This window comes from Clostridioides sp. ES-S-0006-03, from assembly GCF_020662275.1.
In the GTDB taxonomy this organism is placed as follows: domain Bacteria; phylum Bacillota; class Clostridia; order Peptostreptococcales; family Peptostreptococcaceae; genus Clostridioides.
On the sequence record NZ_JADGMM010000005.1, the window covers coordinates 230,686 to 288,356 of the forward strand.

The following is a 57,671-nucleotide window of genomic DNA, read 5'->3' on the forward strand; positions in this document are numbered from 1 at the left end:
GCTTGGAGATACATATAGATTAGATATGTATAGATTGAATTTAAATGATAATACTTATGCTGCAATGAAGAAAAATATTGTAAAAAATATAGATAAATACCTTAAAGAAGTATTTTCTATGGTTGGAGAAAATGATACTGTTTATGTATCAAGTGCTTTTCCAAGTGATTTAGATTATAAAAATAAGAGAAGACTTTCTCCAATAATAAAATTTAGTGGAGAAGGAAAGGGTCTATTGGAATCTGCTACAACAAGAAAAGCTGGTATTGTTGCAAACTTAGATGTTGGAGTGGACATATTAAATGAGTTTGGTCTTAAAAATGATGAAATGGTGGGTAGAAGTTATACTTTGGTTGACAAAGAAGATAATGCTAGTTACCTAAAATCACTTTATAAAAAGATAGTATCTATATCATCTATAAGGTCAAGTATCATAAATGGATTTGTAGGTGTAATATCTGCTTCTTGGGTAATTGCAATGTTTGCAATATTCTTTAGAAATTACATGCCACATAAAGAGCGTGTATTCAAAGTACTTAAGGAGTTTATAAAATTGGGTATAATAATGCCTCTGTCATTTATGTTGGCTCCTTTGATGAATTTTAAGACCCCAATTACAATATCTTTGGGAATATTTGTAACTACACTAGTGTTATACTTATTAGGTCGAAAGTTATTTAAAGACAATGATATAAAACATATGGGATTTTTTGCAACACTGACTATTTTAATAATAGTCATAGATTCTGTATTTGGAACATACTTAATGCAAAATAATATAATGAGTTATGATGCTGTTATTGGTGCCAGATACTATGGTGTAGGAAATGAGTATGAAGGTGTAACCATAGCAAGTGCAGTATTTGGTTTAGCAGTTTTATTACATTACAAGAAGGTTTCTAAGCCACTTGTTGTAATATTTTCATTAATAATACTTATAACTAGCGCATATCCTTCTATGGGGGCAAATGTTGGTGGAGCAATATCAGAATGTGTAGCATATTTGTTGTTTATAATGCTTATATATGATGCTAAACTAGATATTAAAAAAGTTGCACTATTAGCTATTTCAGCTGTGGTTGTTGTTTGTGCATTTGCAGCTCTAGATATAATCTCAGGTAGTGAATCTCACTTAGGAATGTTTGTACAAAGAATTTTCTTAAATGGACCAGGAGAGATATTGCAGACATTTGGAAGAAAAATTCAAATGAATATGCAATTAGCACAGACAAGTGTATGGGTAAATATTTTACTTGTGGGAATTGCTGTGATTGCAGTACTTATATTTAAACCATCTAGACACTTTAGAAAGATAATGAATAATTTTCCAATTTTGTTTAAAGGATTCATTGCATCTATGGTTGGTTGTATAATTACTCTTTTAGTTAATGACTCTGGTATAGTTGCTGCATCTACAGCATCTATATATATACTTATACCACTTATAATAATAAGCATAAACATGATAATATTTGAAAAAAATAACTAAAAATTTTTTAATGTATATATGCTTTGAATAAAAAGTTGCAATATGATTATTAATGTAAACCAAACAGCTTACATCAAAAATTCATATTGCAATTTTTGTAATTAATGAAATGTATATGTTTTATAAAATAAGGTAAATAAAAGGAGAAAATATGTTAGATGGAAGAATAATGGGTCTTGATGTTGGAGATAAAACTATTGGAGTTGCTGTAAGTGATTTAATGGGATTAACTGCACAAGGGATAAAAACGGTAAGAAGAGTTGGCAAGAAGAAGGATATTGAAGAATTAAAAGCTATAATAAAAGAAAAACAAGTAAATAAAATTGTGTCAGGATTACCAAAAAATATGAATGGTACTTTAGGACCACAAGGAGAAAAGGTAATTAAGTTTTGTGAATTATTAAAAGAAGAAACAGGAATTGATGTAGAGTTTTGGGATGAGAGACTTTCTACAGTAGCGGCAGAGAGATCTTTGTTAGAAGCGGATGTTAGTAGACAAAAAAGAAAAAAGGTTATAGATATGTTGGCAGCAGTAATAATTTTACAAGGATATTTAGATTTTAAAATAAATTCATAAAAGAACTATAAAATTGAATACTTATGATATATAATATAAATAATAAAAATAAAAATAAATTTGAGGTGAATGACATTATGGAAGAAAATATAATAAATTTAATTGATGAAAATGGTGTAGAAAGCCAATTTGAAATAATATTAACATTAGAAGCAGAAGGAAAAGAATATGCAATATTAATGCCTTTAGATGATGAAGAGGCTGAAGAAGCTTTAATATTTAGAATTGATGAAGATGAAGAAGGAGAAATACTAATACCTTTAGAAAGTGATGAAGAGTATGAAACTGTTGTAGCTGTATATACTGCTATAATGGAAGAAGAAGGTTTAAATTACGACGAAGATGAATCAAATGGACTTAACTAGGTAAATAATTAAGTTTGTATATAAAAAATCAGGTATTTTACTGTATTTACTTTAATTAAGAATTATTAATTGTAAAAAGTATTTATAGTATATATCTGTTTTTTTGTTTTTTATTAAAAAATTTATAGATTTTGGTGAATAATATATCTTTTATGGGTATATATTTATATTATGAGAAGAAATTAAATTTTTTCAAATGTCTTGACAAAAAAAGAATTATCAATTACAATATTATTTAATAAAGATTATCAATTGAAAATAGTAAGGGTGATGTTATGGCAAACACAATGGATTTATTAAAAGACAAGTTAAAAGAAACTGGTTTTAAGATTACGCCACAAAGAAGAGCAATAGTTGAGATATTGCTTCAACATGACCATTCACATTTAAGTAGTGAAGAAATCTATGATTTAGTTAGGGTTGACTGTCCTGAAATAGGTCTAGCTACTGTATACAGAACAATGCAGTTATTAGACGAAATAGGATTAATATCAAAACTAAACTTAGATGATGGGTGTATAAGATATGAGATTAGTCTACATAAAGAAGACTGTCATAATCATCATCATCTTATTTGTAAAAATTGTGGAAAGATAATGGAAGCTAAAGAAGACCTTTTAGACAATATAGAAAAAGAAATACAATCATTGTACAAATTTAAAATACTTGATCATGATGTTAAATTTTATGGATTATGTGATGAGTGCAATAAAATAAGTGATTCAGAAGAATAATTCTTCTGTAATTTAATGTTGATGGAAGAATAGTATAGAACTTTTATATTCTATGCTATTCTTCCATTTTTTATTATAAATTTAAATATATAGTATAAATATAAATAGCTTTAAAGCTTTTTATAATTTTAATATTGAAAATATAATTAATCCTATAAGTATGAAAATAAATGATTTTTCTATAAAATTACTAAATGGTCCTCCAACTGTTAAAAATCCTAAGGAAATCTTTTTTTCACTTAGTGGATAAAAAAGTGGTATTCCTTGTTTTGTAAATAAATCCCCTAAAAACATATGGCTTGCATAGCCAAGTGTTCCATAAAAAGATAAATTATTAATACTAGTGATTAATTCTATTTGTTTTAGTAAAAAATATATTATGATGGTTGCAAATATACTATGAGAAAAGCTTCTGTGCTTTAGCCAGGGAAAAATTGACAACATTAGACAAAAAATTATAAAATATATTTCAACTTCTACGATGTATAAGCATATAGCTAATAGTATAAATATTAATGATAGAAAGATTTTTCTCAGAAATGTATGGGTTAGTTTTGCCTCAATAATTATAATTGCAACAAATGTAATTATTGCACTTAAATAAAAATTATCATTTATATTTATTGAAATAAAGAAAATAATAATATTAATAGCGTATATAAAAATTCTATATATGTATTTGGATATATTGTTTTTTAGAATGAAATTTGAGACCATAGAATTAGATTTATCCAAATCGGGCAGTACTGCAAAAGTAGCTGAAACTAAAATATCTACTAGAGATATAGGAATTGTAAAAATTAAAGATGTCTGGATAGCTGTTAAAATTCCTATTGCACAATGAGTTTTACCACGCATAAATCCTCCTAAAATATCAGATATTAAATCATATAATATTTAGAGGATATCAAAATAAAATAGGTTTGTCAAAATAATACGTTAAATGTATTTTAAATATAGCTTAAAATATGATACGAATTATGGTACAATAAGAATAACTGGTAGCGAGTGCGTGATTTGATATTATTTAAGATTGTAGAACGTGTTAAAAAATTAAATAGACAGAAGGAGATGATGCAATTGTTCAAAAAGAACACCAACAAGATAAAGGTAATGGCTTTAGGTGGACTTAACGAAGTTGGAAAAAATATGACTGTTGTTGAGTATAAAGATGAAATAATTGTTATAGATGCTGGACTTAGTTTTCCAGAAGATGAAATGTTAGGAGTAGATATAGTTATACCAGACATAACTTATTTAGTCAAAAACAGGGATAAAATAAAGGGTATATTTATTACACATGGACATGAAGACCATATAGGAGCTCTTCCATATATACTAAAAAAGATAAATGTTCCTGTATATGGAGCGAGACTTAGTATAGGTCTTATACAAGTAAAATTGAAAGAACATAAGATGAATAATGTTAAGTTAAATGTCATAACTCCAAGACAAGTTATAAAGCTTGATAATATGGAAGTAGAGTTTTTGAAAAATAACCATAGTATACCAGATGCTTACTCTATTGCAGTACACACAGACCAAGGGATAATATACCATACAGGAGACTTTAAGATTGACTTAACTCCAATTGATGGTGATGTTATGGATATGCATAGAATCTGTGAGTTGAGCAAAAAAGGAGTTCTTTTAATGTTGGCAGATAGTACTAATGCAGAAAAACCAGGATTTACTATGTCTGAAAAAACTGTTGGAGTAGGTCTTGATGAGTTATTTGCAAAGGGAAATGGTAGAAGAATTATAGTTGCTACGTTTGCATCTAACATACACAGATTACAACAAATAATAAATACAGCTGAAAAGTTTAATAGGAAGGTTGCTATATCAGGTCGTTCAATGGTAAATGTAGTTGGAGTTGCCAAGGAATTAGGATATTTAGATATTTCTGACGATATGCTAATAGATTTAAATGATATATACAAGCATGAAGATGGCGAGTTAGTGATAATAACGACTGGTTCACAAGGTGAGCCTATGTCAGCTCTTGCTAGAATGGCTTTTTCAGAACACAAAAAAGTAGAAATAAAGAGTGGCGATTTAGTTATAATATCTGCTCATCCAATACCAGGAAATGAAAAATTAATATCAAGAGTAATAAACTTCTTATTTGAAAAAGGAGCAGAAGTAGTATATAGTGATATAGCGGATATACACGTTTCTGGACATGCCTGTCAAGAAGAATTAAAGCTTATACATGCATTAGTTAGACCAAAGTTTTTTATGCCAGCTCATGGTGAATATAGAATGTTAAAAAGACATGCTGAAATAGCTGAACAACTTGGAATGGACAAGGAAAATATTTTTGTCATGCAAACAGGAGATGTTTTAGAGTTAGATAAAAACTCTGCTAAAGTAGCAAATCGTATACAAACAGGAAATATACTAGTTGATGGATTAGGTGTAGGAGATGTAGGTAATATAGTCTTAAGAGATAGAAAGCATTTATCAGAAGATGGTCTTATGATAGTTGTAGTAACTATTTCTAAAGATGAAGGCAAAGTTTTAGCAGGTCCAGATATAATATCTAGAGGCTTTGTGTATGTAAGAGAGTCTGAAGATTTAATGGATGGAGCAAAGGATATAATTAAAAACGTTCTAAACGAGTGTGAAGAGAAAAATATTAAAGAATGGGCTTATTTAAAGAATAACATTAAAGAAAACCTAAAAGAGTATTTATATCAAAAAACTAAGCGAAATCCAATGATACTTCCTATAATAATGGAAGTATAGGATATAAAGTTTGTAAAATTGAAAAGTAGACCTCTTGTAATTTTTAAAATGATATCAAAAGATTAAATTGATATCATTTTAAGAATTACAAGAGGTCTTTTTAATATTGAAAAATTCAGATATTACATAAAATACCAATTATAACAATCTTTTATTAGTAAAAACTACTTATATATAAATTTTATTAATAGGAGGATATTTATGGATAATATTTCAAAACAAAATGCTAGAAAAGCTTTAAAACAAACTAAGATGGAAATAGCAGGAGAATATGGAATGAATTATGAAGATGCCTTTGAAATAATAGAAAATGCATCGAATAAAGGTGTTTTAGAAGGTTATTTTAAAAAGCTTGAAAAGAAAAAAAATTTAGGTCAAGGTATATCTAGGCATTTAGAATAAAAAAAGTTAATTGTGAGAAAATAAGTTTAAATAAACTTTAAGAGGTGACATCTATGAAAAAATTAGCTAGTACTGCTTTGGCTATATTACTTGCATTTACTCCTTTGAGTTTTTCTTTTGCAAATAGTAAGGACAATGCTGATGCCAACCAACTAAATATATCTTCAAAATCGGCAATTTTGATGGATGTTGGTAGTGGACAAATTTTATATGAAAAGGATGCTCATAAAAAGCTTCCTCCTGCCAGTGTAACAAAGGTAATGACAATGTTACTTATTGTAGAAGCTTTGGATTCAGGTGATATTAAACTTGATGATGAAGTACAAGTGAGTGAAACTGCATCTAGTATGGGTGGTAGTCAAATATTTTTAGAACCAGGAGAAACTCAAAAGGTTGATACTTTATTAAAAGGTATAGCTGTTGCTTCTGCAAATGATGCCTGTGTAGCTATGGCTGAACACTTGGCTGGAAGTGTTGAAGGGTTTGTTGATAGGATGAATTCTAAAGCAAAGGAGCTAAATATGAATGATACTCATTTTGCAAATACAAATGGACTTCCAGTAGCAAATCACTATACATCTGCTCATGATATAGCTTTAATGTCCAGAGAATTATTAAAACATGAAATGATAAGCAAATACTTAACTACATGGATGGATAAGGTTGTAGTAGGTAAAAAACAAGTTACAGTAGGTCTTGCAAATACTAATAAGCTTATAAAGCATTATCAAGGAGCTACTGGTGTTAAAACTGGATTTACTCAAGAAGCTAAATATTGTCTATCAGCATCAGCAAAAAGAGGTAATACTCATTTAGTTGCGGCGACTTTGGGTGCAGAAACTTCTCCTGAAAGATTTAATGATGCATCTAGTCTTTTAAATTATGGATTTGCAAATTATGAAAGCGTTAAGCTGTGTAGTAAGGGAGATAATATCGCTACACTTACATTAGATAAAGCTGATGAAAATAAAGTCAAATTAGTTGCTAAAGAAGACTTAAATGCTCTTATTAAAAAAGGAAGTTCTAAAAAGTTTGAAAAGAAAATAGAAATAGTAAAAAATCCTAAAATGCCAATTAAAAAAGGTACTGTTTTAGGAAAGATAAAGATATGTAAAGATAAAAAAGTAATAGGTGAAGTAGAATTAATAAATAATAAAGATATAAATAAGGCAAGTTACCTACAAATGCTTCAAAGAATAATTGATAATATGATATAATAACTTGCGATAAGATACAGCTATAATTCACATAAAAAATGCCCGTATAGAAGTACTATATGGGTATTTTTATCTAGTATATTAAAGATTGTTATAAGCAGATGCTTACAATGATTATCTAAGTAAAGGCATACTGCCTGTAAGTTTATTTACTTGCTTTTTATTTCCATATATTCCTATACCAAAATACTGTAGTTCATCTTCTTGGACAGTGGCAATTTTTTGTGTGAATTCCTCATAAATATTACAACCTTGTGCAACATCTGAAAAATCTACAACAGTTAATCCTTCAAATTCAGGAGTGTATAATTTTTTACGCAAATTCTTTATAATTTCTTTGTTTCCTTTTAAGATAGGCACAGGTATAGCAACAATTCCTAAATGATTATTACCTGTTTTGTCAACTACATCTGGACCTACTATTTCTGGAGTATATTTACCTAGTGTAACTCCCATTACTGCTGCTGTATTTGATATAATTCCCATTGGTAAATTTTCATCTATTACCATAACACATTTTACATTTTTATTTTCCATTTTTCAATTCTCCTTTTTATCCTCTTTAAAATTATTTTTATCATTGTTTATAAATATATTTTGATATTGTTTAGGTGTAAGACCAATAAAGTTTTTAAAGAAATTTGTAAAGTGACTTTGGTCCACAAAGCCTGTTTGTATAGCAGCATCTATAGGTTCTATTCCATTTTCTAAAAGTTTCTTAGCTTTATTTACTCTTATATTTTCAAGGTATCTATAGGGTGTAATACCTTTTAATTTTGTAAAATTACGAAGTAATGAGTACTTATTCATTTTTGCTAGATAACTTAATTCATCAAGTGCTATGTGTTCAGCATAATTATTTTCTAAATAATCACAGACTATTTGAATTTCTGTATTTATTTTTTCTGAGTTAGATTGTAAAACTGGCTCTGTATATTCATTGATTATTTGTTCAATTAGGAAAAAGAATATTTCTTCTTTTTTAAAATCTAATTGTTCTTCCATAATTATATGATGTAGTTCTTGTAGCAAAGGTACTAATTCACTACGAAATATTACCTGCTGATTGAATTGAGGTAAATAATTTTTCCCTGTAATTTCTAATACAGCTTTTTGCATTATTTCTGGTTTAATATTAATACATCTATAATCAAGAACTTCATTATCTATTTGTTCACAAGTATGACTATCAAAAGGATTAAAAAGTAATAAATCTCCTGTGCTTGTGGTATACTTTTTGTTTTTGCATGATAAATATCTTTGACCTTTTTCTATAAAACCAATCACATAGTGTTCATGAAAATGGTTTGGAAAATTTTGCATAATACCTTTGAATCTATATGCTTCAATTTCTAATTCACTATCAAAACATACTGTGCGTTCTTCTTGTTTCACCTGGACAACCTCCTTTCATAATGTATAAAGTGTAACATATATTTTTTTGTAGTTCTTGTATGATATTGACTAAAAATTAAGAACAACTAAAAAAATGACAACTTAATTTTTTTAGTTGTCAAATTAAATAATATTTATATGTAATTTATTTTGCTAACCAATTAAAACTTCTGTCTTTTTCTTTACAAATAGTTAATGATTAAGTATTTTTTCAGTTACAACAACTTCGTCTAACATGTTCTCATAAGAAGTAAGTTCTTTTATAAATTTTAATACAAGGTTTGTATCTGATTCAACTGTGTATCTAAATTTTAGTTCATTATTTTCTACAGTACTATTCATTTTGTTGTTACCTTCATTTGTAATACACCAATAAGATAACAACAATGTCAGTTTATGTCAATATAATATTGTACTACCAATAAGTGTAATTATTATATTTTTACAGCTAATATGATATAATAATAAAAGTTATAAAGTAAAAAATGAATTTTAATTTTATGCTTATACACACAATTATTATAATATAAAATAATTTTGATTATAAGTTATTTAATTGTTATAATAGTATTAAAAATTTAATTTAGGAGATGTACATTAATGTTAAGTATGAATATAGGAGAAATCGTAGCAAGTTTGGTTGGTATAGCCATGGCAATATCAATACATGAGTTTGGTCATGCATACTCGGCACATTTATTAGGTGATGACACAGCTAAGGCTTATGGAAGAATGACATTAAATCCTGTAAGACATGTCGACCCAATTGGTCTTTTGGCTATGTTTATTCTTAGAATAGGATGGGCAAAACCAGTCCCAGTAAATCCTAATAATTTTAAAAATTACAAGATAGGCAATTTGATAGTTTCACTTGCAGGTGTTTTCTGTAATGTTCTGACCGCTATAGTCTGTGTCATTATAAATAAATATGTGCACATGTATGCGATAAATACAATAGCTGAATATGTATTCTTATATAGTATGGGATTTGCAGCTTTTAATTTACTGCCTATACCTCCACTTGATGGATGGGGAGTTATATCTACACTTGTTCCATATAAATGGAATGAATATGTATATAAATTTGAAAATATGAGTTATATAATTTTGTTGATTGCTTTATTTACAGGGATATATCAAATAATATTAACACCAATATATACAGTATTACTAAGAATAGTATATTTATTTGTTTAATAAAATAAATAACTTAAAGAGGGATTAATATGAAGTATAATATACAATTACAAGTTTATGAGGGACCATTAGATTTGCTGTATGACTTGATAACTAAACATAAGATAGATATAAAAGATATATCAATTATAGATATAACTAAGCAATATCTTAATTATCTAAAAATGTTAGACAAAATGGATTTAGAGATAACTAGCGAATTTATAACTATGGCATCTAAGCTTTTAGAGATAAAATCTAAATACTTACTTTACAAACAAAAGGATGAAGAAGAAGACCCAAGAATAGAACTTATGGAGAAATTAGAAGAATACAGAAAATTTAAAATAGCATCACAAGATATAAAGGAAAATATAACTTATATTAATGAAAGATTTTATAGAACTAAAGAAGAAATAGTTATTGATGATAATGTAGATTTAGAAGATATATCAATAGAGGCAATAAAAAATATACTTCCATATATATTTAAGGTTAAAACATCACAAATTGAAAATACTAATGATGAAAAATTGGATAAAATAGTGAGAAAAAAGATAATATCTGTGGAAGAAAAAATAGTGTATATAAGAAATGTCATAAAAGAGAAAATAGAAGTTACTTTTACAAATATCATAAAATCATATGAAAATGATGAAATAATTGCTACTTTTTTATCTATATTGGAGCTTATAAAAGAAAAAGAGATAGTAGTGGTACAAGATATATTTTTTGATGATATTTTAATTAGAAAAAGTTCGGAGTGTTAAAATGAAAAGAGAAGATATAAAGTGTATTATAGAATCTATTATGTTTGCATATGGTGACCCAATAAGTATAAAAGAATTAAATTATATAATAAATAAAGAACTTTCATCAAAAGAGATAGAGATTATGTTAAATTTACTTATTGATGAATATAGAGAAAAAAATAGAGGTATTCAAATAATCAAATTGGAAAACAAATATCAAATGTGTACAAATGAAGATTATGCAGAATATATAAAAAAAATTATTGAACCAAAGAAAAAGAAAAGTTTGAGTCAAGCTACACTAGAGACTCTTACTATAATTGCATATAAACAACCAATAACGAAGGTAGAGATAGAAGATATAAGGGGAGTAAAATGTGATAAGGTGCTACAAACTCTATTTGAAAATCAACTTATAAGAGAGGCTGGTAGACTTAATAAAATAGGAAAACCTATAATTTATAAGACAACAGATGAATTTTTAAAGTTGCTAAATATAGAAAGTCTTGAAGAGTTGCCTGCTATAGAAACTTATCAAGAAGCATTAACAAATGAATAAAATGTTATACAAAGAGAATCTTAATTTTACAATAGAAATGTTAATTTTAAAATAAAAATATGGAGAACACAGTAATTTAGTTTATAGTTTTAAATTTTTTAGAAGGTTTAAAATACTCTAAGTTATTGTGTTTTTTTGTGTGAATATAAAAAAGTGGTTTTGGTAAAATAAATATGGTTAATTAAGTATAAATAGTAATTTTTTGATGATAATATAGACATGGAGATTAATGAATTACTTAATTTTAAATACTTAATAATAGCAATAATTTTTATAATAAGTATAATTGTATTGTTTTTAATGTCTCATATAAATATCTTATTAATAGCAGATATAAACAATAAAGATGTTTGTTTAAAACTTAATATAAAATACATGTTTGATTTAATAAATATAAATAGACAACTATATCCAGCTGAAAATAGTAACAATAATGATAAAAAAGAGGGGATGAAGAATAATATAGACTCTAGTATATTATTAGCTGATGACCTTTTAAGTATTTATAGACTATTAAAAAAGATAAAAATACATGAATTTTATTCAAACATTGATTTTGGAACTAAAAATGTAAGTTTGACATCTTCTGTGTATGTATTAATAAATACTCTATATGGAAATTTATTTAATATAATTGATGCAGAAAAAATATATCTAAATGTAAATCCAAATTTTACAAAAGATTACTTTTTGGGAAATGTAAGGATACATATAAGGTCAAGAATAAAAGATTTATTTCATTTTATAATAATGGTTAATAAGGTTATGAATAAAAATAAAGGAAATTATAAGGGAGGTGATAGTAATGAGAGCAACAGGTTCGATACAAAGTCTTATGGAAACAACTCTTGAAACTATTAAAGGTTCTATAGATGCAAATACTATTATAGGAGACCCTATAAAAACAGATACTACAGTAGTTGTTCCTATATCAAAAGTAACAATTGGATTTGGTATAGGTGGAGGAGAATATTCAAAAGGATATGATGAGAAAGATAAAAATATTGAAATAAAAAGTGAAAAAGCAGATACAAATTTTGCAGGAGGTAGTGCAGGAGCTATATCTGTACAACCAGTAGCATTTGTAGTAGTTGAAAGTGGAGAAACTAGAATAATGAGTTTAGATAGTAATATTAATCTAGTAGATAATATCTTGTCTATAACTCCTAGAGTATTAGAAAAAATTCAGAATATATCTCAAAATAATAAAAATACAGACAAGAATAATATGTAGTATAAGATTAGAATACTTTTGAAAATAAAATATATCCTTAAGGAAAATAGTGAGATTGATATAAGTCTCACTATTTTATAATGTAATTTAAATGTTTTTTACTTTATACCTAATAATATTTTAGTTTAAAACAATTTAAATGGATAATAAAGTTTATCTATAGTATAATTATAAAAAGAAAAGAAGTATTATATTAGAGATATATAAACATATTGGGGGGATAAGAGGGAGTCCCAATTATTAATTTTGAGGTGAATTTTATGAGTGATAAAGAGTTATCTATTTTGTTGTTGGAAAGTATGAATAACTTTCATAATTTAATAAAGATTATTAATAATGAAAGATATAAAAAAGGTAAAGTACTTACAGAAAGGCAATTTTTTGCTTTAGTAAGTATAAGAAAGCATAATAAAATGGAACTTAAAAATTTAAGTAGAGACTTACATGTATCTACTTCTAGTTTGTGTATATTGCTTAATAAGCTAGTTGAGCAAGACTATGTATATAGAGAAGAAGATAGTAGAGATAGACGAAATACTTTTTATGGAATAACTGAAAGTGGAGAAAAAATACTAGATGATGAAATATTAAAATTTATATCTATAATAAGTGATAAAATGAACTGTTTAGATGTAAAAAACAAAGATAAATTATTTGATTCTTTGGAAGACTCTAGAAATATAATTGAGCAATTATTTTAAAAAGGAGAATTTGATATGCAGATAAAATGTTCTAAAGAAATATTAAAAAGCTTGGATGATGCTATAACTGTAGTTACTGTGTTTGAAGATGAGAATGTTTCTACAATGTTTGATAAATTAAATATTGTAAGTAAAAACTTCAGTGCTAAAGAAAATAACATAGAGATTGTGACATTGCTCGAAAATGAAAATCTAATAGATATTTGTCTAGTTGGTCTTGGTAAGAAAGAATCTTTAGATAAGGAAAAACTTAGAATCATAGGGGGCAATTTATGTAAAAAAATAAAAAGTATATTGAGAAATAAAGTATGTAAAAATAATGATATTAACATAATAAATATTAATTTAGATATAGAAGAGATAGGTGCTTTTTCAGAAGGAATATTGCTTGGAAACTATAAATTTGATAAATATAAGACAAAAAGTAAAGAATTTGAAGAAAGAGAAATAGAGAATATAATTATATTCACTGAAAAAGAAGCAGATTGTCAAATAGAAAAAGCTAGAATACTATCTAATTCAACTATAATAGCTAGAAATCTAGTTAACGAACCATCAAATATAATATACCCAAAGACATTGGCAATAGAGGCAGTTAGACTTGGGGCAGAGTATGGATTTAATGTTGAGATTTATGAAGAAGAAAAAATAAAAGCATTGGGTATGGAAGCTTTTTTTGCTGTATCAAGAGGTTCAGTTAATAAACCAAGATTTATAGTAATGAGATATTTTGGAGATGAAGAGAATTCAGATATACTAGGTCTAGTGGGCAAAGGATTGACTTATGATACTGGTGGATATTCTTTAAAATCAAATGCATCTATGCTAGATATGAAAACAGACATGGCTGGAGCTGCAAGTGTAATAGGAGCTATGTGTGCCATATCTCAGAGTAAATTAAAGAAAAATGTTATAGCAGTAGTAGCTGCATGTGAAAATGCTTTATCGGGAGGTTCATATAAGCCAGGAGATATAATTAACTCTATGGCAAGAAAAACTATCGAAGTTTTAAATACAGATGCAGAAGGTAGACTTACATTAGCCGATGCAATATATTACATTATTAATAATGAAAAAGTAACAAAAGTTGTTGATGTAGCAACATTGACTGGTGCAGCTTTAACATTATTAGGTAATGTTGCAACTCCTGTAGTAACAAATAATGATGATTTTTATTGTGAATTGGAAAAAGCATCTACTTTATCTGGAGAAAGAGTTTGGAAGATGCCTCTTTATGATGAGTTTAAAAATATGGTAAAGGGAGAAGAAGCAGACCTTAAAAATACTGGAGGTAAAAATGCTGGATGCATAACAGCAGGAGCCTTTATTGGAGAATTTGTTGGCAGTACTCCATGGATACATATGGATATAGCAGGTACAAGTACATCATCAAAATCAAAGGGATATAAATCAAAAGGAGCGACAGGAGAGCCTGTTAGGACATTGTATTATTTAGCAGAGGTATAAAATTATATATTACAAAAACTATAGTTTAATGTGTAAAGCCACTTGGATATTTTTAAAACTTAAAAAATATCTAAGTGGCTTTATTTATAAATTTAAACAAATTATTTACTCTTTTTCTTTTTTTCAAGGATAAAGGTATCTATATTGGATAAAAGAGGAAGTATGTACACAATGCTAGTAGCAAAAATAAATATGAAAATGGTAGTTGTATTGTAACTTAAAAAGCTATAGTAATATTGTGAATCAGTAAATGTATTTAGTAAAAATATAAATGAAAAATAAATAAGACAAATTCCAAAATTATCTCTAAATGCATGTCTGTTAACTTTAAATTTTCTTACATCAACCATATAAATATTTGCATATATTATCAAACATTTAGAGAAGATAAATAGAAAATATATAAAGCTAGGAAATTCGTATCCTAAGTTTTTAGAAAAAATAAGTTCTCCAACAGAACAAACTAAACTCCAAGAAAAAAATATGTTAAAAAAATGATACTGTTTAAAAACTAATATAGCTATACATATGTAGATACAAATATGGCTAATTCCAATTGGTAAGGAATTCAAGGTGCTATAATTCCCTGAAGAAATAATTAAAATTTGTTCTAAAGCAACGACTATTACCATTAAGGTACAAAGTATTTTTTCAACTGTGTAACTATAGGGTAAAATATTTTTTGTTAGCTTTGGACAATGATATAGAAATAATCCGAATATAAAAAGACTTACAAACTGTTCACTAGAAAAAAGAAAAATTTTAAACATAGAGCATTCTCTCCTATAATAAATTAATATGTACCTATATAAATATATTCATCCTCTGTCAATTTAATATATAAAAAATTTAATAAAGTTAAGATTTTATATAGAAAATTTAAAAAGATAAAAGTTTTTAAATTTCGTAGTCATAGTGGCCATATTAGAATCGTGTCAAAAAATAAAAATATTTTTATTTATTAAAGTTTTTGGGAATAATAATAACAAATATTAGAACTAATTAACAGTTTTTGTAAGTATTTGACAATAGAGAGGGTGTAACAAATGGGAATAATAGAATCAGCATCAAAGTTAGCTGAGATAGTTCATTTATTAGCAATTGAAAAAGGGATAACAGATATAGAAGCATGGGATGAAGCGATAGAAGAATATAGTAAAATTTATGAAAATAAGAGAGAACAATATAGAAGTTAAAAATAAAATTTTGCTGACAAAAAACTCATTATACTGGATAAAATTTAATTGTTTATGAAAATATCAAATAATATATACAAATAAAATAAAAAGTGGTATCTCAATTACAATTTAAAAAATCATTTTGAGATACCATTTAATAGCAAATTTACATAGAAATTAAACATTTCAGACTTTAAATTTATTTTAATAAATATTTAGAGATAGAATGTTTACTTATCTATGTTTTTTATGTAGCCTCTTTTTTCTAGTTTTTTTATATGTTCTTTGCGTATTTCATCAAGATTAATACCATATTGTTCTTCTAGTTTAAACATCATAGTTACACATGTTTGAGCCACGTCCATCAATTCTTTAGCAGTTTTCTTTATAATATCAACTTCATCTAAGTCATTATTTTCTCCACTTAGATTTCTGAATTTGCCTATACATTCAGCTAGTTCGCCTTGCTCTTCACCCATTTTGATAAATGTAGACTCCAGTGTTGGGTCTAAATTATTAAGTTCTGGTAAAGATATAGTTTTTAGTTTCATAAAAAGCTCCTTTCAAATTATATATTTATACTAAAATACTATAACAAAAATAATAATAAAAAGAAACTTTAAATTCAACATAAAAACTCATATATATAATAAAAATATTGAAATAAATCTATATTTGTCTTAATACAGCTTCATATAGGACTTCTCCAATAGGTCTATTAATTACAAGAGATGCAGATTTATCATAAACTGTGTTTGCCTTATTAATAAGAGCAATATATTTACCTTTGTAATAATCTATAAAACTAGCTGCTGGATATACAGCCAATGATGTACCTCCTATAATCAGTAAATCAGCATTACTTATAGCAGAAATTGTCCTAGCAATAACATCACCATCAAGAGCTTCTTCATAAAGCACTACATCAGGTTTTACTATAGAGCCACAATCATCACAATGAGGAATATTACCTCCTAGATTTAGCATAGCTTCTAAATCAAAAAATTTACCACAGTTAGTACAGTAATTTCTATGTACAGAACCATGAAGTTCTAAAACATTCTTACTTCCAGCCATTTGATGAAGTCCATCAATATTTTGAGTTATAACAGCTTTAAGTTTCCCCATTTCTTCTAGCTTTGCCAAAGCTATATGGGCATTATTAGGTCTTGCATTAGGATATATCAGTTTATCTTTGTAGAATTCAAAGAACTCTTCTGGATATTTAACAAAAAAAGTATGTGAAACTAATTGCTCAGCAGTAAATTGTTTATTGAGTTTTTGACTAAAAAGTCCAGTAGAGCTTCTGAAATCTGGTATATTAGATTCAGTTGAAACACCTGCTCCACCAAAAAATACTATATTATTATGATTAGATATTAAGTCTTTTAGGTTATTTGCATCCATAGTTTACACCTCCAAAATTATTATATATAGATTGTACTACATATTATAAAGTTTATGTTACTTTATTAGATTCTGAGTATCTTCTTAATGTTTTACAAATCAATTTAAAGAGTGGGCATAAATAAAATTATATGAGCTAAAAGAGTTTATATTTTTCAATATATAAATAGATAAATTAAAATCAGAAATGAAAATAAAGAAAGTATAAATAAAATGTATACATAATATAAATAGACAATATTTACTAAAATCATAAGTTGTCGTATAATTATATTAAAATTGTTTTAGTGTTAAAAGAAGGGCGGGGGAAGTAAGTGAAGAAAAAAGCAGCTTTAGCAACATTAGCTGTATTGCCATTAACTATGGTAAATGCACATGCTGATGGAGAAATAGGTATAGTGACTATAAATTATTTAAATGTAAGAAATGAACCAACTGCCGAAAGTAGTATATCTTTTGTTGCTAAAAAAGATGATAAAGTTTTAATAAAAGACTCTTCTAATGGATGGTATAAAATAAAAGCTGAATCTGGACAAGAAGGTTGGGCTTCATCAAAATATATAGCAAAATCTAATGGTGACTTTTTAAGAACATCTACAAATAAAGAAAAACAGGTTACCTCAAATAGTTTAAATATGAGAAATGGAGCAGGAACAAGCTATAGAGTTATAACTGTATTAAAAAAGGGACAAAAAGTAGAAGTAATATCAGAAAGCAATGGCTGGTCAAAAATCAAATATGATGGAAGACTAGGTTATGTATCGAGTTCTTATCTAGGAGATGTATCAAGTTCAACTAATAAATCAAAAACTAAGCAGGTAAATACAACTTCACTAAATGTAAGAAGTGGCCCAAATACAAGCTATGGTGTATTAGGTAAGTTACAAAAAGGAAGTAAGGTAGAAGTAATATCAGAATCTAATGGATGGTCAAAAATAAAGTATAATGGAAAAGATGGATATGTATCTAGTATGTATTTATCAGATACAGGTCAGAGTGATACAAATGATTCTAGCCAAGATACTGATAAAAAAAATACTAATAAATTTGTAAATACAGCCTCTTTAAATGTAAGAAGTGGTCCAGGTTCTACGTATAGTAAACTAGGAAAAGTCTATAAGGGAAGCAAAGTAACTGTGATGTCAGAAAGTAGCGGATGGGCTAAAATTAATTTTAACAATAAAGAAGCATTTGTTGTGGGGAATTATCTAGCTGATTCGACAGATACATCAGATGATAATACAAATAATAATAACTCAAATAACAATTCCAATAATAATGGAAATAATGATTCTACAACGTCAGGACAAGTAAATGGTATGGCAAATATAAGTGGAGCTAAGATTGATTACAAATCTTTAAACTATACACTAGCTTCTCATGTAAGTAAACAAGTTGAGAAAGCAACAGCAGGAGGGAATGTAATAGCTCCAGGTAATAGAAAAAGTACCCCAAGTCCTGAATTTAGTACATTTTCAGCACAAAGAACAAGTTCATTTGTAAATGCTAGTTCAAGTGACATAGAATATTATTTAAATCCTAAAAACTTTACAAATACTACAAAAGGTATGATGCAATTCTTAAAAATTAATAGCTATAGAAGTGGTATATCAGAGTCAAGCTTAAATTCATACCTTAATGGATTATCTTCTAGTGTATTTAAGAATCAAGGAGCCGCATTTATAAACGCTGCTAAGAAGTATAATATAGATGTAGTATATCTAGTATCTCATGCTATGTGGGAAACTGCTTATGGTAAATCTACACTTGCACAAGGTCAGACATTGACTTCTTATAAAGGCCAAGCTCTTAGCAAACCAGTTAAAGTGTATAATTTTTTTGGAATAGGAGCAATAGATAAAAGTGCCAATGTTTCAGGAGCAGAGGCAGCATATTCTAATGGATGGACTAGTATTGAAGCTACGATAGATGGTTCTGCAAAATGGATATCTCAAAACTATGTAAATAGTTCTAAGTATAATCAAAATACTATTTACAAGATGAAGTGGAATTATGATTATACATGGCACCAATATGCAACTGATGTAAATTGGGCTAATGGAATTTCTGGAATTATGGAAAATTTAATTGGCCTTTATAGTGGTGGAAGTAGTTTAGTCTTTGAGGTACCACAATATAAGTAATACATAAGTAAAAAATATAGACTATGGGTAGTTTTTCATTTTGTTTAAATTATCTGTAGTCTTTTTGTATATAATTTACAAGATATAAATCTTAATATTAGCAAAATTTTTATGCTATAATATTAATTCTAAGTAAATATAAATGAGTAATAGATAGAAATAGAGAAAAAGTGGTAATAATATATATATAATGTTAGGAAAGGAGGATATAAATGGAAAGTGTTAAGGAATATTTAGATAAATTAGAAATTAATAACAGCGGTCTTGGAAAGCAACTTAAAGAAGTTTACATAAGTAGAGTAGTTTATTTTAAAGAAAATAAAATTGTTTATTTTTACCTGACATCTAAAGATATTGTTTCACATGAACTTTTAGATAAATTTAGAGAAGAATTGATGTATAAGCTTGATTATTTTAAAGATATAAAGATGAAAATAAGATTTACTGGGTTTGAAAGAAAATCTAACAAAGATGTTATAAAAAAATATTGGAATAATATCTTGTATATATTAAAGTACCTGTGTCCATCCATTGCAGGATGGTATAAGCAAGTTGAATTTCTTTGTTTAGATGAAGAATTAAAAATAAAACTCCCAAAGGGTATATTTTATGAGAGATTAATAAAAAAAAATGTAGTTCATGTACTTAAAACTGTTCTTAGTGAAGAATTGGGATTGGATTTAGATATAACTATTGAAAAAGCTGTTGATGAAAAGGTAAATGTAGAAAGACTTATAAGAATAAATGATAGAGAAATGGAAGAAAAAATTAGAGCATTGGAAATTGGACAAATTAATAAGTGTGAAGAAAATGAAGAAGAAGGCTATGTTATTAAATCAGAAGTTGACGAAAATTTAGTCTATGGAGATAATGCAAATGCTATGATTGAAAATATATCTGGCTTAAATGCCTCTTCTGGAACAGTTGCAGTTGTTGGAGATATATTTGATGTTGAGACTAAAGAACTTAAAAATGGAAAAATACTTATGATAGCATCAATTACAGATTATACTAGTTCAATAAGTTGTAAGCTATTTTTAACAGATACCAATAAAGATGGAGTACTTGAAAATGTTAAAAAAGGAGCTTATTTAAAACTTAAAGGTGACATAGTTTATGATACATATCAAAGAGAAATTAGTATGATGATTAGTGGAATTAGACAAGAAGCTAGACCAGAGAGAAAAGATACTTCAGAAGAAAAAAGGGTGGAGCTTCATGCACATACTCAGATGTCTTCTATGGATGCTATTTGTTCTGTTAAAAAACTTGTAGAACGTGCAGCAAAATGGGGACATCCAGCGGTTGCTATAACAGACCATGGTGTTGTACAGGGATTCCCAGATGCTATGAATGCTGGTAAGGCAAACAACATAAAAATACTTTATGGAGTAGAAGGGTATTTAGTTGAAGATGATTCTCTTATTATAGAAGATGCAAATGATAAAGAACTTTCTCAGACGTTTGTTGTATTTGATATAGAGACTACTGGATTTTCTAATACAAATGATAAAATAACTGAAATTGGTGCTGTAAAAATAGAAAATTTTAAAATTGTAGATAGATTTAGTGAATTAATAAATCCTGAAAAAGATATTTCGTATAAGATACAAGAATTAACAGGAATAACTAATGAATTGATTAAAGATAAGCCAACTATTGAAGAAGTTCTTCCAAGATTTATGGAGTTTGTTGGAGATAGTGTACTAGTTGCACATAATGCGGAGTTTGATACTGGATTTATATCACAAAAGTGTAGAGAACAGGGGATAATGTATAATCACAAAAAAGTAGATACACTTATGTTAGCCAGAGTAATGCTTCCCAAGTTAAAAAGACATAGATTAAATGTTGTTGCTAAAGAGCTTGGCATACCTCTTTTAAACCACCATAGAGCAGTTGATGATGCGGAAGCAACTGCACTTATATTTAATAAATTTTTACAGATGCTTACAGAAAAAGGTGCCAAAACTTTAAGTGATGTGAATAATATTCTTGGAAAAATCGATTATACAAAGCTTAGTACAAATCATATAACTTTGATAGCAAAAAATTCTATAGGTATAAAAAACTTATATAAAATAATTTCAGATGCACATGTAAATCATTTTTTTAGAGCCCCAAGAATCCTTAGAAGTATTTTAAATGAGTATAAGGAAGGTCTCATAATTGGTTCCGCTTGTGAAGCAGGGGTTGTTTTTCAAGCTGTAAAGAAAAATGTATCTGATGAAGAAATGAAAAAAATAATAGATTTATATGATTATATAGAAGTAATGCCTATAGATAACAATAGGTTTATGATTGATAAAGGAGAAGTAAAGGATGAAGAAGAGCTGAGAGAATTAAATAGAAAATTAATTGATACAGCTAAGAGGTTTAATAAAATTCCAGTAGCTACTGGAGATGTGCATTTTTTAGATAAACATGAGGCTGTTTTAAGAAAAGTTCTAAAGTATTCTCAAGGATTTAAGGTAGATGAAGAAGAGACTTATTTACATTTTAGGACAACAGATGAAATGTTGGAGGAGTTTAGTTATCTTGGAGAAGAATTAGCATATGAAGTTGTGGTTGAAAATAGTAATTTGATTGCTGATATGGTTGAAAATATAAAACCTATACCAGATGATACATATCCACCAATTATAGAAGGTTCAGATGTAGAATTAAGGGAAATGTGCTATGAAAAAGCTAAACGGATTTATGGAGAGCCAATACCAGAAATAGTTCAAAAGAGATTGGATAGAGAATTAAATTCAATAATAAGTAATGGATATGCAGTTATGTATATTATAGCTCAAAAACTAGTTGCAAAATCTCTTTCAGATGGGTATTTGGTTGGTTCAAGAGGTTCTGTTGGTTCATCATTTGCAGCTACTATGAGTGATATAACAGAAGTTAATCCTCTACCAGCTCACTATATTTGTGAAAATGAAGATTGTAAATATTCCTTTTTTTATGAAATAGGTGAATGGGGGTCAGGTGTTGACTTGCCAGATAAGGATTGTCCAAAATGTGGAAGAAAACTTGCTAAAAATGGTCATGACATTCCGTTTGAGGTTTTCTTAGGTTTTGAAGGAGATAAAGAACCAGATATAGACCTAAATTTCTCAGGAAATTATCAGCCAACAATCCACAAATACACCGAAGAATTATTTGGAGAGGGATATGTATATAGAGCAGGAACTATAGGTACAGTAGCAGAAAAAACAGCTTTTGGATATGCAAGAAAATATGTAGAAGAAAATAATATAAGTGTACCAAATGCGGAGGTTCTTAGACTTTCAAATGGGTGTACTGGCGTAAAAAGAACCTCAGGACAGCATCCTGGTGGAGTTATGGTTATACCAGACTATAAAGATGTATATGATTTTACACCTATACAATATCCAGCAAATGATACTTCTTGTGGCGTTATAACTACTCACTTTGATTATCATTCAATAAGTGGTAGGATACTTAAACTTGATATACTTGGACACGACGGTCCTACTATCATAAGAATGCTTGAAGATATTACTGGAATAAATATAACTGAAATTCCTCTAGATGATGAAGAGACTATGTCTTTATTTACATCTACAGAAGCGTTAGGAGTTACACCAGAAGAGATAAATTGTCCTATAGGATGTCTTGCTGTACCTGAATTTGGAACTAAGTTTGTACGACAAATGCTCCTTGATACAAAACCTACTACGTTTGCAGAGCTCGTACGTATATCTGGTCTTTCTCATGGTACAGATGTTTGGGTAAATAACGCACAAGATTTAGTTAGAGAAGGTATAGTGGGATTAAAAGATGTTATATCTACACGAGATGACATAATGAACTACTTAATATTTAAAGGCTTACCTCCTAAGATGAGTTTTACAATAATGGAGAGTGTAAGAAAAGGGAAAGGTTTAAAACCAGAACATATTGAAGAAATGAAGAAAAATAATGTTCCAGAATGGTATATAGGTTCGTGTAAAAAGATTAAATATATGTTCCCTAAAGCACATGCTGTTGCTTATGTTATGACCTCATTTAGAATTGCATATTGTAAAGTACATTACCCAGAAGCCTTTTATGCAACTTACTTTACTACAAAGGTGGAAGATTTTGATGCAGATTTAATTGTTAAAGGTTTGGATACTATAAAATCAAAAATAAATGAGATTGAAGCATTGGGAAATGATGCAACTACAAAGGAAAAAGGTATGTTGACCGTATTAGAAGTTGCACTTGAAATGTATGCAAGGGGGATAAGGCTGTTACCAGTTGATATATATAAATCGGATGCAAGTGACTTTATAGTTGTTGGAGAAAAAACATTACTTCCACCAATGGCAGCAATACAAGGTCTTGGAGGAAATGCAGCTTTAAATATTCAAAATGAAAGAAAAAATGGTGAGTTTATATCAAAAGAAGATTTAAGAAAGAGAGCAAAAGTATCAAAAACAGTAATAGAAACACTTACTAATCATGGCTCACTTGAAAATATGAGTGATGAAAACCAATTGTCACTGTTTTAGGTTAGTTCAAAAAGTTGCAAATAAAAGAATTTTATGATATCATAGTATAGAAAATAGTATACTTTGCAGAAACTAAGAGTGAGACAGCTGTTCTCACTCTTTTATTTTAAATATATTATTAAGAACTAGTTTAAATTTATTAAATACATTTAATTTAAAAATTATTTAATAAATTTAAAATAGTCATTTACAATTGAATAGGAGGTAATTTAATGAAAAAAGATTTAGAAGTAGCAATTGAAGAAATTGTAACTAAAATAACGGATGAACATGGATTTGAAATGGTTGATGTTGAATATGTAAAAGAAGCGGGAGAATACTACTTAAGAGTATACATAGATAAAGAAGAAGGAATATCTTTAAACGAATGTGAATTAGTTAGTAGAGAACTAAGCCCAATATTAGACGAAAAAGACCCTATAAAAGAGAATTATTTCTTAGAAGTATCTTCTCCAGGGCTTGATAAAGCACTAAAAAAAGACAGAGATTTTGCTAGATACCAAGGTAGAGATGTAGATTTAAAATTATATAAACCATTAAATGGATGTAAACAATTTGAAGGTGAACTTGTAGGATTAACAGAAGACAATAATATAAAAATCATTATAAATGGTGAAGAAATGGAATTTAATAGAAAAGATGTTGCTATTGTTAGATTAGCAATAAAGTTTTAGTGGTATATTAAATAGGGAGGAAATAAAAAATGAATCATGAATTTATGGAAGCACTAAATGAATTAGTAGTTGATAGAGGTATAGATAAAGAAATACTTATAGATACTATAGAGCAAGCTCTTTTAACTGCATACAAAAAAAACTTTGGTTCAGCACAAAATGTTAGAGTTGAGTTTGATAGAGACAAAGGCGATATAAAGGTGTTTTCTCAAAGAGTAGTTGTCGATGAATCAGACTTGTATGATACTTTCTTAGAAATAGAGTTAGCAGATGCTAGAGAAATAAACCCTAATTATGAACTGGGTGATATTATAGAGCATGAAGTTACACCTAAAAACTTTGGGAGAATTGCAGCTCAGACAGCAAAACAAGTAGTTGTTCAAAGAATAAGAGAAGCTGAGAGAGAAATAGTGTATAATGAATTTATAGAAAAAGAAAATGAAATAGTTACAGGAGAGGTTGCTAGAGCAAATAAAAATATTGTTTATGTAAATCTTGGAAGAATAGAAGGGATAATGACTCAAAGTGAACAAATCCCATTTGAAAATTATAAAGCAGGTCAAAAAATAAAATTCTATATACTTGAAGTTAAAAAGACTAACAAAGGACCTCAAATAGTTGTATCAAGAAGTCATCCAGGTCTAGTAAAGAGATTATTTGAAGAAGAAGTTCCTGAAATATATGAGGGTATAGTTCAAATAAAATCAGTAGCAAGAGAAGCTGGGTCAAGAACTAAAATGGCAGTAAGATCTATAGATGAAAAAATAGACCCAATTGGAGCTTGTGTAGGTCCAAAAGGACTTAGAGTAAAAAATATAGTGGATGAACTTGGTGATGAAAAAATAGATATAATAAAATATAGTGAAAATCCAGCAGAGTTTATATCAGCAGCACTTAGCCCATCAAAAGTTGTTAAAGTAGATATAAATGAAGATGAAAAATCTGCCTTAGTTATTGTTCCAGATTATCAGCTATCACTTGCTATAGGTAAAGAAGGCCAAAATGCAAGACTTGCAGCAAAATTGACAAACTGGAAGATAGATATTAAGAGCGAATCTCAAGCAGAACAAGAAATGATAAATCTTGAAAATTCCAAAGAAATAGAAGATGAGGGTATTAAAGCTGAATTTATCAATCAAGATGAGTTAGATATCTCAGATGATAATTTCAAAGAAGAAGAGTAAGGAGGGATGGCTTTGAAAAAAGTAAAAAAAGTGCCTCAAAGAAAATGCATAGCGTGTCAAGATAGAGACTCTAAAAAAGAGCTTATAAGAATAGTTAAAAATAAAGAAGGAAAAATATTTTTAGACCCAACAGGAAGAGCTAATGGAAGAGGAGCATATGTGTGCAAAAGCTCTGAATGTCTAAAAAAAGCTATAAAAAGCAAAGCATTAAATAAAGCTTTTAAAATTGATGTTCCTGATGAAGTCTATGATAATCTACTTATGGAGTTAGAAGAATATGAAAAATAATAAAGAAAAGATACACTCGTTCTTAGGACTCGCAACTCGTGCAGGGAAAATAGTGTCTGGTGATGATTCAACTTTGCTTGACTTAAAAAAAGGAAAAGTAAAATTAATTTTAATTGCAGAAGATGCATCAAATAACACAAAAAAACTTTTTAAAGATAAATCAACTTTTAGAAATATTCCATATCTATTTTTTTCAACAAAAGATGAAATAGGATTTGCAATAGGAAAATCTCCAAGAGCAGTCGTAGGAATAAAAGATGAAAATTTTGCTAAAAAGATAATTGAACTAATAGAAATTTAAAATAAAATAGGGGGTGATCTTGTGTCAAAAACAAGAGTATACCAAATAGCAGAAAAATTAAATATATCAAATGAAGAGCTTATAAATAAGTTAGCTGAATTAGATATTAATGTAACTGACAAAGATTCAGTATTAGAAGGTGAAGCGTTAGAATTAGCACTTGAAGTGTTAAGTGAAGATTCATCTCAAGAAAATGGAAATATTATAGAAATAGATGGACAGTTGACAGTACAAGTATTGGCAACTAAATTAGATAAATCTCCATCAGAAATAATTATGAAGCTTATGAAAATGGGAACTATGGCAACAATAAATCAAGAGATAAATTTTGAGATTGCTGCTTTAGCTGCCAAAGACTATGGATTTGAATTAACAGTAGCAGAAAGTGATGATACAGAAGCTTTAGAAATAGAAGCTTTAATGGAAATTGAAGAAGATAATGAAGAGGATTTAAAACCTAGACCACCAGTTGTTACAGTTATGGGACATGTTGACCATGGTAAAACATCTTTACTAGATGCAATAAGAAAAACTGATGTAATTTCAGGTGAAGCTGGAGGAATAACTCAGCATATAGGTGCTTCAGAAGTTAAAATTAATGGACAAAAAATAGTCTTTTTAGATACACCAGGGCATGAGGCTTTCACATCAATGAGAGCAAGAGGAGCACAAGTTACAGATATAGCAATATTAGTTGTTGCAGCAGATGATGGTATAATGCCTCAAACAGTAGAAGCAATAAACCATGTTAAAGCAGCAGGAGTACCTTTAATAGTTGCTATAAATAAAATAGATAAACCAGGTGCAAACCCAGATAAAGTTAAACAAGAATTAGCAGACCAGGGATTATTAGTTGAAGACTGGGGTGGAGAAGTAATAGCAGTTCCAGTATCAGCTAAGAAAAAAGAAGGAATAGATACACTTTTAGAAATGGTATTGTTGGTTGCTGAAATAGAAGAATTAAGAGCCAATCCAAATAAAAGAGCAGTAGGAACTGTTATAGAAGCTGAGCTTGATAAGGGAAGAGGTCCAGTTGCAACAGTACTTGTTCAGGGTGGTACTCTAACAGTAGGTGATCCAATTGTTGCAGGTGTTGCATGTGGTAAAGTTAGAGCAATGATAAATGCAAAAGGAAAAAGAGTAAAAACAGCAGGTCCATCTACAGCAGTGGAAATATTAGGGCTATCAGAAGTTCCACAAGGTGGAGACCAATTTGTTGAGGTTCCAACAGATAAAATTGCTAGAAGTGTAGCAGCAAGAAGACAACAATTATTTAGAGATGAGATGTTAAAATCAACTCAAAGATTATCACTAGATGCTTTATTTAGTCAAATGAGTGAAGGTGCTATAAAAGACCTTAACATAGTTATAAAAGCAGATGTACAAGGTTCAGTACAAGCAGTTAAACAATCTTTAGAAAAATTATCAAATGAAGAAGTACAGGTTAAAGTAATACATGGAGGTGTTGGAGCTGTAACAGAATCAGATATATTACTTGCAGCAGCCTCTAATGCAATAATAATAGGATTCAATGTAAGACCAGTTCCAGGTGCAGAATCTCTAGGAGAGAAGGAAAATGTTGATATAAGAACATATACTATAATATACAAGGCTATAGAAGATATACAAGCTGCTATGACTGGTATGTTAGACCCTGAATATGTTGATGAAGAAACAGGAAAAGCTGAAATAAGAGAAATATATAAAATATCTGGTATTGGAACAGTAGCTGGATGTTATGTAACTAATGGTAAAATATTTAGAAACTGTAAAATAAGATTAGTTAGAGATAGTATAATAATACATGAAGGTGAACTGGCAGCACTTAAGAGATTTAAAGATGATGTAAAAGAAGTTAATTCTGGATACGAATGTGGTATGAGTTTTGTAAATTATAATGACATAAAAGAAGGCGACATAGTAGAAGCTTATATAACTAAAGAAGTAGAAAGAAAATTATAAATTCGTATCAAAGAAAATCAGTTAGTAAAGAAGGTCGATGGTATGGCATCATATAATAGAACAAGAAGAATTGCAGAAGAAATAAGAAAAGTAGTAAGCACTATGCTTATAAATGGAGTAAAAGACCCTAGAATAACATCTTTGGTAAGTGTAACTGATGTAGAAGTTACAAATGACCTAAGATATGCTTATGTATATGTAAGTATTCTAGGTGGAGATGAAGAATCCACATTAGCAGGACTTAAGAGTGCTGGAGGGTATATAAGAAGAGAAGTAGGAAAAAATATAAAGCTTAGATATATTCCTGAGATAATATTTAAACTTGATGATTCAATAGAAAAAGGAATGTATATGGATAGCCTTATAAAGAGAGTAAATGAAAAAAATACTCAAAAAAATGAGGATGAAAATTATGATGAATAATATTGATAGTATTATAAATTATATATATGAAGGTGACTATTTTATAGTTACCTCTCATATTAGTCCAGATGGAGATAATATTGGTTCCACACTTTCAATGTATTATACACTAAAAAATTTAGGGAAAAATGTATATTATGTACTTGATGATGAAGCTCCATTGAATTTAAAGTTTTTAGTTGAAGGTATAGAAATTTATAAGTCTCATGAATTTGATATAAATAAGTATTCTCTAATTGCACTTGACTGTGGAGATAAGATGAGAATATGTGTAAGTGATGAAATCAAAAATAATGCATCAAAAGTAATCTGTATTGACCATCATGCAAGTAATGATTCATATGGAGACTTAAACTATGTAGATATTGATGCATCTTCTACTTGTGAACTAGTGTATAATTTATTGGTTAGATTTCAAGAAATAAAAGATATTAAGATTATAAATAAAGACATAGCAACATGTTTATACACAGGTCTTGTAACTGATACCGGAAATTTTTCCTATTCAAATGTGCATGCAAGTAGTTTTGAAATGGCAAAGGATTTACTTATTTTGGGTGCAGAAAAAAATACTATAATACAAAATATATATCAAAGTAATTCTTCTGATTATTACAAATTATTAGGTGAAGCTTTGAAATCTTTGGAGATATTTGATTCAAAGGTATCTAGTATAATTTTAACTCAGGATATGATGAATAGGAATAACATGAGTTTCAATGATGTTGATGGTATAACAACATATACTAGAGATATAAAGGATATTGAAGTTGGAATTTTATTTAAAGAAAAAAAACAAGATGAAATTAAAGTGAGTTTTAGGTCAAAAAATTATGTTGATGTAAGTGAAATAGCTAAGGTATTTGGTGGCGGTGGTCACATAAGAGCTGCTGGATGCACTATCAAAGATAGTATTGATAATGCTAAAAAAATGGTATTAGAGGCAGTGTTAAAATCAATTTAAGGTGACAATAAAATGAATAAGATTATAAATATATTGAAGCCTACAGGTATGACGTCTCATGATGTTGTAAGTAGGGTAAGAAAGATTTTAAATATGAAAAAAGTTGGGCATACAGGTACTCTTGACCCAGATGCATCAGGTGTTTTACCAATATGTATAGGAAAAGCTACAAAAGTATGTGAACTTATTTTAAACAAAGATAAATCGTATATATGTGAACTTACTTTAGGTATAAGTACAGATACCTATGATTCATCTGGCGAAATTATAAAAAAAGTTGATGATTTTAAGTTAAGTAATGAAGATATAGAAAGAGCTTTTGATACGCAAAAAGGTGAAATAGATCAACTTCCTCCAATTTACTCAGCTTTAAAAGTAAATGGAAAGAGAATGTGTGATTTAGTAAGAAGTGGTAGAGGCTCTGAGATTACTTTAAAAACTAGAAGAATAAACATAAAAGATATAAAAATCCTTAGTATAAAAGGTAATAAAGTAATGTTTTATGTTGAATGTTCTAAAGGGACTTATGTGAGAAGCATTTGCCATGATATAGGAGAATATCTAGGGTGTGGAGGACATATGTCGTTTTTAAATAGAACATCTTCTGGCAAATTTAACTTGGAAAATTCGATAACGCTGGAAGAATTAGAATTATTTTATGCAAATGAAACTCTGGATAAACATTTATATGATATAGATTATGTATTGGATTCGTTTAATTATATTGTATTAAACCCTAATGCTATAAAATATTATAGTAATGGTGGTTCAATAGATGATAAGAGATTTTTAAAGAACAATCTCAGTAAAGATGATGAATTTGTAAGAGTATACAGTAAAGATAACTTCTTAGGATTAGGAAAATTATCAAAACATAATAATACAATAAGTGTTAAAAGTGATAAGATGTTTGTATAATCAATGTATTTGAAAAAACACCAAAAGAGATAGTACTATAATAACTTCTATAGTCTATCTCTTTTACTTATGCTATAATAGTTTGTGAATAAGTTAAGAGTAAATTATAATTTTAGCGGGGAAAATTTATTATGGTGATTATAAAATCTATAGCAGAAATAGCAAACATAAAAGAAAGTGTCATTACCATAGGGAATTTTGATGGCATACACAAAGGACATCAAGTTCTTATAAAAAAAGCAGTTGAATATGCAAAAAAAGAAAATATACAGAGTATTGTATTTACATTTGCAAATCATCCTGTAAACTACTTTAGACCAAACTCAACAAAAAATATTATAAGCAATGAGGACAAAATAAGATTATTGGAAGAATTGGGAATAGATATAGTTGTAATCATACCATTTGATGAGTATATGACCAAAATACCTGCAAAGGATTTTGTAGAGGAGATACTAGTAAAAAAATTAAAAGCTAAAAAAATAGTAATTGGACATGACTTTACGTTTGCCAGAGCGAAGGAAGGTAATGTCAATCTATTAAAAAGCTTAGAAGATGAATTTGGTTTTGAGGTGGAAGTAATAAAACCAATCAAAATAAATGATGTAAGAGTGAGTAGTACTTATATTAGAAGTTTAGTATCCCAAGGTGATATGACCAATGTCAAAGAGTATTTAGGTCGTAATTACAAGTTAGAAGGCTGTGTTATACATTCTAAACACCTTGGAAGAACTATTGGATTCCCAACAGCAAATATTGACCTTAAGAATAATATGCTCATTCCAAAGAGAGGTATCTATGCTTCTATTGTACATATTGGAGATGAGGTTTATTTTGGTGCTACAAATGTAGGTTACAACCCAACGGTTAATGGAAAATCTTTGTCTATTGAAACAAACATTTTAGAATTTGACAGAGATATTTATGGTGAAAATATAATTGTTGAATTTTTGGAAAGAATAAGGGATGAGAGAAAATTTAATTCAATAGATGACTTAAAAAATCAATTGTCTAATGACATAAACTATGTATATGAAAACTATGTTTGCAAAAACAGGTAATGTATGATAAAATGATTAAGGAAAATAACCATTACTCAGCTTTTGAATACTCCAATCAATGCTTAGTAATAGGCGTTTCTAAAAAAATACGGAGGTAATCTAAATGATAAACAAAACAGAAATAATCAAAGAATATGGAAGAGTTGAAGGAGATACTGGTTCTCCAGAAGTACAAATAGCTTTATTAACAGCTAGAATAAATGATCTAAATGGACATTTAAAAACTCATAAGAAAGACCACCATTCAAGAAGAGGACTATTAAAAATGGTTGGTAGAAGAAGAAACTTATTAGCTTACTTAAAAGAAAAAGATCTTGAAGGATATAGAGCATTAATAGCTAAATTAGGATTAAGAAAGTAATTTCATTCTTTATAAAAAAGCAGGTATAGTGTATACCTGCTTTTTTATAGTTAATTTATTATAGAGTAAAATAGTTAATAATAAAAGTAATTTATACATTATAAAAAATTATAAAATGAATAATATTGGGTAAGAATATAAGGTAATATATAAATACATAAGCAATTAAAAAGGAAAGACAAGATAAATATAGAAACTTTATACTATAATATTTAGTTAGAATAAGGAGGAAATTATTTTGAAAATAAAGTTAGTATGTGATAGTTTGTGCGATATTCCAGATGAAATATCAAAGAAAGATTATATAGAAATAGTTCCACTTACAGTTATTTTTAATGATAGAGAATACATAGAAGGAGTGGATATAGATAAAGAAGAGTTTTACAAGAAAGTAAAAGAAATAAAACAAATACCTAAGACTTCACAAGCTACATATATGGAGTTTAAAGAAGTATTTGATAAGTTTATAGAAGAGGGATATCATATAATCTGTTTAACAGGTGCATCAAATGCCTCAGGAACTTTTCAAAGTGCTGTAATAGCTAAGAATGATATGAATGAAAAAGAAAAAATACATATATTTGATACTCGAAACTTATCACTTGGTAGTGGGCAATATGTTATAAAAGCCTGTGAACTTGTTGAAGAAGGTTTGGGGTTTGAAGAAATAATAAATGAGTTAGAAAACATTCGTAGCAGTATAAGATTACTTTTTGCTCCATATACCCTTGATTTCTTAAAACAAAGTGGAAGGGTTCCAGTAGCAACTGCTTTAATAGGAAATATGTTGAATATAAAACCTATATTTTTCTTTGATAATGGGGAAGCTAAGTTGGTAAACAAGGTCAGAGGAGTAAAAAATATAGCAAGTAAACTAGTAGATATAATTTTAGAAATGAATGAAGGGTCTTTAGAAGGGAAAATAGTAACAATAGGCTGTGGAGATAATCTACATGATTGTGAAATATTAAAAGAAGAAGTAAATAAAAGAATAAAAGCAAGAAGAGTCTTGTTTACTAGAGGTGGAGTTTCTATTTGCTCTCATACAGGGCCAGATATATTAGCTATAAGTTGTTCTAATTAGCAGGAATATAAGCTTCTTGCATATATAGGCAAAGATAATTTTTATATTGTTAATTTATAGTATTTTTGATAATATAGTAAATAGAGTGATATACGTGTTTTTAATAAGAGGAGGACAAGCATTAATGTTTGAACATAAAATATTTAAAATGGATTTCGCAGGGAGAGAACTTTCTGTAGAAATAGGAAAAATTTGTGAAATGACTAACGGTAGCTGTATAGTTAGATACAGCGACAGTATGGTAATGGTAAATACAACTAAGTCAGCTAAGCCTAGAGACGGAATAGACTTTTTCCCTTTAAGTGTAGATTATGAAGAAAAATTATACTCTGTAGGTAAAATACCTGGAGGTTTTTTAAAGAGAGAAGGTAAGCCTTCAGAAAAAGCGATACTTACATCAAGATTGATAGATAGACCAATAAGACCATTATTTCCAAAAGGATTTAGAAATGATGTTCAGGTAGTTGCAACAGTTTTATCAGTAGATCAAGATTGCACACCAGATATAGTAGCAATGATAGGTTCATCTATAGCACTTTCTATATCAGATATACCATTTAATGGTCCAACAGGTTCAGTATGTATTGGTCTTGTAGATGGTGCATTTGTTGTAAATCCAAATGCAGAGCAAAGAGAGAAAAGTTCAATGCATCTAGTTGTTTCAGGTACAAAAGAAGCAATAATGATGGTTGAAGCTGGAGCAGATGAAGTTCCAGATGATATAATGCTTGATGCTATTTTATTCGCTCATCAAGAAATAAAAAAAGTGGTTGAATTTATAGATGGTATAGTTGCAGAAGTTGGAAAAGAAAAAATTGTTGTTGAATTATACCATGCAGGAGAAGAAATAACTCAATTGGTTCGTGAATTTGCAACTGCTAAGATGAAGGACGCAGTTCAAACTTTTGAAAAACTAGAAAGAATGGAAAAGATGGATAGAGTTAAAGAAGAAACTCTAGCTCATTTTGAAGAAACTATTGAAAATTTTGAAGAACTTATTGGTGATATAGAGGAAGTATTACAAGATATAATAAAAGAAGAAGTAAGAAAACTTATAGTGCATGAAAATGTAAGACCAGATAATAGAAAATTAGAAGAAATCAGACCTATATGGTGTGAAACTGGTATGATACCTAGAGCTCATGGTTCAGCTATATTTACTAGAGGACAAACTCAAGTACTTAATGTAGCTACTTTAGGTGCTTTAGGAGATGTTCAAAAGTTAGATGGATTAGATGAAGAAGAAAACAAGAGATATATGCATCACTACAATTTCCCATCATATAGTGTTGGAGAAGCTAGACCATCAAGAGGTCCAGGTAGAAGAGAAATAGGGCATGGTGCTTTAGCTGAGAGAGCTTTACTACCAGTGATACCATCTCAAGAAGACTTCCCTTATGCTATTAGATTAGTTTCTGAAGTATTGAGTTCAAATGGTTCTACATCTCAAGCGAGTGTATGTGGCTCAACATTATCTCTGCTTGATGCAGGTGTACCTATAAGAGACATGGTTGCAGGTATAGCAATGGGACTTATAAAGCATGATGGTAAAGTAGCAGTGCTTTCAGATATACAAGGTATGGAAGACCACTTAGGAGACATGGACTTTAAAGTGGCTGGAACAGAGCATGGTATAACTGCGATACAAATGGATATAAAAATAGATGGTATAGATAAAGAAGTTCTACAACGTGCTTTAAAACAAGCTAAGGAAGGTAGAATCCATATACTAGGAGAAATGAGAAAAACTATATCTCAACCAAAACCAGAGCTTTCACCATATGCACCTAAGATTGTTAAAATGCAAATAAATCCTGACAAAATAAAAGATGTAATAGGACCTGGTGGAAAAATAATAACTAAGATAATAGATGAAACTGGAGTTAAGATAGATATTGAACAAACTGGAGAAGTATTCATATCAGGTATTGAAATTGATATGATTAATAGAGCTCAAGAACTTATAAATAATATAGTTATTGAACCAGAAGTAGGAAAAACTTATAAAGGTAAAGTAAGTAGAATAATGAATTTTGGAGCATTTATTGAAATACTTCCAGGAAAAGAAGGATTACTTCATATATCTCATATAGCTCATGAAAGAGTTGCTAAGGTTGAAGATGTGTTAAATATAGGAGATGAAGTTGAAGTTAAAGTTACAGAAATAGATGAAAAAGGAAGAGTTAACTTATCTAGAAAAGTTCTTTTACCAAAACCAGAGCATAAAAATAAATAATATATTAAATAATTAAAGGCAAAATCCTAGGGTTTTGCTTTTTTTTATTGCTAATATGATAATGACTATTAAATATCGTGTTAATATTGATTTTATTTACAACATATGGTAAATTACTAATAGTATTAGCAATTAAGGAGGTGATAATGTGGACTATATGAAATTAGCACTTGAACTTGGAAAGGTTAAGACATTGATGGTAAAAATACCACATAAAGATAAAATTGCAGATATACAAAGTGGTGAAAAATTTGTATTGGGTTATTTATCTAAAAATAATAAAAAAGTAAATCCAAAAGAAATAAGTAGTACTATGAATGTTAGTACTGCTAGAATGTCTGCTATTCTTAATCAATTAGAATCAAAGGAAATGATTGAACGCTGTGTTGACCCACAAAATGGTAGACAGACACTAGTTCAATTAATGCCTAAGGGAATACAACAGCAGAAAATAAATGAAAAAGAATTTTTAGAGTATACAGTTGAATTTTTAAAAGCACTAGGTCCAGAAGATGCTATTGCTTACATACGTATTCAAAAAAAGATTATAAAGTTTTTTGAAGATAAAAAATAGAGATATTTCTTAAGTGTTGCTAATAAAAACAGAAAGAAGGTAAAGACATGAATTTAAATAAGCAATCTAGAAATATGATTTTTGCTGTACTATTGATTGGATCTATAGTTGGCTCATTACTTCAGACATCTCTTACTACTGCATTGCCAGTTATGATGGGGGATTTAAATATATCAGCCACAACAGCTCAATGGCTTACTAGTGCATATACGCTTGCTATGGGAATTATGGTTCCTGCCACTGCATTTTTGATTAGGAGATTTCCAACAAAACCACTTTTCATTAGTGCTATGAGTCTTTTTGCTGTAGGATTGTTGCTTTCTGCTAGTGCATCTTCATTTACACCCCTTTTGTTTGGGCGTATATTGCAAGCAATGGGGAATGGAGTGTTGCTATCCATGACACAAGTAATAATTTTAACAATTTATCCTGCAGAGCAAATGGGTTCTATAATGGGTATATATGGTTTGGCTGCTGGTGCTGCTCCAATATTTGCTCCAACTCTAGCAGGAATTGTCATTGATATTTTTAATTGGCAAGCTATTTTTTGGTTTTCTTTAGTTATAAGTATTATTGATATTATTATAGCATCTAGAGTGTTACAAAATGTAATAGAGACAAAAAAACAATCATTTGATACGTTTTCTATGATTTTATGTGCAGTAGGATTTAGTGGTCTTTTACTTGGGCTTGGGAATATTGGGACAACTGAGTTTTTTAGTATAAATATTGCTTTACCATTATTTGTAGGGATAGTATCAATTATAGTATTTTCTTTACGTCAGATTCACTCAAAAGAGCCATTTCTAGAACTTCGTATTCTTAAAAATAAAAGTTATAGACTTGCTGTAATTATAAGTATGCTTTTATATGTTGTAATGATGGCAGGTTCCACTTTAATTCCAATATATATCCAGACAGTAAGAGGATTTTCAGCAACTAAGTGTGGTCTCATTATGATGCCAGGTTCTCTTGTAATGGCACTTATAAGTCCTTTTGCAGGTAGATTTTATGATAGGTTTGGAATACGAAAGCTAGTTGTATGTGGAAGTATATTCTTGGCAATAAGTTGTCTTGGTGTATCTTTTGTAGGAGAAGATACTTCAGTATTGTATATCTCTGCTTTTTATATTATACGTCTGATAGCTATTGGATTAATTATGATGCCTATTGTTACCTGGGGAATGAGTGTGCTTGGTGAAAAAAATATTGCTCACGGAACAGCATTACTTACTTCATTGCGTACAATAGCTGGTGCTATTGGCTCAGCAGTTTTTGTTGCAGTAATGACAACTGCTACAGTAACATCACGAGGTATGACAAATGCTACAGCAAATGTATTTGGAATGGATGTTGCATTTATTTGTATTTCAATTGTTGCAGTAGTTCAGCTTTTAGTGGCTTTCTTTTTTATAGAAAGAAAAAGTTTAAAGAAATCAACAAACTAAAGCTGATTTGTAGATTTTAAAAGCACAATTACATAAACATGTTCTAGTTATTATAATAAATTTTCAAGTATGAAATTAAACTTTTGAATATGAAATTAAAAGCCTATGTTACTTTTGCTAACAGAGGCTTTTTATATAAAATGTATTATGTCCTCTTATATTAAAGGTAATGGAAGGAAGTACTATAGGAAATTCTAAAATAATAGGAAAAATAAATAGCTAATTTAAAATTTTTTTAATAATAGAGGTTTAGTTAAGAGATTTTTAAGATAATTTTTTATTGATATACAGAGAAAGGTTTATGTTATATTTAGTGCATAAATAGAGTTTTCCTTTAATAGTATTAAATAAGAAACAATTTGTACATAATTAGGGGGAGTTTTAATGATAATGATGGTACTTAATAAGAGTAAGCTCAAAAAAATTATAATACTAATTTTAGTGATATTATTAGGATTGTCAGGAGGGGTAATGGTATTAAAATTGTTTAACAATAAGCCCGTTTTCAACTTATTTAATGGAGTAGATTTACCATATGAGAGAGGCACAAAAGATAAAAGTGGCTACGTTGCATTAACATGCAACGTAGACCTTGGATGGGAAACAGAGTACATAGAATCTATTTTGGAAACTCTCAAAAAAGAGAATGTAAAAATTACTTTTAATGTAACTGGGAAGTGGGCAGAAAAAAACAAAGATGAACTATTGAAGATAAAGAAACAAGGACATGAAATAGGAAATCATGGATACAAACACTTAGATTATTCGACACTATCATATGAAGATAACTATAAACAAATAGAAACCTCTAAAAAGATAATTGAAGAAATTATAAATGAAAAGACTAAGTTTTTTCAAGCTCCAGCAGGTTCTTTTGGAGCAGAAACAGTGAAGGCAGCTAAAGAATTAGGATATACTTCAATTAAATGGGATGCTGATACTATAGACTGGAAATATAAAGATCAACCAGAAGTAATTATAGATAGAATGAAGAAAAAAGATATTAAAGATAGTAGTATAATCTTAATGCATCCAACTGATGCAACGACAAAATGTATTGATGATATTATAGCAATTGTAAGAGAAAAAGGATTAAAACCAGGTAAACTTAGTGATGTATTTAAGTAGACAAAGTATAAAAATTTGATTAAGATTGTATAAGTTGTAGTTGAATTAATTAAAAGACTGACTTATAATGTAATACATATAAAAATAAATAGAATTAGAACATAGTGTTTTCAATAATCCAATGTAAAATAAAGAATAAATTTTTAGGAGAATGTAATGTATAAGACAAAAATACTGGAAAATGGGCTTACAATAATTGGTGAAGAAATACCATATCTAAAGTCAATAACATTAGGTATTTGGATAAATGCAGGGTCTAGAATAGAAGAAGAAGAGGTAAGTGGAACTTCTCATTTTATAGAACATATGATGTTTAAAGGAACCAAAAATAGAACCTCAAAAGAGATTGCTAGCACAATTGACAATTTAGGTGGGCAAATCAATGCATTTACAAGTAAAGAATGTACATGTTATTATGTAAAATTAATAGATGAGCATATAGATACAGGAATAGATGTATTAAGTGATATGATACTAAATTCTAGATTTGATAAAAATGATATAGATAAGGAAAGACTTATAATACTGGAGGAACTTAAGATGTATGAAGATTCTCCAGACGATTTATCTTATGATTTATTAGTCGAAAATATATATGCTAATGATGGTTTAGGGATGAATATAATTGGGACAAAAGATTCTCTATACAATATAACTAAGGAATCTATGTTAGAGTACTTAAACAAATATTATATTCCAAATAATGCAGTCATTTCTATAGTTGGAAACTTTGACTTTGATGATATGGTAGATAAACTTAAATCTAAATTTGGAAACTGGAAAAAGAAAAATTTAAATATAGACATAACTGAGGCTACGTTTAATCCTTGTTTTATATCAAAAAATAAAGATACTGAACAGGTAAATTTGGCTATGTGTTTAAAAGGTATTCCATTTGAAAATGATGATGAAGTTTATTCAATGGCAGTGGTAAACAATATTTTTGGTGGAAGTATAAGCTCAAGACTTTTTCAGAAGATAAGGGAGGAAAAAGGGTTAGTATATTCAATATATTCATCACAAACACTATACAGAAAATGTGGTGAATTGGGTATATTTGCAAGTATGAGTACAGAAAATTTACAAGATGTTTATAATTTAATAAAAGAAGAAATTGAAAATATAAGAAAAAATTATCTTACAGAAAAAGAAATATTTGAAAGTAAGGAGCAACTAAAAGGTAATTATATATTGGATTTAGAAAGTACTAGCAGTAGAATGATGTCTACTGGTAAATCTATGTTATTGAGTAAAAAAGTAAAAACTACAGATGAAATACTTGAATGTATAAATAATGTTGATATTAATTCAGTAAAAAAAGTTGTTGATAAGGTATTCAATATAGAAAATATTGGTACATGTATAGTGGGAAGAGATGTAGAAGATATTCTGCACTTGGATTAATATCTTAAAAAGTAAATCTCTGGAGGTATAAAATATGAATTTATCTGAAATAGCAGGTAAGGAAATAGTTAACTTAGTCACAGGAGAAAGATTAGGAGTTATTGGAGAGTGTGACCTTATACTAGATGAAACTACAGGCGGGATATTGGCGCTTTTAATTCCAAAAGAAAAAGGCTTTTTTGCCAGAAGAAAAGATAAGTCATTTTTAGAAGTTCCATGGAGAAATGTAAAAAAAATAGGCAATGATATGATAATTATAGAATATGAGGGATATATTTAGGAGGAAAAAATGAGTATTTTAGTGCAAAAGTTTGGTGGGACATCAGTAGAATCATATGAAAAAATGAATGAAGTATGTAAAATAGTAAAAGCATACAGAGATAATGATGAAGAGTTACAATTAGTATTAGTAGTTTCAGCAATGGGTAGAAAGGGCGCTCCATATGCCACAGATACACTTATAAATCTATGTAATTCAGTAAATGACGAACCAAATAAAAGAGAACTTGATTTAATAATGTCTTGTGGTGAAATAATATCAGGGACAGTTCTTGCTAATTTATTAAATGCAAAAGGTATAGAATCTGTTTTCTTTACTGGTCAACAAGCAGGTATAATTACAAGTGATGAGTATTCTAATGCAAAAATAAAATATATAAACCCTAAAAAGGTAAAAAGAGCATTAGATGATGGTAAAGTTGTTGTTATAGCTGGATTTCAAGGTGTAACAGATGATGGTGAAGTAACGACTCTTGGAAGAGGTGGAAGTGATACATCAGCAGTTGCTATTGGTAAATCTTTAGAATGTGAGACAGTTGAAATTTACACTGATGTAGATGGTATAATGACTGCAGACCCTAGAGTAGAACCAAATGCTAAAGTATTGAGTTTTATAGATTATGAAGAAGTATTTCAAATGGCAGATAAAGGAGCTAAGGTAATACATCCAAGAGCAGTACAGTTGGCTAAAAGTGGAAATATAACTCTAGCAATAAAAAATACAATGAATCCAACTTTTGAAGGTACAAAAATAGGTTCTTTATGTAAGCATTTAGAACAAAATATAGAATATGAACAAGAAAAAGACCTTAAAGTTGCTGTTGCAAATAAAGATAGTGTTGCTCAAGTTAAGATTAAATCAGCAGAAGAAGTGTTTACAGAAGTATTAAATGAAATAGAAAAGAAACTTATAAATATAGATATGATAAATTTCTTTATATCAGAAAAAGCCTTTGTTATTGAAGATGCTGATATAAAAGAATTAAAAGAAATACTAGATAAATTTGAATTAGATTATGAAGTAAATAGAGATTGTGCTAAAGTAACATTGATATGTTCAAGAATAGCTGATGAAATGTCTGGTATCATGTCAAAAGTAGTTAGAGGGTTATCAAAAGCAGGAGTATCTCTTTTACAAACATCAGATTCAAATATGACTATATCTTGTTTAGTTAGTGAAGAAGATATGCATACAGCAGTACATGCAATACACCAACAATTTTATGTAAAATAAGAATCGTAATGCAATTACTTTTATTCAAAATTTAATAATTTTGCTTATATCTTAATATATTTGATTTATTTGGTAAAACTAAGTTAAATATACTTTGATAGGAGTTTTTTTATGAAAGATTATAAAGATGATAATGAAACATTTGATAAAGATAATTGTAGAAGAGATTCTAGCTGTGAGGAAAGAGAATGTATAAAACAATTTGGCACTAGTGAGATGCCTCCTCAGCCTCCTAAAGATACCCAATGTATAACTATAATTGGAGAAATTGAAGGTCATTTTATAGGAAATCCTCAGAAAAAAGCTACGAAGTATGAACATATAATTCCAATGCTTTATTCAATTGAAGAAAGTAATGATGTTAAAGGAGTACTAGTTGTTTTAAATACTGTTGGAGGAGATATTGAGGCAGGTCTAGCTATTGCAGAACTTTTAAATAGTACATCCAAAAAAGTAGTTACTCTTGTATTAGGGGGAAGTCATAGTATAGGTGTTCCTCTTGCTACTGCTGGTGATTACTCATTTATAGCTCCAACTGCAACAATGATTATACATCCTGTAAGAACAACTGGACTTGTAATAGGTATAAATGAAACTTTCGAGTATTTTAAAAAGATGCAAGAGAGAATAATTCAATTTATCATAAGAACATCTAATATCGAAAGAGATATACTTGATAAACTTATGCATGAGAAAGATGAGCTTATAAGTGATGTGGGTAGTGTTCTAATAGGAAAAGAAGCTGTAGATTATGGGCTTATAGATGAAGTTGGTGGATTAAAAGATGCTATTAAAAAATTAAAAGAGCTTATAAAAGAGTCAGAGGAAGAAAAAAATAATGATTAAAATTTGTTTAAATAATAAAATTTATGATATAATGATGTAATAAAGTAGGAGTGTTAGTGTTAAGGCATTAGCACTTTTTGCTATGAAGGGGTAAAACTTGCTAAAAATAAGGAGTGATATTAATGGCCACGAAAAAGAAGAAAAAAAAGAAGGTAAATACCTTAAGCTTTAATGCAGAATATCATAATTTGATAACCATATTTATAGGTGTATTTTTATTATATAGTTTAAATTCTAATTCTATGGGATGGATACCTGTGATAATGCAAAATCTCTTTAAAGGATTATTTGGAGGACTTTCCATAGCAATACCATTTATAGTAATTATAACAGGACTTCTAGGATTTTTTGATGGAAATGAATATATATATAGACTGAGAAAGACTAAATTATACTACATAATTATTTTATTTATTTTTGTATTTTATGGATTGTTAAATGCAGGAACTCTTCCTGTAGATAGCCCACTAAAAGGTAATATGTTTGATGATGTTATGAAATTGGGTGTAAGTGGACAAGGTAGTGGTTTAATAGCAACAACCATTGCGTATTATATGAGTAAAATATTTGGTATAGCAGGTGGATGGCTAATAAGTATATTTGCTCTTATACTTTCTATAATGTTTATATTTAATATTTCTATAAAAGACTTGGTATCAAATGCAAAGTCAAAATCTAAAGCATCAAAAGACAGTAATTTAACTTTTAAAGATAAAATTTCAAATATGAAAAAATCTGCAATAGATATGATAACTGATGAAGTGGATGATACTACTGTAAACAAGAAGCCTGGATTTTTTAAAGGGCTAATGTCAAAAGGTCGTGACAATGAAGATGAAGAAGATGAATATTTAGAAGAAGAAAATGGTGATGGTGTAGACGATAAAACTATTAAAATAGTTGGTTTTAACAAGGCAGAAGATGAATATTTAGAAATATTAGAAGGAACTCAAAGTATGCCAGAACTAGATGTTTTAAAAGAGTTACAGAAAGCTACAAATGAAAATTCAGTTGTAGAGACTAAACCAGAAAAGAAAGTTGATATAAGCAAATCTAATTTAGATGTAGAAAAAACTCAACCAATAAGCATTGTATCAGAGTCAAATAATGAAGACTATTCAAATTATAAAAAACCTGGTGTTGAACTTTTAAATAAAGTAAATAAAAAATCTGATGAAAATGGCAAAAAGAAGGTTTTAAAAAATGCCTCTCTTTTAGAAAAGACACTTTCAGATTTTGGAGTGGAAGCAAAGATTAATCAAGTTACAGTTGGTCCGACTATAACAAGATATGAGATACAACCAAGTCCAGGGGTTAAAGTAAGTAAAATTGTAAACTTAACTGATGATATAGCTTTGAGTTTAGCAGCTAAAAGTATAAGAATTGAAGCACCAATCCCTGGGAAAAGTGCAATTGGAATAGAGGTTCCAAATGAGGAAGCTCAAATGGTTGGAGTAAGAGAAGTTCTAGAAAGTGAAGAGTTTAATAATTTTGATTCACCTCTTGCAATGGGACTTGGAAAAGATGTAGCAGGTAAAATTATAATTGGAGATATAGGTAAGATGCCACATTTACTTATAGCTGGTTCTACAGGTTCAGGAAAGAGTGTCTGTGTAAACACTTTGATAAGTAGTATATTATATAAGGCAAACCCTGATGAAGTAAAATTACTTTTAATAGACCCAAAGGTAGTTGAACTTGCAAATTATAATGGAATACCACATCTTCTGATACCTGTAGTTACAGACCCTAAAAAAGCTGCTAATGCTTTAAACTGGGCAGTGACAGAAATGAATAGAAGATATAAATTATTTGCAGATGCTCAAGTAAAAGATGTAACAAGTTATAATGAAAAATCAGAGGAAAAATTACCTAAAATAGTAATAATAATAGATGAGTTAGCAGATTTAATGATGGCAAGCGCAAATGATGTAGAGGATTATATTTGTAGACTAGCTCAGATGGCCAGAGCTGCTGGAATGCACTTGATTGTAGCTACACAAAGACCATCTGTTGATGTCATAACGGGTGTTATAAAAGCTAATATACCATCTAGAATAGCATTTGCAGTGTCATCTCAAACTGATTCAAGAACAATACTTGATATGGGTGGAGCAGAGAAACTTTTAGGTAAAGGTGATATGCTATTTTACCCACTTGGAGCGGCAAAACCAGTTAGACTTCAAGGTGCATTTATATCAGAAAGTGAGTCAGAAAGAGTAATTGATTTTGTAAAAGACCAAGTTAAGGATGGAATAAAGTATGAGGAAGATATAATTGAAACTATATCTAAAGTTAACACATCAAAATCTAGTGATGAGGATGAATTTTTAAGTGAGGCAATAGAATTTGTTGTAGATAGTGGTCAAGCATCTGCTTCTATGTTGCAAAGAAGATTTAAAATAGGATTTAATAGAGCGGCTAGACTTATTGACTCTATGGAAGAAAGAGGTATAATTGGAGCTAGCGAGGGAAGCAAACCGAGAAAGGTACTAATAAGCAAACAAGATTTGCAGAATTTAGAAGGTGAATAGAATTGTCAGTTATAGAAATAGAAAAAGCACTTAAGCTAGAAAAAGTAGTTTTTGTAGATGTAAGAACAGAAGGGGAATATGAAGAAGACCATATATTAAATGCTTTTAATATGCCTCTTTTTAAAAACAATGAGCATAATGAAGTCGGAACTATTTATAAGATGCAGGGAAAACATGAAGCAATACAAAAAGGATTTGATTATGTATCATATAAGCTAAAGGATATATATTTACAGGCAGCAGAGCTTGCAGCAAATTATGATAATATCGTCATATATTGTGCAAGAGGCGGAATGAGAAGTGGAAGTATAGTAAATGTATTGTCATCATTAGGTGTAAATGTTTATCAACTTGAAGGTGGATATAAGGCTTACAGAAACTTTGTATTGGATTACTTAAGAAATATAATGAATACAAAGAACTTTATATCTGTGCATGGATTAACTGGTTCAGGAAAGACTGATTTATTGCATTTATTGAAGAAAAAAGAAATAGATGTATTAGATTTAGAAGGTATAGCTAAAAATAGTGGTTCAACCTTTGGTTTTATAACATTTGATGAGAAGCCACCATCTCAAAAGAACTTTGAAACTAATTTATTTGAAAGTATATTTTTCTCAAAGAAGGATTATATATTTGTTGAAAGTGAAAGTAAGCGAGTTGGAAGTGTCATAGTTCCTAATGAAATCTTCGATGCAATGATACGAGATGGGTATCATATACTACTGGAATGTGATATTGATAATAGAGTCAATAGACTTTGTAGAGATTATATTTATGGTAAAGGTGAAGATAATATATTGGTTTTAAAAGAGTGTATAAATAAATTCAGAAAAAGATTGGGTCATAAAGAAGTAGATGGATATATTGATTTATTAGAATCAGGTAAATATGAAGAGCTTGTAAAAAAATATCTTATAGAATATTACGACCCACTTTATATGCATTCAGTGGAAAAATATAAGTACAATAAAATTGTAAATTTTGATGACACACAAAAAGCCCTAGAAGATGTTATAGGCTTATATGAGAGCATATTGGAAGGAGAGAAAAAATGTTAAAGATAGCATTAGAATCATTAGGATGCTCAAAAAATTTGGTGGATGCAGAAATAATGATGGGAATTTTAAATAAAAAGGGTTATAAATTAATAGGAGATTTTGAAGAAGCTGATGTAATTATAGTAAATACTTGTGGGTTTATAGAGTCAGCTAAGCAGGAATCAATTGATACGATAATAGAATTTGCAGAATTAAAACAGACTGGTAATCTAAAGTTATTGATAGTAACAGGATGTCTAGCTCAAAGATACTCTGAGGAATTAAAAACTGAAATTCCAGAAATAGATGCAATAGTTGGTACAGGAAGCTACCAAAATATAGATGACATACTTAAAGATTTGAGTGAGAAACATCAAATTGTAAGCCTTGATGATATAGAGTTTGTATTTAATGAGGACCTACCAAGATATCTATCTACACCTAGCTATATGGCATACTTAAAAATTGGAGAGGGATGTTCCAATAATTGTACTTATTGTATAATACCTAAGCTTAGAGGTAAATATAGAAGTAGAAAATTTGAAGATATAATTAAAGAAGCGAATAAATTGGCTGAATCTGGAGTAAAAGAACTCGTAGTTATAGCTCAAGATACTACAAAGTATGGTTTTGATTTATATGGTAAAGAAAGATTACCAGAACTTTTAGAAGAGCTTGCAAAGATAAATGGGTTTAAATGGATAAGAGTCATGTACTCATATCCAGAATCAATAACAGAAGAACTGATTAAAGTTATAAAAGAACATGATAATATATGTAGCTATTTTGATATGCCAATACAACATGCAAGTAACAGTATTTTAAAGTTAATGAATAGAAAAACTAGTAAAGAGGATATATTAAATAAAATTAAACTTATAAGAAAGAATATACCAGATGCTATACTTAGAACTACGATAATAGTAGGTTTTCCTGGTGAAACAGAAGAAGATTTTAAACAGCTTGTAGATTTTGTCAAAGAAGTTAAATTTGATAGGCTAGGTGCATTTGCATATTCAAGAGAAGAAGATACACCAGCAGATAAATTACCAAATCATATAGATGAAGAAGTAAAAATACAAAGAAGAGATACTTTAATGATGATTCAACAAAAAATATCTGAAGAACTTAATGATAAAAAAATAGGAAAAACATATGAAGTCCTTATAGAAGAGCAAATAGAAGATAATGTATATACAGGAAGAACACAGGGTGATGCAGAAGAAATTGATAGTATAGTATATGTAAAAAGTGTAGATAATCTTGAAGTAGGAGAATTCGTAAGTGTTCAAATAAATGATGCAATGGAATACGATTTAATGGGAGATGTTGTATATGAACTTGCCTAACAAATTAACTTTGTTTAGAATATTTTTAATTCCAGTATTTGTTTTAATAATGTTATTTAATGTACCGAACAAGTTTTTATTAGCTTGTATTATTTTTATAGTAGCTTCAATTACTGATGCACTAGATGGAAAGATAGCTAGAAAGTATAACTTAGTTACTGATTTTGGGAAGTTTATGGACCCATTAGCAGATAAGTTATTAGTAATCTCAGCACTTACATGTATGATAGAAGATGGTCTTGTAAGTAGTTGGATGGTAATTATAATAGTAGCTAGAGAACTTACAGTTAGCATATTGAGGGCTATAGCAGCTGCTGATGGAAAAGTAATAGCAGCTGGTGGCAGTGGAAAGCTTAAAACGATAACTCAAATGATATCAGTAGTAATTTTATTGTTAGGGGCTCAGTTTGAAAATGAATTAATACTAAATATAGGTGGAATTCTTATACTTATAGCAACACTGCTTACTTTATATTCTGGATGGGAATACCTATATAAAAATAAAGAACTTTTCATGTCTTCTAAATAGAATATTATCATTTAATAATCATAAATTGATTGATTAATAAATAAAAAATAGCAACTTAAAATTTTAAAAATGTAAAAAAGGGTATACTATAATAGTATACCTCTTTTCTTTTTTAGGAATATTTTCTTTTGTGTATATAATTATTGATAATGGTTTATAAATAAAATGTAGCAAATAAAAATATAATCATTAGGAGCGTTTTTAAATTGACTAGGTTTGATTTATGTTATATAATTAATATATAACAAGAGAACAAATGTTTGTAGATAAATGAAGGGATGGTATAGAGATGAGTGTAGATCAAGAAAAATTAAAAGCGTTGAATGAAGCTTTAGGTAAAATTGAAAAAGATTTTGGTAAAGGTTCAGTAATGAAATTGGGAGAAGCAACGTCTATGTCTATAGATGTTATATCAACAGGAGCAATTGGTTTAGATATAGCTATTGGTATAGGAGGTCTACCTAGAGGGAGAATAGTTGAAATATATGGTCCTGAATCTTCTGGTAAGACGACTGTTGCACTTAGTTGTGTAGCATCAGCTCAAAAAAATGGAGGAATAGCTGCATTTATAGATGCTGAACATGCGCTTGACCCAGTATATGCAAAAGCATTGGGTGTGGATGTTGATAATCTAATCATATCTCAACCAGATACAGGAGAGCAAGCCTTAGAAATAGCAGAGGCATTAATAAGAAGTGGTGCAATTGATATAATAGTAATAGATTCAGTTGCAGCATTGGTTCCAAAAGCAGAAATAGACGGAGATATGGGTGATTCTCATGTAGGTTTACAAGCTAGACTTATGTCTCAAGCACTTAGAAAATTAACTGGTTCGATTAAAAAATCAAATTGTGTTGCTATATTTATAAACCAATTAAGAGAGAAAGTAGGAATAATGTTTGGAAATCCAGAAACGACTACTGGAGGACGTGCATTAAAGTTCTATTCATCTGTTAGATTGGATGTTAGAAAAATAGACACAATAAAACAAGGTGACAAGGTTATAGGAAGCAGAACAAGAGTTAAGGTTGTTAAAAACAAAGTAGCACCACCATTTAAACAATCTGAATTTGATATAATGTATGGAGAAGGTATATCAAAAATTGGAGATCTTTTAGATATAGCTGCTGACATAGATATAGTTAAAAAATCAGGCTCATGGTATAGTTACAATGACACTAAACTTGGACAAGGAAGAGAAAATGTAAAAAAATTCCTAGAGGATAATATGGATTTAACTAATGAAATAGATGAAAAAGTTAGAACATTTTACAATTTAAATGAGGTTAGTGAAGAAGCCGGTACTTTGGTATCAGAAGAAGTTGTTGAAAAATAAGTGAAAATATAAAAAAATAACTATTAAATAAGGACATACCACGCTCCCTATTAGCTTGACACAATGTTGAAAAAATTATAAAATTAAGTGAGGATAAAATATCTAAATTTAATTTTAATTATTAGGAATATTTTTTAATCATAGTGATGACATTTTGGGATTATTAACGAAGGAGGTGGATGTCATAGATAGTGTAGTAATGATTGTAATAGGTGCAGCTGTTGGTATTATAGCTGGATATTTTGTTAGAAAAAATATATCTGAAGCAAAAATTGGACAAGCTGAAAACTTGGCCAAAGAAATAATAGATAAAGCACACCACGACTCAGAAACAGTACAGAAAGAAAAGTTATTAGAAGCTAAAGAAGAGATCCATAAATGGAGAACAGAAGCTGAAAGAGAAAACAAAGAAAGAAGAACAGAAGTACAAAAGTATGAAAAAAGAGTAGTACAAAAAGAAGAAGTCTTAGATAGAAAATTACAAAATTTAGAATCTAAAGAAGTAAATTTAAGTGAAAAATTAAAGACAGTTGAAAAGAAAGAAGAAGAAGTTGAAGTAATAAAAACTCAACAATTGGAAAAATTAGAAAGCATATCAGGAATTACATCTGATAAGGCTAAAGAAATTATTTTAACAAATGCTGAGAGAGATGTAAGACGTGAAATGTCTATAATGATAAAAGAGATAGAAGGTCAAGCTAAAGAAGAAGCTGATAAGAAATCAAGAGAAATTATAGGATATGCAATTCAAAAATGTGCAGCAGATCACGTAGCTGAAACTACTGTTACAGTAGTAAGCTTACCTAATGATGAAATGAAGGGTAGAATAATAGGTAGAGAAGGTAGAAATATAAGGACTCTAGAAACTTTAACAGGGATAGACCTTATAATAGATGACACTCCAGAAGCAGTAATTTTATCAGGATTTGATCCAATAAGAAGAGAAATTGCAAGAATTGCTCTAGAGAAGTTAATAGCAGATGGAAGAATACATCCAGCTAGAATTGAAGAAATGGTTGAAAAAGCGAGAAAAGAAGTTGACAATATTATAAAAGAATATGGTGAACAAGCTGCATTTGAAACTAGTGTACATGGAATTCATCCAGAATTAATAAGATTATTAGGTAGACTTAATTATAGAACTAGTTATGGACAAAATGTTCTTAAACATTCTATAGAAGTTGCTCATATAGCTGGTATAATGGCTGCTGAGATAGGTGCAGATATTAGATTAGCTAAGAGAGCTGGTTTGTTACATGATATAGGTAAGGCTGTAGACCATGAAATGGAAGGTACACATGTTGAAATAGGTATGGATTTACTTAGACGTTATAAGGAATCTAAAGAAGTTATACATGCTATGAGTACACATCATGGAGATTATGAACCTCAAACAGTAGAAGCTGTATTAGTTACAGCAGCAGATGCAATATCAGCTGCTAGACCTGGTGCTAGAAGAGAGACTTTAGAAGCTTATATTAAGAGACTTGAAAAACTAGAAGAAATAGCTAATTCATACGAAGGTGTAGAAAAATCATTTGCTATACAAGCTGGTAGAGAAATTAGAATAATGGTAAAACCAGAAGCTATAAATGATGAAGAAATACACTTATTAGCTAGAGATATGACTAAGAAAATAGAGGATGAACTTGAATATCCTGGACAAATAAAAGTAAGTATAATAAGAGAAACAAGAGCTATAGAATATGCAAAATAAAATATAAATATCTAAATGATAATAAAAATATTTTTAAAAATTTAGATTTGCCACAGGATTTAATAATTTATCCTGTGGCTTTTTAATTTTCAAGGTATAAAATGATATAATTTGAAATAATTATAAGGCTGATAAATATTAATTATAAAGAATTAATAAAATTAATCCTTATATACACATTGTTTGTATAATTATTTAAGTTTGTTTGATATAATGAAGTGATAAAATAATCTATTATATCTAAATAAATATTTTTAGGTTATATAATTTTTTTATATATTCAAATATATAAAAGATATACATATATTTTATGGAGGAAACTATTGTGGAAAAGAAAACATCTAGATGGTATATGTATTATTTACCAGTATTACTAACTTTATCAGTAATACTGTTGTTTGTTTGTGCTTTTAAATCAGATAAACATTCAAATCCTCGAAGCAATCTTATTCCAGTTTCATTTATTGGAGAATTTAGAACATCTAATTCTGAAAATCTTCAGCCGTTTATCAATGTTGACTCATTGAATGATATAAGAAAAGAGTCTATTTATTTGCGTGGACATTTTAGCAGAAATATTCCAGCTGGAGAGACACTTTTGCTACATATCAGCCATCTAAAAGTTGATATTCGTGTATCTAATAAAGAGGTATTTTCCATACAAGAAGGTAGAGAAAATGCACTAACAAAGTCTACAGGTCATCTTTGGACAGGTTTTAAATCTGATGGAATATCGGTTGACGATTTAGTTGAGATAAATATACAACGAGTGTACCCTAGTGGGCGAGCATTACAATTAGTATGTTTTTTTGATGAAATGCAGATTGGCTCCAAGGGCGATTTAATTGTTAGTATACTCCACGAAAACAGGATTGGTCTTATATTTACTATGTTAACAATATCTTTTGGCTTATTTGGTCTAATTGCAAGTATCATTTTGTTTTTTTTGAAAAGTGAGCTAACACGTCAGATTTTTTTGTTATCATGTTTTGCTATATTTGGAGGAATTTGGTGTTTAGCAGATTTTAATATACTTACTCTTATTATCCAATCTCCAACTCTTGTCAGTATTTTGGAATTACTGTCGCAGTTTTTACTTCCAACTTTTTGTATACTTTATTTGTCTACTTACTTAACTGAGTGGAGATTGAACGTTATAAATTTATGTGTGTATTTAATTATGACTATCATACTACTTTGTGTTATTCTCCAAATACTTCATATTTATGATTTGCATGAGTTTCTGATTTTACAAAATAGCATCTGTATTCTAATTGTATTACTTGGTATGGGGTTCTTGGTTATTGAAATTATTATATACAGAGAATCTGATGCTAAGATTGCTTTGTTTGCTTATCTACCAGCAACTATAGGTGGTATTGCAGAAATAGCAAATTATTATACTATATACATTAGAAGTCTACCATTTTTTTGTACAGGTTTTCTAACCACTATTGTATTACAGATTGGGCATATGATGCTATCTATCAAGAGAAAGGAAAAGTTTCAACAGAGATTAGAGGGAGAATTGATGGAAAATCGTATTTCTATAATGCTTAGTCAAATACAGCCTCATTTTTTATATAATGCACTTAACACTATCCAATATTTGTGTAAACATGATTCTAACATGGCAGTTCATGCAGTAGAAAAATTTTCTTCTTATCTTCGTGGAAATATGGATTCTCTTACACAAAAAAAGCTAATTCCATTTGAAAAAGAATTAGCTCATTTAAAAAATTATTTGTACATAGAGTTATTACGCTTTGGAGAGCGTATAAAAATACATTATGAGCTTACAATTACTGATTTTTTTATTCCTGTTCTCACTATACAACCAATTGTTGAAAATGCGATACGACATGGTGTTACAAAACAAAAAGAAGGGGGAACAATTATAGTATCAACATTCAAGGATGAAAATAACATTTATATTGTTATAAAAGATGATGGAGTAGGTTTCCAACCCTTTGAAAGAGTTAATGATGGAAAAAGCCATGTTGGTATTCAAAATGTAAAAAGACGATTAGAGACACAATGTAATGGAATTCTAAATATAGAAAGTGGTATAGGAAAAGGTACAATAGCAACAATAATCATTCCTATTAGAAAGGGGTAAAATTATGAATATAATTGTCGTAGATGATGAGCAAATTGCTCTTAAAAATTTGAATGAAAAATTAACATATATTTCTGGTATTGAAAAAGTTACTCTTTTTGATGAACCTAAGTTGGCGCTAGAGTATTTAAAAAGAAATTTTGTAGATATTGCATTTCTTGACATTGAGATGTACGGTATGAATGGACTAGAGTTTGCATGTCTAGCAAAAGAAATTTTACCAAACATAAATATTATTTTTGTAACTGGTTATTCAGAATATGCGTTAGATGCATTTTCAATGCATGCCAGTGGATATCTTCTAAAGCCTGTTACAATAGAAGGAATTCAGAAAGAAATAGAAAATTTACGTTCTCCTGTTGTTTTGAACCATAAGAGCCATATATTTATTCATACATTTGGTAACTTTGAGGTATTTGTAGATGAAAAGCCATTAACTTTTACTAGAGCAAAATCAAAAGAATTACTAGCTTATTTAGTAGATAGGAAAGGAGCAAGTGTGACTATTGCTGAAATTGCAGCAGTACTTTGGGAAGACAAAGAATACAATCGTTCTTTGCAAAATCAAACGCAAACTGTTATATCACATCTGATGAAAACCATAAAGGATGCAAAAATTGAATATATAGTTATTAAAAAATGGAATAGCCTTGCAGTAGATATTACAAAATTTGATTGTGATTATTATAATATGTTAAGGTGGGATATGATGGCAATTAACACATATGCTGGAGAATACATGACAAATTACAGTTGGGCAGAATTAACTACAGGTATGCTGTATCAAAAAACTTTTAATTATAATTGTTAAAGATAGATAATATGTTTTTATACAGCAGAAGTTCTTAAGTTTTTTGTTTTGTTGATGTGCTTTGGATGTGCATTATCGATTATATTAATATATTATAGGAATATTAAAAATATATAATAATAAATAAAAATTATATAATAGATTTATATTATTAAAAATGATTTAGATGAGCAATTTATATGTTTTTACATGTAATATCTATGCATTAATGTTGATTTATGAAATTTAATATTTGAAATAAAATTAAGTTTTTGAGATAGTTTGCTGATTAAAATTAATTATATTGTAAGCACTAAAAAGTTGAGAATACAATGAGCCAAAGTGATGATGAAAGAGAGGATACATGATGAAAAAAAATACACTTTTACATACAAATGTTATTGTTTGCGTTATTATTACTATTGGTTTTATAGCTACATCTGTGATTGGGTACCAATCTAATACTAATATTTTTAAAAATGATATTGAACACGTATCTACATTGGCTGCTGAAGGTATTTATTATCAGATAGATAAACTTCTTTCACAACCTATAAATGTATCACTTACCATGGCCAATGATAGTCTATTAAAAAATTTTTTAACTAGTGAGAAAGAATATATAAATGATAGGAACTTTGTTTATAAATTACAGGATTACTTAAATACATACAGAAATAAATATTCCTATGATTCTGTTTTTTTAGTTTCAACCAAGACAAATAATTATTATCATTTTAATGGACTTGATAGGACACTTAGTGCTGACAACTCAGAGAATCAGTGGTATTATGATTTTTTAAAACAGGATGAAGAATATTCATTAAATGTTGATAATGATGAGGCAAGTAATAATAGTATTACTGTATTTGTAAATTGTAAGATAAAAGATGATAATGGATCAACTATGGGAATTATTGGGGTTGGATTAAAAGTTGACTCATTACAAATGTTACTTAAAGAATATGATGAAAAGTTTGATGTTGTAGCACGTCTAATTGATGATAAAGGATTTGTTCAATTATCATCTGAGGAAACAGGCTATGAACATGTTAATTTATTTGAAGACGAAAGTAGTAATTTATCTGCTTCAAAAGATTTAATCTTGAGCAATAAAAAAGAACAGAATAGTTTTTGGAATTCATCAGAAAAATTAAAAAGTTATGTTGTATATCAGTATATCCCAAGTTTAAAATGGCATCTTGTTTTGGAAAATGATTTGACTACAATGAGTAGACAACTTCAAATACAGTTTTTAAAAGGGATTGCAATTATAATTTTAATTATAATGTTTGTACTTTTTACAATTACACGTGTGCTTAAGAAATACAAGCAACAAATAATTAATCTCAGCTCTTCTCAGAAATTAGAATATCAAAAGTTATTGAGTAAATCTACTGAAGATCTCTATGAAAATATTTTTGAGATTGATGTTACTAATAACAAAGCTGGTTGTGAAGATGCAAATCGATATTTTAAAGAGTTTGGCTTAAGTCTTAGCACACCATATGATGAAGCACTCTATATAATTGCTAAAGGGCAAATTAAAGAAGAGTATGCACAAGGTTATTTAGATACATTTTTACCTGAAAATGTTCTTAAGTGTTATAATAGTGGAATCAATAACATAAGTTATGACTTTTTAATTAAAAGAGATGAAGAAAATTATCATTGGATGAGGATTACTGCCAGAATTTTCTTTTGGACATCAGATGAATCTGTTCGCATGATTTCTTATCGTGAAAATATAGATGAAGAAAAAAATAGAGAATTGTTGCTTCTTGAGCGTTCACAACGTGATTCTCTTACTGGTCTTTATAATAAGGGAGTAACAGAGGACTTTATTAGTACATTTTTAAAAAGTGATAAAAATCAAAATTCAGAACATATTTTTCTGATTTTTGATATTGATGATTTCAAAAATGTAAATGATAGATATGGTCATGCATTTGGAGATTTTATTATAAGTGAATTTGCATTAGAATTAAAGTCTCAATTTCGTGAAGATGATATTGTTGGGCGTATTGGTGGAGATGAATTTGTTGTGTTGATAAAAGATTTCAATAGCAGTAATTATGTAATTATGGATAAATTAGAGCGTTTTTGTTCTAAGATTAACCAGAAACGTTTTGCTGAACATGAAGAATTTTCTATTTCATGTAGCATTGGTGTGGCAATATATCCTGAGCATGGCTGTAAGTATTCTGAACTCTATGAAAAAGCAGACCAAGCACTTTACTATACAAAGGGTCATGGAAAAAATTCTTTCCATATTTTTGGGGATGATTCTATTGATGGTATAGCATTTAATATAGACACTAGAGATGTAAAGTTATTGTTGGAGATGTCTACTGATGGTATTGCAAAATTTGCTTGTATGGAAAATTTGAAACTACTTTACTTTAATCAAAAAATGCTTGAGTTTACTGGTTATTCAGCTAGAAATGTTTCATCCAAAGATTTTGATGTACTTTCACCTATATCACCAGAGGATTTACAGGTTGTACTTGATACACTGAATAAAGCAATACCTAAGAGAGAAACTTTTGAAGTGATTTTTAACTTCCGTCATATAGATGGTCACTATTTCCCTGTGAGAATGCAAGGTAAGTTTTTAAATGAACTATACCAAAATCGTTACCCTGTTTTTTATGCAGTTTACACAGATATATCAAACTTTAATGTTTTTTTAGGAAGATAATTTAAATAAAACCTGCTAATATGAATGGATTATTTTTTAGCAGGTTTTAAAATTTTTTGTTCGTTAATTTTTATATAATTAAGTAATATAAGTCAATAGTTAAAGAAATTTTACCTTTTTAGAGTAGATTTTATTTATTATTTAAAAAAATAATTCTGAAGTTTATTTTGTCAGTGCTTATCATAAAGAATTTTATATTTATATATATCTATACTTATTGCAATTTTTCTTTAATAGTTTTGTATTTATTTGTACTTATTTTGAATTTGTTTACGAAATTTGCCTATAAAAAGTATATATAAAAATATAGTTTAAAATGGTATAATTAGTTATAACAGAAGGAGGTAATATAAGTGAGCCAATACATAAATATAAACTCTCAGTTAGACGCCCTGAAATTGAAAGAATTCGAGAAAGTATTTTACGAAAATATCAATAAGGACGTTAAAGTAGTGCCAAAAGTTACTCCTTTTAAAGGAATAAATACTGACTTGTTGTATGTAAAAGATGGAAAAATTTTATTTATAAAATTTATGGATACAACAGAAGACATATATTTTATTTTGGAAGAAGAGTTACTTGAAGTTATGCATGAGGAATATGAGCTTTTGAAACTAAAAATGGGACAAAAGAATAGAAATATAAGCTATAACTATGTTTACATTATGCCATATGTTGAAGTAGACGAAGCTTATGAGTTTGAAGAATTTGTGAATAATAATATAATAGATAAAAATAAGCTTCAAGATATAATGGCTAGTGCTTCACTGGATGAATATCTTAAGGAAAAAAATGATGAAATAAATTTAAATTTATTTTTATTAGATATATGTTCAGAATACTATATAATAAATGACACACTTCACCTAAACGAAAAATTTAAAAAAATTTCCTTCTATAATGATGACTATAAGTATACAGCAACTATGATGGAAGAAATTCAAATTAAAGATGCTATTTCTATTAAATATGGAAATACACTTATTGAAGGCGGTTCTGGTATAGGAAAAACGGCAAATATGCTTTCTAGAGCTATAAAACTGGCAAAAGTATATCCACATCATAAGTTACTAATATTTACACATACAAAACAACTATGTAATGAACTTCGAGAAAGAATAGAATTAT

Annotated in this window: 52 protein-coding genes (2 of these 52 only partly in view); 46 read left to right on the forward strand and 6 right to left on the reverse strand. The window is 28.7% G+C overall.

Annotation, left to right across the window (positions count from 1 at the left end):
• The 4 genes from IR151_RS09050 to IR151_RS09065 all read left to right on the forward strand — a co-directional run.
• On the forward strand, positions 1-1,489 hold the 3' portion of the coding sequence (locus tag IR151_RS09050) for a hypothetical protein (protein WP_227434194.1). It extends 683 nt beyond the left edge of the window; only the last 1,489 of its 2,172 coding nucleotides appear in the window; its start codon lies off the left edge, out of view; the stop codon is at positions 1,487-1,489.
• Between the two features lie 151 nt (positions 1,490-1,640).
• Positions 1,641-2,066: a Holliday junction resolvase RuvX gene (gene ruvX, locus IR151_RS09055; protein WP_227434195.1), complete on the forward strand. Its 426-nt coding sequence runs from the start codon at positions 1,641-1,643 to the stop codon at positions 2,064-2,066.
• A gap of 77 nt (positions 2,067-2,143) precedes the next feature.
• Entirely contained in the window at positions 2,144-2,431 is a 288-nt protein-coding gene (locus IR151_RS09060; RefSeq protein WP_009889069.1) for a DUF1292 domain-containing protein, read from the forward strand.
• A 275-nt stretch (positions 2,432-2,706) separates the two neighbouring features.
• Positions 2,707-3,165, forward strand: coding sequence for a Fur family transcriptional regulator (locus IR151_RS09065; protein ID WP_227434196.1), 459 nt, complete (start codon positions 2,707-2,709; stop codon positions 3,163-3,165).
• A gap of 120 nt (positions 3,166-3,285) precedes the next feature.
• Here IR151_RS09065 and IR151_RS09070 read toward each other — a convergent pair whose 3' ends face one another.
• Positions 3,286-4,023, reverse strand: coding sequence for a metal-dependent hydrolase (locus tag IR151_RS09070; RefSeq protein ID WP_227434197.1), 738 nt, complete (start codon positions 4,021-4,023; stop codon positions 3,286-3,288).
• Positions 4,024-4,239: 216 nt separating this feature from the next.
• Here IR151_RS09070 and IR151_RS09075 point away from each other — a divergent pair, with 216 nt between their 5' ends.
• The 3 genes from IR151_RS09075 (at position 4,240) to IR151_RS09085 (ending at position 7,535) form a co-directional block, all read left to right on the forward strand.
• Positions 4,240-5,916, forward strand: coding sequence for a ribonuclease J (locus IR151_RS09075; RefSeq protein ID WP_227434198.1), 1,677 nt, complete (start codon positions 4,240-4,242; stop codon positions 5,914-5,916).
• 201 nt (positions 5,917-6,117) lie between these two features.
• On the forward strand, positions 6,118-6,318 hold the full coding sequence (locus IR151_RS09080; RefSeq protein WP_227434199.1) for a CD1290 family small acid-soluble spore protein: 201 nt from the start codon (positions 6,118-6,120) through the stop codon (positions 6,316-6,318).
• Positions 6,319-6,371: 53 nt separating this feature from the next.
• Entirely contained in the window at positions 6,372-7,535 is a 1,164-nt protein-coding gene (locus tag IR151_RS09085) for a D-alanyl-D-alanine carboxypeptidase family protein (RefSeq protein ID WP_227434200.1), read from the forward strand.
• Positions 7,536-7,649: 114 nt separating this feature from the next.
• Here IR151_RS09085 and IR151_RS09090 read toward each other — a convergent pair whose 3' ends face one another.
• From IR151_RS09090 to IR151_RS09100, 3 genes are all read right to left on the reverse strand, one after another.
• Positions 7,650-8,072, reverse strand: a complete 423-nt coding sequence (locus IR151_RS09090) for a DUF2000 domain-containing protein (protein ID WP_227434201.1) — start codon at positions 8,070-8,072, stop codon at positions 7,650-7,652.
• Positions 8,073-8,075: 3 nt separating this feature from the next.
• The gene (locus IR151_RS09095; RefSeq protein ID WP_227434202.1) at positions 8,076-8,930 is read right to left on the reverse strand and encodes an AraC family transcriptional regulator; all 855 of its coding nucleotides are present in this window, start codon (positions 8,928-8,930) and stop codon (positions 8,076-8,078) included.
• 192 nt (positions 8,931-9,122) lie between these two features.
• Positions 9,123-9,272 (reverse strand): hypothetical protein, encoded by a 150-nt coding sequence (locus tag IR151_RS09100; protein WP_227434203.1) that lies wholly within the window; start codon positions 9,270-9,272, stop codon positions 9,123-9,125.
• A 258-nt stretch (positions 9,273-9,530) separates the two neighbouring features.
• Between IR151_RS09100 and IR151_RS09105 the strand changes: the two genes are divergently transcribed.
• The 8 genes from IR151_RS09105 to IR151_RS09145 all read left to right on the forward strand — a co-directional run bounded on the left by IR151_RS09105 (position 9,531) and on the right by IR151_RS09145 (position 16,015).
• Positions 9,531-10,127 (forward strand): site-2 protease family protein, encoded by a 597-nt coding sequence (locus tag IR151_RS09105; protein ID WP_227434204.1) that lies wholly within the window; start codon positions 9,531-9,533, stop codon positions 10,125-10,127.
• A 29-nt stretch (positions 10,128-10,156) separates the two neighbouring features.
• Entirely contained in the window at positions 10,157-10,876 is a 720-nt protein-coding gene (locus IR151_RS09110) for a segregation and condensation protein A (protein ID WP_227434205.1), read from the forward strand.
• 1 nt (position 10,877) lies between these two features.
• Positions 10,878-11,417, forward strand: a complete 540-nt coding sequence (gene scpB, locus IR151_RS09115; RefSeq protein WP_227434206.1) for an SMC-Scp complex subunit ScpB — start codon at positions 10,878-10,880, stop codon at positions 11,415-11,417.
• Positions 11,418-11,636: 219 nt separating this feature from the next.
• Complete coding sequence (locus IR151_RS09120; RefSeq protein ID WP_227434207.1) at positions 11,637-12,269, forward strand: DUF2953 domain-containing protein; 633 nt, start codon at positions 11,637-11,639, stop codon at positions 12,267-12,269.
• The gene (gene ytfJ / locus IR151_RS09125) at positions 12,223-12,651 is read left to right on the forward strand and encodes a GerW family sporulation protein (RefSeq protein WP_227434208.1); all 429 of its coding nucleotides are present in this window, start codon (positions 12,223-12,225) and stop codon (positions 12,649-12,651) included. Before IR151_RS09120 ends, ytfJ begins: the two co-directional genes overlap by 47 nt.
• 260 nt (positions 12,652-12,911) lie before the next feature.
• Positions 12,912-13,352, forward strand: a complete 441-nt coding sequence (locus IR151_RS09130; RefSeq protein WP_227434209.1) for a MarR family winged helix-turn-helix transcriptional regulator — start codon at positions 12,912-12,914, stop codon at positions 13,350-13,352.
• A 15-nt stretch (positions 13,353-13,367) separates the two neighbouring features.
• Positions 13,368-14,819, forward strand: coding sequence for a leucyl aminopeptidase (locus IR151_RS09135; RefSeq protein ID WP_227434210.1), 1,452 nt, complete (start codon positions 13,368-13,370; stop codon positions 14,817-14,819).
• A gap of 1,046 nt (positions 14,820-15,865) precedes the next feature.
• Positions 15,866-16,015, forward strand: coding sequence for a hypothetical protein (locus tag IR151_RS09145; protein ID WP_227434212.1), 150 nt, complete (start codon positions 15,866-15,868; stop codon positions 16,013-16,015).
• Positions 16,016-16,227: 212 nt separating this feature from the next.
• Here the strand turns inward: IR151_RS09145 and IR151_RS09150 are convergent, their stop codons facing one another.
• Entirely contained in the window at positions 16,228-16,548 is a 321-nt protein-coding gene (locus tag IR151_RS09150) for a MazG-like family protein (protein ID WP_009905401.1), read from the reverse strand.
• A 118-nt stretch (positions 16,549-16,666) separates the two neighbouring features.
• Positions 16,667-17,404, reverse strand: coding sequence for an NAD-dependent protein deacylase (locus IR151_RS09155; protein ID WP_227434213.1), 738 nt, complete (start codon positions 17,402-17,404; stop codon positions 16,667-16,669).
• A 314-nt stretch (positions 17,405-17,718) separates the two neighbouring features.
• Here IR151_RS09155 and IR151_RS09160 point away from each other — a divergent pair, with 314 nt between their 5' ends.
• The 31 genes from IR151_RS09160 to IR151_RS09310 form a co-directional block, all read left to right on the forward strand.
• The gene (locus tag IR151_RS09160) at positions 17,719-19,548 is read left to right on the forward strand and encodes an SH3 domain-containing protein (RefSeq protein ID WP_227434214.1); all 1,830 of its coding nucleotides are present in this window, start codon (positions 17,719-17,721) and stop codon (positions 19,546-19,548) included.
• Between the two features lie 212 nt (positions 19,549-19,760).
• Positions 19,761-24,059 carry a PolC-type DNA polymerase III gene (locus IR151_RS09165; RefSeq protein ID WP_227434215.1) on the forward strand — a complete coding sequence of 1,433 codons (4,299 nt, stop codon included), beginning with the start codon at positions 19,761-19,763 and terminating at the stop codon, positions 24,057-24,059.
• 212 nt (positions 24,060-24,271) lie between these two features.
• A complete protein-coding gene (gene rimP / locus IR151_RS09170; protein WP_227434216.1) occupies positions 24,272-24,733 on the forward strand; it encodes a ribosome maturation factor RimP in 462 nt (153 codons plus the stop codon).
• A 29-nt stretch (positions 24,734-24,762) separates the two neighbouring features.
• Positions 24,763-25,917 carry a transcription termination factor NusA gene (gene nusA, locus IR151_RS09175; RefSeq protein ID WP_227434217.1) on the forward strand — a complete coding sequence of 385 codons (1,155 nt, stop codon included), beginning with the start codon at positions 24,763-24,765 and terminating at the stop codon, positions 25,915-25,917.
• 6 nt (positions 25,918-25,923) lie between these two features.
• Complete coding sequence (gene rnpM / locus IR151_RS09180) at positions 25,924-26,205, forward strand: RNase P modulator RnpM (RefSeq protein ID WP_227434218.1); 282 nt, start codon at positions 25,924-25,926, stop codon at positions 26,203-26,205.
• Positions 26,195-26,506 carry a L7Ae/L30e/S12e/Gadd45 family ribosomal protein gene (locus IR151_RS09185; RefSeq protein ID WP_227434219.1) on the forward strand — a complete coding sequence of 104 codons (312 nt, stop codon included), beginning with the start codon at positions 26,195-26,197 and terminating at the stop codon, positions 26,504-26,506. Before rnpM ends, IR151_RS09185 begins: the two co-directional genes overlap by 11 nt.
• Before the next feature lie 21 nt (positions 26,507-26,527).
• Positions 26,528-28,468, forward strand: a complete 1,941-nt coding sequence (infB, locus tag IR151_RS09190) for a translation initiation factor IF-2 (protein WP_227434220.1) — start codon at positions 26,528-26,530, stop codon at positions 28,466-28,468.
• 42 nt (positions 28,469-28,510) lie between these two features.
• The gene (gene rbfA / locus IR151_RS09195) at positions 28,511-28,891 is read left to right on the forward strand and encodes a 30S ribosome-binding factor RbfA (RefSeq protein WP_227434221.1); all 381 of its coding nucleotides are present in this window, start codon (positions 28,511-28,513) and stop codon (positions 28,889-28,891) included.
• Complete coding sequence (locus tag IR151_RS09200; protein ID WP_227434222.1) at positions 28,884-29,855, forward strand: DHH family phosphoesterase; 972 nt, start codon at positions 28,884-28,886, stop codon at positions 29,853-29,855. The genes rbfA and IR151_RS09200 overlap by 8 nt, the downstream gene beginning before the upstream one ends.
• 12 nt (positions 29,856-29,867) lie before the next feature.
• On the forward strand, positions 29,868-30,773 hold the full coding sequence (gene truB, locus IR151_RS09205; protein ID WP_227434223.1) for a tRNA pseudouridine(55) synthase TruB: 906 nt from the start codon (positions 29,868-29,870) through the stop codon (positions 30,771-30,773).
• A gap of 131 nt (positions 30,774-30,904) precedes the next feature.
• The gene (locus tag IR151_RS09210; protein WP_227434224.1) at positions 30,905-31,834 is read left to right on the forward strand and encodes a bifunctional riboflavin kinase/FAD synthetase; all 930 of its coding nucleotides are present in this window, start codon (positions 30,905-30,907) and stop codon (positions 31,832-31,834) included.
• A gap of 103 nt (positions 31,835-31,937) precedes the next feature.
• Entirely contained in the window at positions 31,938-32,195 is a 258-nt protein-coding gene (rpsO, locus tag IR151_RS09215) for a 30S ribosomal protein S15 (RefSeq protein ID WP_227434225.1), read from the forward strand.
• 238 nt (positions 32,196-32,433) lie between these two features.
• Positions 32,434-33,279, forward strand: coding sequence for a DegV family protein (locus tag IR151_RS09220; protein WP_227434226.1), 846 nt, complete (start codon positions 32,434-32,436; stop codon positions 33,277-33,279).
• A gap of 124 nt (positions 33,280-33,403) precedes the next feature.
• A complete protein-coding gene (pnp, locus tag IR151_RS09225) occupies positions 33,404-35,515 on the forward strand; it encodes a polyribonucleotide nucleotidyltransferase (protein WP_227434227.1) in 2,112 nt (703 codons plus the stop codon).
• 157 nt (positions 35,516-35,672) lie between these two features.
• Positions 35,673-36,089: a MarR family transcriptional regulator gene (locus IR151_RS09230; protein WP_227434330.1), complete on the forward strand. Its 417-nt coding sequence runs from the start codon at positions 35,673-35,675 to the stop codon at positions 36,087-36,089.
• 47 nt (positions 36,090-36,136) lie between these two features.
• A complete protein-coding gene (locus IR151_RS09235) occupies positions 36,137-37,537 on the forward strand; it encodes an MDR family MFS transporter (protein ID WP_227434228.1) in 1,401 nt (466 codons plus the stop codon).
• Positions 37,538-37,921: 384 nt separating this feature from the next.
• Positions 37,922-38,665 carry a polysaccharide deacetylase family protein gene (locus IR151_RS09240; RefSeq protein WP_227434229.1) on the forward strand — a complete coding sequence of 248 codons (744 nt, stop codon included), beginning with the start codon at positions 37,922-37,924 and terminating at the stop codon, positions 38,663-38,665.
• A 156-nt stretch (positions 38,666-38,821) separates the two neighbouring features.
• Positions 38,822-40,069: a M16 family metallopeptidase gene (locus IR151_RS09245; RefSeq protein ID WP_227434230.1), complete on the forward strand. Its 1,248-nt coding sequence runs from the start codon at positions 38,822-38,824 to the stop codon at positions 40,067-40,069.
• 34 nt (positions 40,070-40,103) lie between these two features.
• Positions 40,104-40,349: a YlmC/YmxH family sporulation protein gene (locus IR151_RS09250; RefSeq protein ID WP_003419503.1), complete on the forward strand. Its 246-nt coding sequence runs from the start codon at positions 40,104-40,106 to the stop codon at positions 40,347-40,349.
• A gap of 9 nt (positions 40,350-40,358) precedes the next feature.
• Complete coding sequence (gene dapG, locus IR151_RS09255) at positions 40,359-41,582, forward strand: aspartate kinase (RefSeq protein ID WP_227434231.1); 1,224 nt, start codon at positions 40,359-40,361, stop codon at positions 41,580-41,582.
• Between the two features lie 111 nt (positions 41,583-41,693).
• Positions 41,694-42,428: a ClpP family protease gene (locus tag IR151_RS09260; RefSeq protein WP_227434232.1), complete on the forward strand. Its 735-nt coding sequence runs from the start codon at positions 41,694-41,696 to the stop codon at positions 42,426-42,428.
• Between the two features lie 122 nt (positions 42,429-42,550).
• Complete coding sequence (locus IR151_RS09265; RefSeq protein ID WP_227434233.1) at positions 42,551-44,962, forward strand: FtsK/SpoIIIE family DNA translocase; 2,412 nt, start codon at positions 42,551-42,553, stop codon at positions 44,960-44,962.
• A 2-nt stretch (positions 44,963-44,964) separates the two neighbouring features.
• Entirely contained in the window at positions 44,965-46,023 is a 1,059-nt protein-coding gene (mnmH, locus tag IR151_RS09270) for a tRNA 2-selenouridine(34) synthase MnmH (protein WP_227434234.1), read from the forward strand.
• On the forward strand, positions 46,017-47,351 hold the full coding sequence (gene rimO / locus IR151_RS09275; protein WP_227434235.1) for a 30S ribosomal protein S12 methylthiotransferase RimO: 1,335 nt from the start codon (positions 46,017-46,019) through the stop codon (positions 47,349-47,351). The genes mnmH and rimO overlap by 7 nt, the downstream gene beginning before the upstream one ends.
• Entirely contained in the window at positions 47,338-47,880 is a 543-nt protein-coding gene (pgsA, locus tag IR151_RS09280) for a CDP-diacylglycerol--glycerol-3-phosphate 3-phosphatidyltransferase (protein ID WP_227434236.1), read from the forward strand. The genes rimO and pgsA overlap by 14 nt, the downstream gene beginning before the upstream one ends.
• 289 nt (positions 47,881-48,169) lie before the next feature.
• Positions 48,170-49,216, forward strand: coding sequence for a recombinase RecA (recA, locus tag IR151_RS09285; RefSeq protein ID WP_227434237.1), 1,047 nt, complete (start codon positions 48,170-48,172; stop codon positions 49,214-49,216).
• Between the two features lie 175 nt (positions 49,217-49,391).
• Complete coding sequence (gene rny / locus IR151_RS09290) at positions 49,392-50,933, forward strand: ribonuclease Y (RefSeq protein ID WP_227434331.1); 1,542 nt, start codon at positions 49,392-49,394, stop codon at positions 50,931-50,933.
• A 325-nt stretch (positions 50,934-51,258) separates the two neighbouring features.
• Complete coding sequence (locus IR151_RS20450) at positions 51,259-53,052, forward strand: histidine kinase (RefSeq protein ID WP_227434238.1); 1,794 nt, start codon at positions 51,259-51,261, stop codon at positions 53,050-53,052.
• Positions 53,053-53,056: 4 nt separating this feature from the next.
• Positions 53,057-53,863, forward strand: coding sequence for a response regulator (locus IR151_RS09300; protein WP_227434239.1), 807 nt, complete (start codon positions 53,057-53,059; stop codon positions 53,861-53,863).
• 346 nt (positions 53,864-54,209) lie between these two features.
• On the forward strand, positions 54,210-56,543 hold the full coding sequence (locus tag IR151_RS09305) for a diguanylate cyclase (protein WP_227434240.1): 2,334 nt from the start codon (positions 54,210-54,212) through the stop codon (positions 56,541-56,543).
• Between the two features lie 353 nt (positions 56,544-56,896).
• Positions 56,897-57,671, forward strand: the 5' portion of a protein-coding gene (locus IR151_RS09310; RefSeq protein ID WP_227434241.1) for a UvrD-helicase domain-containing protein. It continues 1,013 nt past the right edge of the window; 775 of the gene's 1,788 nt are visible here — the first part of the coding sequence; its start codon is at positions 56,897-56,899; its stop codon lies beyond the right edge, outside the window.

Coding starts and splice junctions, on each gene's coding strand:
- ruvX (WP_227434195.1), top strand. CDS start 1,641: ATGTTAGATGGAAGAATAATGGGTCTTGATGTTGGAGATAAAACTATT.
- IR151_RS09060 (WP_009889069.1), top strand. CDS start 2,144: ATGGAAGAAAATATAATAAATTTAATTGATGAAAATGGTGTAGAAAGC.
- IR151_RS09065 (WP_227434196.1), top strand. CDS start 2,707: ATGGCAAACACAATGGATTTATTAAAAGACAAGTTAAAAGAAACTGGT.
- IR151_RS09070 (WP_227434197.1), bottom strand. CDS start 4,023: ATGCGTGGTAAAACTCATTGTGCAATAGGAATTTTAACAGCTATCCAG.
- IR151_RS09075 (WP_227434198.1), top strand. CDS start 4,240: ATGCAATTGTTCAAAAAGAACACCAACAAGATAAAGGTAATGGCTTTA.
- IR151_RS09080 (WP_227434199.1), top strand. CDS start 6,118: ATGGATAATATTTCAAAACAAAATGCTAGAAAAGCTTTAAAACAAACT.
- IR151_RS09085 (WP_227434200.1), top strand. CDS start 6,372: ATGAAAAAATTAGCTAGTACTGCTTTGGCTATATTACTTGCATTTACT.
- IR151_RS09090 (WP_227434201.1), bottom strand. CDS start 8,072: ATGGAAAATAAAAATGTAAAATGTGTTATGGTAATAGATGAAAATTTA.
- IR151_RS09100 (WP_227434203.1), bottom strand. CDS start 9,272: ATGAATAGTACTGTAGAAAATAATGAACTAAAATTTAGATACACAGTT.
- IR151_RS09105 (WP_227434204.1), top strand. CDS start 9,531: ATGTTAAGTATGAATATAGGAGAAATCGTAGCAAGTTTGGTTGGTATA.
- IR151_RS09110 (WP_227434205.1), top strand. CDS start 10,157: ATGAAGTATAATATACAATTACAAGTTTATGAGGGACCATTAGATTTG.
- scpB (WP_227434206.1), top strand. CDS start 10,878: ATGAAAAGAGAAGATATAAAGTGTATTATAGAATCTATTATGTTTGCA.
- IR151_RS09120 (WP_227434207.1), top strand. CDS start 11,637: ATGGAGATTAATGAATTACTTAATTTTAAATACTTAATAATAGCAATA.
- ytfJ (WP_227434208.1), top strand. CDS start 12,223: ATGAGAGCAACAGGTTCGATACAAAGTCTTATGGAAACAACTCTTGAA.
- IR151_RS09130 (WP_227434209.1), top strand. CDS start 12,912: ATGAGTGATAAAGAGTTATCTATTTTGTTGTTGGAAAGTATGAATAAC.
- IR151_RS09135 (WP_227434210.1), top strand. CDS start 13,368: ATGCAGATAAAATGTTCTAAAGAAATATTAAAAAGCTTGGATGATGCT.
- IR151_RS09145 (WP_227434212.1), top strand. CDS start 15,866: ATGGGAATAATAGAATCAGCATCAAAGTTAGCTGAGATAGTTCATTTA.
- IR151_RS09150 (WP_009905401.1), bottom strand. CDS start 16,548: ATGAAACTAAAAACTATATCTTTACCAGAACTTAATAATTTAGACCCA.
- IR151_RS09155 (WP_227434213.1), bottom strand. CDS start 17,404: ATGGATGCAAATAACCTAAAAGACTTAATATCTAATCATAATAATATA.
- IR151_RS09165 (WP_227434215.1), top strand. CDS start 19,761: ATGGAAAGTGTTAAGGAATATTTAGATAAATTAGAAATTAATAACAGC.
- rimP (WP_227434216.1), top strand. CDS start 24,272: ATGAAAAAAGATTTAGAAGTAGCAATTGAAGAAATTGTAACTAAAATA.
- nusA (WP_227434217.1), top strand. CDS start 24,763: ATGAATCATGAATTTATGGAAGCACTAAATGAATTAGTAGTTGATAGA.
- rnpM (WP_227434218.1), top strand. CDS start 25,924: ATGGCTTTGAAAAAAGTAAAAAAAGTGCCTCAAAGAAAATGCATAGCG.
- IR151_RS09185 (WP_227434219.1), top strand. CDS start 26,195: ATGAAAAATAATAAAGAAAAGATACACTCGTTCTTAGGACTCGCAACT.
- rbfA (WP_227434221.1), top strand. CDS start 28,511: ATGGCATCATATAATAGAACAAGAAGAATTGCAGAAGAAATAAGAAAA.
- IR151_RS09200 (WP_227434222.1), top strand. CDS start 28,884: ATGAATAATATTGATAGTATTATAAATTATATATATGAAGGTGACTAT.
- truB (WP_227434223.1), top strand. CDS start 29,868: ATGAATAAGATTATAAATATATTGAAGCCTACAGGTATGACGTCTCAT.
- IR151_RS09210 (WP_227434224.1), top strand. CDS start 30,905: ATGGTGATTATAAAATCTATAGCAGAAATAGCAAACATAAAAGAAAGT.
- rpsO (WP_227434225.1), top strand. CDS start 31,938: ATGATAAACAAAACAGAAATAATCAAAGAATATGGAAGAGTTGAAGGA.
- pnp (WP_227434227.1), top strand. CDS start 33,404: ATGTTTGAACATAAAATATTTAAAATGGATTTCGCAGGGAGAGAACTT.
- IR151_RS09230 (WP_227434330.1), top strand. CDS start 35,673: ATGAAATTAGCACTTGAACTTGGAAAGGTTAAGACATTGATGGTAAAA.
- IR151_RS09235 (WP_227434228.1), top strand. CDS start 36,137: ATGAATTTAAATAAGCAATCTAGAAATATGATTTTTGCTGTACTATTG.
- IR151_RS09240 (WP_227434229.1), top strand. CDS start 37,922: ATGATAATGATGGTACTTAATAAGAGTAAGCTCAAAAAAATTATAATA.
- IR151_RS09245 (WP_227434230.1), top strand. CDS start 38,822: ATGTATAAGACAAAAATACTGGAAAATGGGCTTACAATAATTGGTGAA.
- IR151_RS09250 (WP_003419503.1), top strand. CDS start 40,104: ATGAATTTATCTGAAATAGCAGGTAAGGAAATAGTTAACTTAGTCACA.
- dapG (WP_227434231.1), top strand. CDS start 40,359: ATGAGTATTTTAGTGCAAAAGTTTGGTGGGACATCAGTAGAATCATAT.
- IR151_RS09260 (WP_227434232.1), top strand. CDS start 41,694: ATGAAAGATTATAAAGATGATAATGAAACATTTGATAAAGATAATTGT.
- IR151_RS09265 (WP_227434233.1), top strand. CDS start 42,551: ATGGCCACGAAAAAGAAGAAAAAAAAGAAGGTAAATACCTTAAGCTTT.
- rimO (WP_227434235.1), top strand. CDS start 46,017: ATGTTAAAGATAGCATTAGAATCATTAGGATGCTCAAAAAATTTGGTG.
- pgsA (WP_227434236.1), top strand. CDS start 47,338: ATGAACTTGCCTAACAAATTAACTTTGTTTAGAATATTTTTAATTCCA.
- recA (WP_227434237.1), top strand. CDS start 48,170: ATGAGTGTAGATCAAGAAAAATTAAAAGCGTTGAATGAAGCTTTAGGT.
- IR151_RS09300 (WP_227434239.1), top strand. CDS start 53,057: ATGAATATAATTGTCGTAGATGATGAGCAAATTGCTCTTAAAAATTTG.
- IR151_RS09305 (WP_227434240.1), top strand. CDS start 54,210: ATGAAAAAAAATACACTTTTACATACAAATGTTATTGTTTGCGTTATT.